50 protein-coding genes are annotated in these 57,671 nt (G+C 61.2%); 16 read left to right on the top strand and 34 right to left on the bottom strand.

The window, feature by feature from the left end; all coding sequences use genetic code 11:
- Nucleotides 1-86: 86 nt before the first annotated feature.
- The gene (locus tag NA8A_RS10430) at nt 87-3,566 is read right to left on the bottom strand and encodes an indolepyruvate ferredoxin oxidoreductase family protein (RefSeq protein ID WP_009756464.1); all 3,480 of its coding nucleotides are present in this window, start codon (nt 3,564-3,566) and stop codon (nt 87-89) included.
- 453 nt (nt 3,567-4,019) lie between these two features.
- Between NA8A_RS10430 and NA8A_RS10435 the strand changes: the two genes are divergently transcribed.
- Both NA8A_RS10435 and NA8A_RS10440 read left to right on the top strand, forming a co-directional pair.
- Nucleotides 4,020-4,592 carry a TRAP transporter small permease subunit gene (locus NA8A_RS10435; RefSeq protein ID WP_009756465.1) on the top strand — a complete coding sequence of 191 codons (573 nt, stop codon included), beginning with the start codon at nt 4,020-4,022 and terminating at the stop codon, nt 4,590-4,592.
- On the top strand, nt 4,592-5,983 hold the full coding sequence (locus NA8A_RS10440; protein ID WP_009756466.1) for a TRAP transporter large permease: 1,392 nt from the start codon (nt 4,592-4,594) through the stop codon (nt 5,981-5,983). The genes NA8A_RS10435 and NA8A_RS10440 overlap by 1 nt, the downstream gene beginning before the upstream one ends.
- Before the next feature lie 150 nt (nt 5,984-6,133).
- Here NA8A_RS10440 and NA8A_RS10445 read toward each other — a convergent pair whose 3' ends face one another.
- Nucleotides 6,134-7,222 carry a TRAP transporter substrate-binding protein gene (locus NA8A_RS10445; protein ID WP_009756467.1) on the bottom strand — a complete coding sequence of 363 codons (1,089 nt, stop codon included), beginning with the start codon at nt 7,220-7,222 and terminating at the stop codon, nt 6,134-6,136.
- A 381-nt stretch (nt 7,223-7,603) separates the two neighbouring features.
- Here NA8A_RS10445 and NA8A_RS10450 point away from each other — a divergent pair, with 381 nt between their 5' ends.
- Nucleotides 7,604-8,377, top strand: a complete 774-nt coding sequence (locus NA8A_RS10450) for a gamma-glutamyl-gamma-aminobutyrate hydrolase family protein (RefSeq protein ID WP_009756468.1) — start codon at nt 7,604-7,606, stop codon at nt 8,375-8,377.
- 120 nt (nt 8,378-8,497) lie between these two features.
- On the opposite strand, the gene NA8A_RS10455 is transcribed toward NA8A_RS10450, so the two are convergent.
- Both NA8A_RS10455 and NA8A_RS10460 read right to left on the bottom strand, forming a co-directional pair.
- On the bottom strand, nt 8,498-9,517 hold the full coding sequence (locus NA8A_RS10455) for a LacI family DNA-binding transcriptional regulator (protein ID WP_074896746.1): 1,020 nt from the start codon (nt 9,515-9,517) through the stop codon (nt 8,498-8,500).
- A 306-nt stretch (nt 9,518-9,823) separates the two neighbouring features.
- Complete coding sequence (locus tag NA8A_RS10460) at nt 9,824-10,297, bottom strand: MarR family winged helix-turn-helix transcriptional regulator (protein ID WP_009756470.1); 474 nt, start codon at nt 10,295-10,297, stop codon at nt 9,824-9,826.
- Between the two features lie 180 nt (nt 10,298-10,477).
- On the opposite strand from NA8A_RS10460, the gene NA8A_RS10465 reads away from it, so the two are divergent.
- The 3 genes from NA8A_RS10465 to NA8A_RS10475 all read left to right on the top strand — a co-directional run bounded on the left by NA8A_RS10465 (nt 10,478) and on the right by NA8A_RS10475 (nt 13,438).
- Nucleotides 10,478-11,239, top strand: coding sequence for a creatininase family protein (locus NA8A_RS10465; protein ID WP_009756471.1), 762 nt, complete (start codon nt 10,478-10,480; stop codon nt 11,237-11,239).
- A gap of 48 nt (nt 11,240-11,287) precedes the next feature.
- Complete coding sequence (locus NA8A_RS10470) at nt 11,288-12,379, top strand: CobW family GTP-binding protein (protein WP_009756472.1); 1,092 nt, start codon at nt 11,288-11,290, stop codon at nt 12,377-12,379.
- A gap of 84 nt (nt 12,380-12,463) precedes the next feature.
- Nucleotides 12,464-13,438, top strand: a complete 975-nt coding sequence (locus tag NA8A_RS10475) for a WD40 repeat domain-containing protein (protein ID WP_009756473.1) — start codon at nt 12,464-12,466, stop codon at nt 13,436-13,438.
- Between the two features lie 29 nt (nt 13,439-13,467).
- On the opposite strand, the gene NA8A_RS10480 is transcribed toward NA8A_RS10475, so the two are convergent.
- The 3 genes from NA8A_RS10480 to NA8A_RS10490 are packed head-to-tail and all read right to left on the bottom strand — an operon-like array spanning nt 13,468 to nt 17,316.
- Complete coding sequence (locus NA8A_RS10480) at nt 13,468-14,739, bottom strand: glycerate kinase type-2 family protein (RefSeq protein WP_040672398.1); 1,272 nt, start codon at nt 14,737-14,739, stop codon at nt 13,468-13,470.
- Nucleotides 14,740-14,790: 51 nt separating this feature from the next.
- The gene (guaD, locus tag NA8A_RS10485; RefSeq protein ID WP_009756475.1) at nt 14,791-16,098 is read right to left on the bottom strand and encodes a guanine deaminase; all 1,308 of its coding nucleotides are present in this window, start codon (nt 16,096-16,098) and stop codon (nt 14,791-14,793) included.
- 3 nt (nt 16,099-16,101) lie between these two features.
- Nucleotides 16,102-17,316 (bottom strand): urate hydroxylase PuuD, encoded by a 1,215-nt coding sequence (locus NA8A_RS10490; RefSeq protein WP_009756476.1) that lies wholly within the window; start codon nt 17,314-17,316, stop codon nt 16,102-16,104.
- Nucleotides 17,317-17,439: 123 nt separating this feature from the next.
- On the opposite strand from NA8A_RS10490, the gene NA8A_RS10495 reads away from it, so the two are divergent.
- The gene (locus NA8A_RS10495; protein WP_009756477.1) at nt 17,440-18,360 is read left to right on the top strand and encodes a LysR family transcriptional regulator; all 921 of its coding nucleotides are present in this window, start codon (nt 17,440-17,442) and stop codon (nt 18,358-18,360) included.
- A gap of 44 nt (nt 18,361-18,404) precedes the next feature.
- On the opposite strand, the gene NA8A_RS10500 is transcribed toward NA8A_RS10495, so the two are convergent.
- From NA8A_RS10500 to modA, 4 genes are all read right to left on the bottom strand, one after another.
- On the bottom strand, nt 18,405-18,746 hold the full coding sequence (locus tag NA8A_RS10500) for a winged helix-turn-helix domain-containing protein (RefSeq protein WP_009756478.1): 342 nt from the start codon (nt 18,744-18,746) through the stop codon (nt 18,405-18,407).
- 129 nt (nt 18,747-18,875) lie between these two features.
- Nucleotides 18,876-19,976: a molybdenum ABC transporter ATP-binding protein gene (gene modC / locus NA8A_RS10505; RefSeq protein WP_009756479.1), complete on the bottom strand. Its 1,101-nt coding sequence runs from the start codon at nt 19,974-19,976 to the stop codon at nt 18,876-18,878.
- The gene (modB, locus tag NA8A_RS10510) at nt 19,973-20,668 is read right to left on the bottom strand and encodes a molybdate ABC transporter permease subunit (protein WP_009756480.1); all 696 of its coding nucleotides are present in this window, start codon (nt 20,666-20,668) and stop codon (nt 19,973-19,975) included. The genes modC and modB overlap by 4 nt, the downstream gene beginning before the upstream one ends.
- Nucleotides 20,665-21,429: a molybdate ABC transporter substrate-binding protein gene (modA, locus tag NA8A_RS10515; RefSeq protein WP_051017993.1), complete on the bottom strand. Its 765-nt coding sequence runs from the start codon at nt 21,427-21,429 to the stop codon at nt 20,665-20,667. The genes modB and modA overlap by 4 nt, the downstream gene beginning before the upstream one ends.
- A gap of 262 nt (nt 21,430-21,691) precedes the next feature.
- On the opposite strand from modA, the gene tsaA reads away from it, so the two are divergent.
- A complete protein-coding gene (tsaA, locus tag NA8A_RS10520; protein ID WP_009756482.1) occupies nt 21,692-22,186 on the top strand; it encodes a tRNA (N6-threonylcarbamoyladenosine(37)-N6)-methyltransferase TrmO in 495 nt (164 codons plus the stop codon).
- Between the two features lie 76 nt (nt 22,187-22,262).
- Here tsaA and xdhC read toward each other — a convergent pair whose 3' ends face one another.
- From xdhC to uraH, 4 genes are read right to left on the bottom strand one after another with little or no spacing between them, the layout of a single operon-like run.
- Nucleotides 22,263-23,072 (bottom strand): xanthine dehydrogenase accessory protein XdhC, encoded by an 810-nt coding sequence (gene xdhC / locus NA8A_RS10525; RefSeq protein ID WP_009756483.1) that lies wholly within the window; start codon nt 23,070-23,072, stop codon nt 22,263-22,265.
- Between the two features lie 31 nt (nt 23,073-23,103).
- Nucleotides 23,104-25,446: a xanthine dehydrogenase molybdopterin binding subunit gene (gene xdhB / locus NA8A_RS10530; RefSeq protein ID WP_009756484.1), complete on the bottom strand. Its 2,343-nt coding sequence runs from the start codon at nt 25,444-25,446 to the stop codon at nt 23,104-23,106.
- A gap of 1 nt (nt 25,447) precedes the next feature.
- Nucleotides 25,448-26,914, bottom strand: coding sequence for a xanthine dehydrogenase small subunit (gene xdhA, locus NA8A_RS10535; protein WP_009756485.1), 1,467 nt, complete (start codon nt 26,912-26,914; stop codon nt 25,448-25,450).
- Nucleotides 26,914-27,279 (bottom strand): hydroxyisourate hydrolase, encoded by a 366-nt coding sequence (uraH, locus tag NA8A_RS10540; RefSeq protein WP_009756486.1) that lies wholly within the window; start codon nt 27,277-27,279, stop codon nt 26,914-26,916. The genes xdhA and uraH overlap by 1 nt, the downstream gene beginning before the upstream one ends.
- A gap of 179 nt (nt 27,280-27,458) precedes the next feature.
- Here uraH and puuE point away from each other — a divergent pair, with 179 nt between their 5' ends.
- The 4 genes from puuE to NA8A_RS10560 are packed head-to-tail and all read left to right on the top strand — an operon-like array spanning nt 27,459 to nt 30,842.
- Entirely contained in the window at nt 27,459-28,895 is a 1,437-nt protein-coding gene (gene puuE, locus NA8A_RS10545; RefSeq protein ID WP_009756487.1) for an allantoinase PuuE, read from the top strand.
- A gap of 14 nt (nt 28,896-28,909) precedes the next feature.
- On the top strand, nt 28,910-29,746 hold the full coding sequence (locus NA8A_RS10550; protein WP_009756488.1) for a bifunctional allantoicase/(S)-ureidoglycine aminohydrolase: 837 nt from the start codon (nt 28,910-28,912) through the stop codon (nt 29,744-29,746).
- Nucleotides 29,743-30,252, top strand: coding sequence for an ureidoglycolate lyase (locus NA8A_RS10555; protein WP_009756489.1), 510 nt, complete (start codon nt 29,743-29,745; stop codon nt 30,250-30,252). The genes NA8A_RS10550 and NA8A_RS10555 overlap by 4 nt, the downstream gene beginning before the upstream one ends.
- The gene (locus NA8A_RS10560; protein WP_009756490.1) at nt 30,249-30,842 is read left to right on the top strand and encodes a nucleoside deaminase; all 594 of its coding nucleotides are present in this window, start codon (nt 30,249-30,251) and stop codon (nt 30,840-30,842) included. Before NA8A_RS10555 ends, NA8A_RS10560 begins: the two co-directional genes overlap by 4 nt.
- 129 nt (nt 30,843-30,971) lie before the next feature.
- On the opposite strand, the gene pcaF is transcribed toward NA8A_RS10560, so the two are convergent.
- The 3 genes from pcaF to NA8A_RS10575 form a co-directional block, all read right to left on the bottom strand.
- Nucleotides 30,972-32,177, bottom strand: coding sequence for a 3-oxoadipyl-CoA thiolase (gene pcaF / locus NA8A_RS10565; RefSeq protein WP_009756491.1), 1,206 nt, complete (start codon nt 32,175-32,177; stop codon nt 30,972-30,974).
- 69 nt (nt 32,178-32,246) lie between these two features.
- On the bottom strand, nt 32,247-33,023 hold the full coding sequence (locus tag NA8A_RS10570) for a CoA-transferase subunit beta (protein WP_009756492.1): 777 nt from the start codon (nt 33,021-33,023) through the stop codon (nt 32,247-32,249).
- Nucleotides 33,020-33,877: a CoA transferase subunit A gene (locus NA8A_RS10575; RefSeq protein ID WP_009756493.1), complete on the bottom strand. Its 858-nt coding sequence runs from the start codon at nt 33,875-33,877 to the stop codon at nt 33,020-33,022. Before NA8A_RS10575 ends, NA8A_RS10570 begins: the two co-directional genes overlap by 4 nt.
- Nucleotides 33,878-33,933: 56 nt before the next feature.
- On the opposite strand from NA8A_RS10575, the gene NA8A_RS10580 reads away from it, so the two are divergent.
- Entirely contained in the window at nt 33,934-34,737 is an 804-nt protein-coding gene (locus tag NA8A_RS10580) for an IclR family transcriptional regulator domain-containing protein (RefSeq protein WP_009756494.1), read from the top strand.
- Between the two features lie 14 nt (nt 34,738-34,751).
- Here the strand turns inward: NA8A_RS10580 and NA8A_RS10585 are convergent, their stop codons facing one another.
- The 9 genes from NA8A_RS10585 to NA8A_RS10625 all read right to left on the bottom strand — a co-directional run bounded on the left by NA8A_RS10585 (nt 34,752) and on the right by NA8A_RS10625 (nt 45,603).
- On the bottom strand, nt 34,752-35,006 hold the full coding sequence (locus NA8A_RS10585) for a hypothetical protein (RefSeq protein WP_009756495.1): 255 nt from the start codon (nt 35,004-35,006) through the stop codon (nt 34,752-34,754).
- 123 nt (nt 35,007-35,129) lie between these two features.
- On the bottom strand, nt 35,130-36,035 hold the full coding sequence (locus NA8A_RS10590; RefSeq protein ID WP_240532772.1) for a LysR family transcriptional regulator: 906 nt from the start codon (nt 36,033-36,035) through the stop codon (nt 35,130-35,132).
- A gap of 699 nt (nt 36,036-36,734) precedes the next feature.
- Nucleotides 36,735-38,957, bottom strand: a complete 2,223-nt coding sequence (locus NA8A_RS10595) for a heavy metal translocating P-type ATPase (protein ID WP_009756497.1) — start codon at nt 38,955-38,957, stop codon at nt 36,735-36,737.
- A gap of 93 nt (nt 38,958-39,050) precedes the next feature.
- Entirely contained in the window at nt 39,051-40,052 is a 1,002-nt protein-coding gene (locus NA8A_RS10600; RefSeq protein ID WP_009756498.1) for an ABC transporter ATP-binding protein, read from the bottom strand.
- A gap of 9 nt (nt 40,053-40,061) precedes the next feature.
- The gene (locus tag NA8A_RS10605; protein ID WP_009756499.1) at nt 40,062-41,126 is read right to left on the bottom strand and encodes a Gfo/Idh/MocA family protein; all 1,065 of its coding nucleotides are present in this window, start codon (nt 41,124-41,126) and stop codon (nt 40,062-40,064) included.
- Complete coding sequence (locus tag NA8A_RS10610; protein ID WP_009756500.1) at nt 41,123-41,962, bottom strand: carbohydrate ABC transporter permease; 840 nt, start codon at nt 41,960-41,962, stop codon at nt 41,123-41,125. The genes NA8A_RS10605 and NA8A_RS10610 overlap by 4 nt, the downstream gene beginning before the upstream one ends.
- Before the next feature lie 13 nt (nt 41,963-41,975).
- Nucleotides 41,976-42,905, bottom strand: a complete 930-nt coding sequence (locus NA8A_RS10615) for a carbohydrate ABC transporter permease (RefSeq protein ID WP_009756501.1) — start codon at nt 42,903-42,905, stop codon at nt 41,976-41,978.
- 68 nt (nt 42,906-42,973) lie between these two features.
- Nucleotides 42,974-44,236 carry an ABC transporter substrate-binding protein gene (locus NA8A_RS10620; protein ID WP_009756502.1) on the bottom strand — a complete coding sequence of 421 codons (1,263 nt, stop codon included), beginning with the start codon at nt 44,234-44,236 and terminating at the stop codon, nt 42,974-42,976.
- Between the two features lie 110 nt (nt 44,237-44,346).
- Entirely contained in the window at nt 44,347-45,603 is a 1,257-nt protein-coding gene (locus tag NA8A_RS10625; RefSeq protein WP_009756503.1) for an ABC transporter substrate-binding protein, read from the bottom strand.
- A 399-nt stretch (nt 45,604-46,002) separates the two neighbouring features.
- Between NA8A_RS10625 and NA8A_RS10630 the strand changes: the two genes are divergently transcribed.
- The 3 genes from NA8A_RS10630 to nagA are packed head-to-tail and all read left to right on the top strand — an operon-like array spanning nt 46,003 to nt 48,829.
- Complete coding sequence (locus NA8A_RS10630) at nt 46,003-46,893, top strand: glucosamine kinase nucleotide-binding domain-containing protein (protein ID WP_009756504.1); 891 nt, start codon at nt 46,003-46,005, stop codon at nt 46,891-46,893.
- On the top strand, nt 46,890-47,648 hold the full coding sequence (locus NA8A_RS10635; protein ID WP_009756505.1) for a GntR family transcriptional regulator: 759 nt from the start codon (nt 46,890-46,892) through the stop codon (nt 47,646-47,648). Before NA8A_RS10630 ends, NA8A_RS10635 begins: the two co-directional genes overlap by 4 nt.
- A 23-nt stretch (nt 47,649-47,671) precedes the next feature.
- Nucleotides 47,672-48,829, top strand: a complete 1,158-nt coding sequence (gene nagA, locus NA8A_RS10640) for an N-acetylglucosamine-6-phosphate deacetylase (RefSeq protein WP_009756506.1) — start codon at nt 47,672-47,674, stop codon at nt 48,827-48,829.
- Between the two features lie 16 nt (nt 48,830-48,845).
- On the opposite strand, the gene NA8A_RS10645 is transcribed toward nagA, so the two are convergent.
- The 7 genes from NA8A_RS10645 to NA8A_RS10675 form a co-directional block, all read right to left on the bottom strand.
- Nucleotides 48,846-51,524 carry a bifunctional acetate--CoA ligase family protein/GNAT family N-acetyltransferase gene (locus tag NA8A_RS10645; RefSeq protein WP_009756507.1) on the bottom strand — a complete coding sequence of 893 codons (2,679 nt, stop codon included), beginning with the start codon at nt 51,522-51,524 and terminating at the stop codon, nt 48,846-48,848.
- A gap of 112 nt (nt 51,525-51,636) precedes the next feature.
- The gene (locus NA8A_RS10650; RefSeq protein ID WP_009756508.1) at nt 51,637-52,398 is read right to left on the bottom strand and encodes an ABC transporter ATP-binding protein; all 762 of its coding nucleotides are present in this window, start codon (nt 52,396-52,398) and stop codon (nt 51,637-51,639) included.
- Nucleotides 52,398-53,177, bottom strand: a complete 780-nt coding sequence (locus NA8A_RS10655; protein ID WP_009756509.1) for an ABC transporter ATP-binding protein — start codon at nt 53,175-53,177, stop codon at nt 52,398-52,400. Before NA8A_RS10655 ends, NA8A_RS10650 begins: the two co-directional genes overlap by 1 nt.
- Nucleotides 53,174-53,983: an ABC transporter permease gene (locus NA8A_RS10660; protein WP_040672404.1), complete on the bottom strand. Its 810-nt coding sequence runs from the start codon at nt 53,981-53,983 to the stop codon at nt 53,174-53,176. Before NA8A_RS10660 ends, NA8A_RS10655 begins: the two co-directional genes overlap by 4 nt.
- A 20-nt stretch (nt 53,984-54,003) precedes the next feature.
- Nucleotides 54,004-54,993 carry an ABC transporter permease gene (locus tag NA8A_RS10665; protein ID WP_009756511.1) on the bottom strand — a complete coding sequence of 330 codons (990 nt, stop codon included), beginning with the start codon at nt 54,991-54,993 and terminating at the stop codon, nt 54,004-54,006.
- A gap of 39 nt (nt 54,994-55,032) precedes the next feature.
- On the bottom strand, nt 55,033-56,643 hold the full coding sequence (locus NA8A_RS10670; protein WP_009756512.1) for an ABC transporter substrate-binding protein: 1,611 nt from the start codon (nt 56,641-56,643) through the stop codon (nt 55,033-55,035).
- A 111-nt stretch (nt 56,644-56,754) separates the two neighbouring features.
- Nucleotides 56,755-57,576 (bottom strand): sulfite exporter TauE/SafE family protein, encoded by an 822-nt coding sequence (locus NA8A_RS10675; RefSeq protein WP_009756513.1) that lies wholly within the window; start codon nt 57,574-57,576, stop codon nt 56,755-56,757.
- Nucleotides 57,577-57,671: the final 95 nt, after the last annotated feature.

Raw genomic sequence — 57,671 nt, forward strand, 5'->3', positions numbered from 1 at the left:
CGTTTTATGAGCTCAGCAATGGCACAACAGCATTAAGAAAGATTTATAATTCCGCTTTTTTCCTGCCCGGCTAATGAATAGCCGGTTTACTCTGCGGCCTTGAGGATCGGCCCTTCTCCGTCACCGTCCTCCAGGCGAACCAGCAGCCGCTTCCGCTCTTCTGCCGCTTTTTGCGCATTCGCCGCCTTGATGTGCCCGTAGCCGCGAATGATCGCCGGTACGGAAGCGAGCGCCGCAGCCGCCTCGATCCGCGATGGTTCCAGTGCCGCCTCGATCATATCGAGATCCCGCTCGTAGTCAGCCAGCAAACGACGCTCCATCCGGCGCTCTTCCGAATAGCCGAAAACATCGAGCATCGTACCGCGCAGACGTTTCATCCGCGCCAGAACGCCGAAGAGCTTCATGACCCAGGGGCCGAAACTCGATTTTCTGGGCATCCCATCCGCATCGTGCCGCCCCAGAACCGGAGGTGCCATGTGAAATTCAAGCCGATCGAAGCTCTCGAATTCGGCAGCGAGCTGCCGCCGGAAGCTGCCATCGGTATAAAGCCGCGCAACCTCATATTCGTCCTTGATGGCCATCAGCTTGAAGAGGTTCCGCGCGGCCGCCTCGCTGACGGTTGTCGAGCCCGGAGCGGCTCTTTCCTCAGCCACGCGCAAACGTTCGATGCGCGTGCGGTAGCGCATGGCGTAAGCCTTGTCCTGATACCTTGCAAGGAAGGCAACCCGCCGCTCGATCACCTCGTCCAGCGTCTGCGACAAGGCCGGCCGGTCGCTTGCCTGCGACGACCTGGCAACCAGATCGCGCACGAATTCCGGATCGTGGGCGGCCCGCCGCCCCCAGCGGAAGGCGGACAGGTTCATCTTCACCGCCTGTCCGTTGAGCTCGATAGCCTTTTCCACCGCTTCTGGCGAAACAGGCAGTCCACCATACTGGCAGGCCATGCCGAGCATGAACATGTTGGCGCCGACCGAATTGCCAAAAAGAATAGTCGCGGTCCGCGTGGCGTCGAAGAAATGGGCTTTCTTGTCGCCCACCGCCTCACGAACCGCTTTCTTCAACCGCTCGACGGGCAGCGAGAAATCGGCCGAGCGTGCAAAATCACCGGGCATCACCTCGGCCGTATTGGCCATGAACAGCGTATGCCCTTCACGCGCCGCAGCCAGAACCTTCTTGGCGCCCGAAACAACGAGATCGCAACCTAGAATGAGGTCAGCCTCGCCGGCAGACACACGGATCGCGTGAATATCGTCAGGCGTCTTCGCCACCCGCAAATGCGTGAACACAGCGCCGCCCTTCTGGGCCAGCCCTGCCATATCGATGATGCCCGCGCCCTTGCCTTCCAGATGCGCAGCCATGCCGAGAATGGCACCGATAGTCACGACCCCCGTACCGCCGATGCCGTCAACCACAGCTGACCACCCATGATCGAGCGAATAAAGTGGCGCTTCCGGCACGCCTTCCAGCGGGTCGTTGTTACCGACAGCCCCCTGTGCCTTGCGCAATTTTGCGCCATGCACGGTCACGAAAGACGGGCAGAAGCCGTTGACGCAGGAGAAATCCTTGTTGCAGCTCGATTGATCGATGCGCCGCTTGCGGCCGAACTCGGTTTCCAGTGGTTGCACCGAAACGCAGTTGGACTTGACGCCGCAATCACCGCAGCCTTCGCAAACGAGCTCATTGATGAAGACGCGCTTGTCGGGATCGGGAAACGTGCCGCGCTTGCGCCTCCGGCGTTTCTCCGCCGCACACGTCTGGTCGTAGAGAAGAACTGAAACGCCCTTCACCTCGCGCAGCTCCCGCTGCACCCGGTCGAGATCGTCGCGATGGTTGATGCTGGTGCCGGTCGGGAAAGAGGCCACGCCCGCATATTTTTCGGGCTCGTCGGTGACGACCGCAATGCGCGAAACCCCTTCGGCCCGCACCTGATCGGCGATCATGTCCACCGTCAGGCCGCCCTCATGCGGCTGGCCACCCGTCATGGCAACGGCGTCGTTGAAGAGAATCTTGTAGGTGATGTTGGCGCCGGACGCGATGGCGAAACGAAGCGCCAGAACGCCGGAATGATTATAGGTCCCGTCGCCTAGGTTCTGGAAAAAGTGTTCACGCTTTGAAAACGGCGCCTGGCCGATGAACTGCGCACCCTCGCCGCCCATGGCGGTAAAGCCGATATTGGAACGGTCCATCCAGGTTGCCATGAAGTGGCAACCGATACCGCCACCGGCGATGGATCCTTCAGGCACACGGGTTGATGTGTTGTGCGGGCAACCCGAGCAGAAATAGGGCGTTCGGGAGGCGACATCGCGCGTGTCTGCAAGCATTGCCTGGAACTGCCGCAACCGCGTCACATGGGCAGCGATCTCCTCCGACGGGCCGATGACGCGCAAAATGCGCTCACCGATGGCAATGGCTATTTCATTGGGATCTAGCGCTGCGGTCGGAGCGAAAAGGCGGCCGCCCTTTTCGTCGACCTTGCCGATGATCTCCGGCTGATTTGCAGTGCCATAGAGATTTTCGCGCAACTGCACCTCGATCAGCGAACGCTTTTCCTCGACCACGATCACCGTTTCGAGGCCACGTGCGAAGTCGCGCATATGCTCCAGATCAAACGGCCACGGGCACGCCACCTTGAAGAGGCGAATGCCGAGCGTGTTGGCGCGCGCCTCATCGATGCCGAGATCGTCAAGCGCCTGCCGGGTGTCGAGATAGCTCTTGCCGAGCGTTACAATGCCGATCTTTGCCTTTGAGCCCCCCGAATAGATGATCCGGTTGAGCTTGTTCTCGCGAACGAAGGCCGCCGCCGCCGCGCGCTTGAAATCGTAAAGGCGCGTCTCCTGGCCGAGCATGTTAATCTCGTGGCGGATGTTCAGCCCGCCGGGGGGCATGTCGAATTCCGGACGAATGATGTTCAGCCGTTCCAGCGACGCATCGACCGCTGCCGTGGATTCGATATTGTCCTTCACGCATTTGATTGCCGTCCAGGTGCCGGCAAAACGCGACAGCGCATACCCATAAAGCCCGTAATCGATCAGTTCCTGCACGCCGGCAGGATTGAGGATCGGGATCATGGCATCGACAAAGGCGAATTCGCTGGCATTGGCGACGGTGGAGGATTCGGCCGTATGGTCGTCCCCCATCAGGGCAAGCACGCCACCGTTCTTTGACGAACCGGCATGGTTGGCATGACGAAAGACGTCGCCGCACCGATCCACCCCTGGCCCTTTGCCATACCAGACGGCAAAGACGCCGTCATATTTGCCCTCGCCCAGAAGCTCCGTCTGCTGAGAGCCCCAGCAAGCGGTTGCGGCCAGTTCCTCATTGAGACCCGGCTGAAAGACAATATCGGAAGACTGAAGGCTCTTCTTTGCCTTCCAAAGCTGCTGGTCGAGCCCGCCGAGCGGGGAACCGCGATAGCCCGAAACGAAACCCGCCGTGGTCAGACCTGCACGCCTGTCCCGCTCGCGCTGCATGAGAAGCATGCGCACAACCGCCTGTGCGCCGGACACGAAAATGCGTTCCTTCGACAGGTCGTATTTGTCATCGAGCGAGATGTCGTGAAGCGTCATCTGCAATTTTCCTCCTCAACGGAATGGATACTCTACACCATTCCGTCAGGTCAGTTTTCTATTGGTCTCTCAGCGCGTCAAACGAAATCGGGAGCCTATTGTGAAAGAGCAAGTCCGCCGCTCCCAACATGCGTTTGACGTAATTTTATTGTCGCAATCAATCTTCTTAAGAATGATTCTGTCCGACCATTCTCAGCCTTTGGTCGACATTTTTGCGGCAGAGACCGTTCATCCACGATTCCGTGCCATTAGCGCTTGCATAACCCGCCATTCCCACGGCATTACTTTTTGCAATCACTGGAAGCTGCTAATCAATTGCAGCCGCAAAACGGCCCGATGGATAAGACTGGAGAAAACACGGTCGTCCATCAAAGGGGAAATGCAAAAGGGCAGATAATGACAATCATTCTTGAGCCGCGCGCCTGGCGCGCCGTAGGCGGGGGATTCTGACACGTGCGCGCGATCGCTCTGGCAGTCCGCGCCATAAGCGGGATCAATTCCCTGATCGGAAACATTTTCTCATGGCTTTCTCTGGCCATCGTTCTCGTCTGCTTCACCGTGGTGGTGCAGCGTTATGTGTTTTCGGTCAGTTTCGTCTGGATGCAGGATCTTTATGTTTGGCTGAACGGAGCAATGTTCACCGCTGTTGCCGGCTTTGCGCTGCTGCGCAACGACCACGTGCGCGTTGACATCTTCTACCGGCCGGCAAGCGTTCGCCGCAAAGCGCTGGTGGACCTGATCGGTGTCGTCCTGTTTCTCATGCCGTTCTCCTGGATCGTCTACTATTACGGCTGGACCTTTGTCAGCCGTTCCTGGCGCATCCACGAGGCCTCCGCCAATGTGGGCGGCATGCCGGGCCTGTTCGTCCTGAAAAGCTTCATCATCGTCTTTGCCGCACTGATTGCGCTTCAGGGTATCGCGATGGCGCTTCGTTCCATCCTCGTTCTGGCGGACAGGGAAGATCTTCTTCCGCCGAAGCTGCGCTATGAAAACGAAGCCGAAGAGCAGCCGGAGGCGACGGTCTGATGGATCCTGTATTGATTGGCGAGCTCCTTGCGGGGCTCATGTTCTTCGGCATCATCGGCTTTCTGCTACTGGGCTTTCCGGTGGCCTTCACGCTTGCCGGTGTGTCACTCATGTTCGGCGCCGTCGGCATGTGGTTCGGCGTGTTCGACCCATCCAATTTCGGTAGCCTGGCGAACCGCTATATCGGCTACATGACGAATGAAGTGCTGGTCGCCGTACCGCTCTTCATCTTCATGGGCGTCATGCTCGAACGCTCCAAGATCGCCGAACAGCTGCTGCTGACCATGGGCAAGCTCTTCGGCAATCTGCGGGGCGGCCTTGGCATGTCGGTCATCGTGGTCGGCGCGCTGCTCGCCGCGTCCACCGGCGTGGTTGGTGCAACCGTCGTGACCATGGGGTTGATCTCGCTGCCGGCGATGCTGCGTGCGAACTACGATCCCAAGCTTGCCACCGGCGTGATCTGCGCTTCCGGCACGCTCGGCCAGATCATCCCGCCCTCCACGGTCCTCATCTTCATGGGCGACATGCTGTCCGGCATCAATGCCCAGGTGCAGATGGCCAAGGGCAATTTCGCCCCGGTGCCGGTGTCGGTGGGCGATCTGTTTGCCGGCGCACTTTTGCCCGGCATTCTTCTCGTTGGGCTCTATCTCAGCTGGACGGTTTTCAAGGCGATTTTCGACCCGCAATCCTGCCCCGCCACGCCGGTCGCCCCTGAGGACAAGAAGCATCTGTTAGGTGAGGTTGCTGTGGCGCTCGTGCCGCCGCTATTGCTTATCATGGCAGTTCTTGGCTCCATCCTCGGCGGCATCGCAACCCCGACGGAGGCCGCCTCGGTCGGCGCTGTTGGCGCAATGGTTCTTGCCGCCGTACGGCTGCGCCTGTCCTTCAGGGTGCTGCGCGAAACGGCGATAGCCACGGCGTCCATCACCTGCATGGTTTTCATCATCCTGTTCGGCGCCTCAGTGTTTTCCATCGTGTTCCGCCTGATGGGCGGCGACAATCTGGTGCACGAGTTCCTGTCGAACCTGCCGGGCGGAACGCTGGCGGCAGTGGCGGTGGTGATGCTCATCATGTTCATGCTGGGCTTCATCCTCGACACATTCGAGATCATCTTCATCGTGATCCCGATCACGGCGCCCATTCTTCTGGCCCTCGATGTCGATCCGGTGTGGCTGGGCGTTCTCGTCGGCGTGAACCTGCAAACGAGCTTCCTGACGCCGCCCTTCGGCTTCGCCCTGTTCTATCTGCGCGGAGTGGCGCCACCCAGTGTCTCCACGACGATGATCTACAAGGGTGTTCTGCCTTTTGTGCTTCTGCAAGTCCTGGCGATTGCGATCATGTTCCTCTTCCCGCAAATCGCCACATGGCTGCCGCGCGCGATCTATAGCTAGAGCGCTTTGCAGCCGTGTTGAGGATTGCTTTCACAAAATGATGGGCCGCCCCCGACACTGGAGGCATGAAAACAAAAGGCCCGGGCTGGAAACAGCCCGGGCCTTTTCCTTGAAGTGAAGCCGCCAGCTGCATGCCGGCGGCGACAAACCTCAGATCTTGAAGTATTTGCGGCGCGCTTCCACGAAAGCGCCATCCGTACCTTCCGTACGGGTACGCACGATGTTGAGCGCTTCGATAAAGCTCTCCGTCGTCTTCTTGGTAAGCGCATCGCTGGAATCGCGCAGCTCGCCGAGAATCTCTTCCGCCGCCTTCGCGCCGGCTTCGATGATGTCGTCGGGGAACTGGCGCACATTCACGCCATGCTGCTCGACCAGCGTCTTCAGCGCGCGCGGATCGTTGGCATAGAAATCCGATGCCACCTGATCATACTCGGCCTGGCAGACGTCCTTGACGATCGCCTGCAGGTCTGCGGGGAGTTCCTGATACTTCTTCTTGTCGACCACGAGTTCCGTCGCCAGACCCGGCTCCACAAAGCTCGGGAAATAGTAGTTCTTGGCGACCTGATAGAAGCCGAGAGCCAGATCGTTGTAAGGGCCGACGAACTCGGCGGCATCCAGCGTACCCGACTGCAGAGCCTGGAAAATCTCGCCAGCCGCCATGTTGGTGACGGTCGCGCCAAGTTTTTCCCAGACCCGGCCACCCAGGCCTGGCGTACGGAAGCGCAGGCCCTTCACCGAATCGAGACCCGTCAGCTCGTTGCGGAACCAGCCGCCGGCCTGCGTGCCCGTATCGCCGGACAGGAAGCCCTGAACGCCGAACTGATCGTAGATTTCGTCCCAGATTTCCTGGCCGCCCATGAAGCGAACCCAGGCCGCCATTTCGCGCGAAGTCATGCCAAAGGGCACGCCCGTGAAGAAGGACAGGGCAGCACTCTTGTTCTGCCAGTAATAGGCGGCGCCATGGCTCATTTCCGCCGAACCGTCGATGACGGCATCGAGCGATTGAAGCGGCGGCACCAGTTCGCCTGCAGCATAGACCTGAATCGTCAGCCGGCCTCCCGAAGCGGCTGTGATACGGTCGGCAAGACGCTGCGCACCAACGCCCAGACCCGGAAAGTTCTTCGGCCATGTGGTGACCATGCGCCAGGTCTGGTTGCCCTGCGCAATGGCAGGCGTCGCAAGCGCCGTAGCGCCAGCGCCGGCAAGACCGGCTTTCTTCAGAAACGATCGGCGATCCATGAATTACCTCCCAAGACAATCGCAATCGAAAAAAATGGCCGTCGAACGGCCTTGAAACGCCTCGCGGACAACAGCACTTTCATGCATTGCCGCGATCCGAACCCGTATCAATACACGCAGCTTCATGGGTGTCCAGTGCACGGCGAAAGGCTTTGTCCTCTCAACCCGCCCGCTGCCCGCCGTTTCGGGACAGATCCGCCAAAGCACGATATATACTTTAGTAGAATAAGGACTTATGGCCACGGAACGCCGTTGCGCACGATAGGATTTCGCTGAAACACTGATGGCGAAAACGGCATCCGGGATGGCACGGCAAACGGCGCGCGACATACCTATATGTCAAACGATCGCATCATCATTCTGGCAGGAAGACCCCCCACCATGTTACGCCCACTCGTCGCAGTATCGACCGACGCGAAACCCGTTGAGAACTATGTCTGGCATGCGACGCCGGAGCCTTATCTGGAAGCGGCAGTCAGCGGCGCCGGGGTTATTCCCGTGCTTGTTCCCTCGCTTGGCGAAAAGATCGACCTCGATAGCCTGCTTGCGGGAGTGGACGGTGTCCTCATCACCGGATCGAAATCGAACGTCCATCCCAGCCTGTACGGTGGCGACGCCAGTGAGGAAAACGGGCCTTACGATCCCGCGCGGGATGCGACAACTCTACCCCTTATTCGCAAGGCGATTGAAAAGGGCGTGCCCCTCCTGGCGATCTGTCGTGGCATTCAGGAATTGAATGTCGCTCTCGGCGGCACACTGGCGACGGAACTTCAGGAAATGGAAGGGCGTTTCGATCACCGAGCGCCTGAAAACGCCAGCCAGGACGAGCGTTTCGCCATTCGCCATGCGGTCACGATCCAGCCGTCCGGCTGCTTCGCCTCCGTTTTCGGGAAGGACGCCATTCATGTGAACTCCGTTCACCGCCAGGGTGTGGCAACAGCTGCCCCTCGGCTCGAGGTCGAAGCTGTGGCCGGGGACGGCACGATAGAAGCGGTTTCTGTCAAGGACGCACCCGCCTTTGCCGTTGGCGTGCAATGGCATCCCGAATACTGGGTAAAGAGCGACGAGGATTCGGCCCGCATTTTCCGTGCCTTTGGCGACGCAGTGCGCGCGCATGCCGCAAGACGGCGGGAACAGAGCGTGGCCGCCGGCTGACCGGAAGGACACGGCGCGCTAAAGCACTTTTCCATCAGGTGGAATCACCTGACGCTTGCGTAAGTGCGGAAAAGCAAAACGATTGATCGGTTCAGGGTCTCCATGAAACGATCAATCGATCTAGCGTTCCTTAGGCTTGCCGGTCGACTGACGCACATGAAGTTCCGGCTTGATGAGCTGCTGGGAGCGGTTCACTTCCGCGCCGTTAAGCCGGTCGAGCAAAACACGCGCAGCCCGCCGCCCAACCTCGCGCTGGCCGTTCCAGACCGTGGTCAGCGCCGGCGTGGCGATGGCCGCTTCTTCCAGATCGTCATAACCCGTAACGGATATATCGACGCCGGGAACAAGCCCCGCCCGGGCAATGCCGTTCATGAGGCCAATTGCCACCAGATCGTTCCAGCACACGGCAGCCGTGGGCTTATCCTGCAGCGCAAGGAAAGCGCCCGCGACCTCAAAGCCCGCCTGCTTGGTCCGGGGGCCTGGAAAACGCCAGTGCGGGCGGATTTCGAGCCCTGCCTTCTCCATCGCGTTGACATAGCCCTGATAGCGGTCGCGACCCGTCGAGGTCTGGTCCGTGCCGCCCACCATGGCGATGCGCGTGTGGCCGAGCGAAATCAGATGATTGGTGGAAAGCGAGGTTCCATAGGCGTCGTCTCCGCGGAAAACCGGGACTTTCGCCCCTTCAACGGAGCGCGCGATCAAGACAACGGGAAGGCCGTTGTCCTCGATCAGGCGAATATCCTGAGCCGGCGTACCAATGGCCGGCGACATGATCACTCCATCGGCTCCAAGCTGGAGCAGAGTATCGATGAAGGTGCGTTGCTTCTCGAGCTGGTCGTAATGGTTCGATAGAAGAAAGGTCTGTCGCGATCGGTCGAGCTCGCTCTCGATGGAGCGCAGGATTTCGGCGAAGAACGGGTTCATGATGTCGTGCACCACCACACCCACAATACCCGAGCGCGACGTGCGCAGGCTCGCCGCGCGCCGGTTGTAGATATAGCCGATCTCGCGCGCATATTCCTTGATACGCTCGCGCGTCGCATCCGCCACGAGCGGACTGTCCCGCAACGCAAGAGATACGGTCGCCGTGGACACGCCAAGCGCTTCGGCTATGGTCGAAAGCTTGATCTTCTGCGCCAGACCCGCAACTCCCCCTCATCACCAACGCCATATGGCGCACTTACCGGTATCCGGCAAAACCGCGCCATGCGTCAAGCCATCTAACGCATCGACGCGAAAACCGTAAACGCTTTTCGCACCCGATGGCCATATCGGGAAAACGCGATAGATTCCGGCTGGCGTCGAAAATCGGCCAGCCGGAATAATCTTCCGTTTTCAGACTTTTGCTGGGTTTGAGAGCTCAGATTGAAGCGATGCCGAAGCACCGCAGAAGATCGGCAAGGCATAAGCCCTGCAAGCGGGCTCGCAACCGGAAAGGGGGCCGGTTCACGCGTCCTCGGTCATGTCCTCATCTTCCTCTTCGGTGACAGGCACCCCTGAGAGATTCGCTTCGACCTTGTTGAGAAGCTGGGTGAGAAGCTTCTGATCCTTCTTGTCGAACCCCTTGAGCGCAAGCTTTTCGGTTTTGCGCACGGATTTCTCGATGGATCGTATCACCTGTTCGCCCTCATTCGTGAGGAAGACGTAAGCACGCCTCCCGTCATCCTCTGAAAAGCGCTTCTCAAGGAACCCCTGACTGGTCAGGCGATTGATCGTCTTTGTTACCGTGGGCGGACGAACGCCCAGCAGGTTCGCGAGCTGGCTCGGGGTCTGCCCGTTTTCCGAGGCAAGTGCCAGCATGATCTTGTCCTGGCCGGCATATAAGCCGTGTGCCAGGAGCCGCTCGGCCAGAGCGGTACGTGAAAGCCTAGCGGCCGACTGGATCAAACCGATCGTCGCGCCCCTGACAGCCTTGGCCATTCAAAACTCCCCTTTCGATATTCCTAACGAAATCAAAACACGTCCCTGATGAATCAAAATAATCACGATGCATGGCTTTGCAACTTAAGATTGACATTGCCTAATCACCTCATTAGGCGTTACTTAGGCATAATTGTGTTTCCCTCGGGGAAGCGTTTTCACCTTTGTGCGCCACGAGAAATGCCCTTTTCATCGAAAACGATCTCCATTTTGCCGCTCGGCGCCACCGAGCAGCACGGCCCTCACCTGCCTCCCGAGACCGACTGGATCATCGCGGAAGCCTTTGCGCGCAAGGCTATAGAGACTGCACCGGAGTACCTTCACGTGCATCTTTTGCCGGTTGAGAAAACCGGCTACTCCATCGAGCATGAGGACACCGCAGGTACCCGTACGCTGACATTCGACGAGGCCGTACGCCGCTGGATCGGCATTGGCGAAAGCCAATACAAAGCCGGCATTCACAAATTCGTGCTCCTCAATGCCCATGGCGGCAATTCGCCTCTGATGACGATAGTTGCCACTGAATTGCGCGCCCGATTTCCCATGCTTGCCGTAGCAACGAGCTGGACTCGCTTCGGCTATCCCGCAGACCTCGTTTCCGAGGAAGAGCGGGCGCTCGGCATTCATGGCGGCTTCATCGAAACCTCGGTGATGCTTGCGCTGAGGCCCGATCTCGTGCGGATGGACAAGGCTCGCGATTTCGCTTCCGAGCAAGTCCGTTTCCGCCGCGACTTCACCCATCTGCGCGCCTACGGCCCACACGCCTTCGGCTGGATGATGCGCGATCTTTCCCCCGATGGGGTCACGGGAAACGCAGCGGCAGCAAGTGCGCAAGCCGGCCATCGCATCCTCGACAATGCGGTCCGGGGCTTCGTCGAGCTTCTTGAGGATGTCGATCGTTTCGACCTCTCTCATTTTGAAAGCCGGCGCGTGCAATCGTAATGGAGCCGTCCTATATGGAGGGCAACCAATCGAGCTTTGCGAGAAATCATGTCCGACGCGCAGACCACAACCTCCGCTGAAACAACGCAGATTCCGGTAACGGTGCTCACCGGCTATCTTGGCTCCGGCAAGACGACGCTTCTCAACCGCATTCTCACCGAAGACCACGGCAAGCGCTATGCGGTCATCGTCAACGAATTCGGTGAGATCGGCATCGACAACGACCTGATCGTGGAATCCGACGAGGAAATCTACGAAATGAACAATGGCTGCATCTGCTGCACCGTGCGCGGCGACCTCGTCCGCGTGGTGGAGGGCCTGATGCGCCGCCCCGGCCGCTTCGACGCAATTGTTGTCGAAACCACCGGCCTTGCCGATCCGGCTCCTGTCGCTCAGACCTTCTTCATGGATGACGACGTCCGCGCCAAGACGAAGCTCGATGCCGTGGTGGCCCTGGTGGATGCCAAGCATCTGCCCCTGCGTCTCAAGGATTCCAACGAAGCCGAGGATCAGATCGCCTTTGCCGATGTGGTGATCGTCAACAAGACGGATCTCGTCACACCCGATGAACTTGCAGCGGTGGAATCCACCATTCGCGCCATCAATCCGACCGCGCGCATCCTGCGCGCCGAACGCGCCGGCGTTTCCCTGAGTGACGTGCTCGACCGTGGTGCCTTCGACCTGAAGCGCGTGCTCGACAACGATCCGCACTTCCTGGACCACGATGATCCGGACCATGTCTGCGGTCCGGACTGCGACCACGATCACCATCATCATCACCACGATCACGATCATGACCATCACCACCACCATCATCATCATGGTGAAGTGTCTCCAATTCATGACGTTCAGGTGCAGTCCATTTCACTTCGGGCCGGAGAAATGGATCCGAAGAAGTTTTTCCCTTGGATCGAGAAGACCACACAGATGGACGGCCCGAGCATTTTGCGCCTCAAGGGCATCATCGCGTTCCGGGACGATCCCGACCGTTTCGTAGTACAGGGCGTGCACATGATCATCGAGGGCGACCACCAGCGCCCCTGGCGTGAGGATGAAAAACGTGAGACGCGCCTTGTCTTCATTGGCCGCGATCTGGACGCCGAGCGCCTGACCCGCACCTTCGAAGCCTGTCAGGCTTGATGGCAGCATCCCAAGCGCCCTCGTGGTCCGGCAAACTCACAATGATAAAACACCGCCAGACTAAAACTGCAGGATCTCTTTAAAATGCCCACCGTCGCACCGCTGGACCTCGACGCTCACGTCATCGCCGTCGCCTGGCTGGATGACCTGGCGCATTTCGCGCTCGCCGACGGCGTCGTGCACAAGCTCCATGACGGCCATAAATGGAGCGAACTCCATGACGGGCTTCTGTGCGCGTGCCCTGACCTGGACGCCGCAAGCTTGCTCACTGGCGGTGAAGACGGTCGCGTCATGCGCCTTCTGGCGAATGGCGAAAGCACGGAACTGGCCACGATCGGTCGCAAATGGGTCACAAGCATCGCCGCCGGGCCGCAAGGATCTGTTGGTTTTGCCTCCGGCCGCAACGCCTATGTCCGTTTCTCAGACGGCAGGCAGCGTGAATTCCAGCATGCACGTGCAGCCGAAGGGCTAGCCTTCGCGCCGAAGGGAATGCGGCTCGCCGTTGCGCGCTACAACGGCGCGACGCTTCATTTTCCAGCGACAGAAGGCAAGCCAACCGAGCTGGAATGGGCCGGTGCCCACACTGGCGCGACCTTCTCCCCCGATGGCAGGTTCCTTGTCACAGCCATGCAGGAAAACGCACTCCATGGCTGGCGCCTCCCCGACGGCAAGCACATGCGCATGGCCGGCTACCCCGCCAAGATCAAGAGCTGGTCCTGGAGCGCAAAAGGCCGCTGGCTGGCCACATCCGGCGCACCGGCGGCCATTGTCTGGCCCTTCCAGGCGAAAGACGGCCCCATGGGCAAGGCCCCACTCGAACTCGGCACGCGCGGCGACACGATGGTGACCAATGTCGCCTGCCACCCTGCTGAAGAAATCGCGGCAATCGGTTATGCCGATGGCATGATCCTCGCCGTGCGCTTTGCCGACCAGAAAGAGGTCCTGTTGCGCCGCGCCGGCAAGGGCGCGATCACGGCCATGGCCTGGGATCGCGACGGCCGCCGCCTCGCCTTCGGCTCCGAGACCGGAGAAAGCGGCATCGTCGATATCGCCGGTTGATATCTGCGAGCCCCGAACTGTCCTGAAGACTACCGCACCAGGATCGCGCGCAGGTCGTTGACATTGGTGCCGGTCGGCCCCGGCACGAAAAGATCGTTCAAGGCCTCGAACGCCCCCCACGCATCATGGGCAGCCAGAAGCTCTTTGGCGTCTAGACCGGCCTCGCGCAACCGTGCGACGCTACGGTAATCGGCAAAGGCGCCTGCATTGTCCTGCGAACCGTCGATACCGTCTGTATCGGCTGCGAAGGCTGAAATGCCCCGCACCCCCTCGATGCCGAGCGCCAGTGCGAGAAGGAACTCGCTGTTGCGCCCGCCGCGACCACCCTTGCGATGCAACGTCACCGTGGTCTCGCCGCCCGAAAGGATTACGACCGGCTTTTGAAAAGGCCTGTTTTGCAGAGCCACCTCACGCGCGATGGCCGCGTGGACACCGCCCACCTCGCGCGCTTCTCCTTCCATGGAATCGGAAAGGATCACTGCGGGAATACCGGCATCCGACGCAACCATCGCCGCGGCCTCCAGCGAACGAGCCGCCGAGGCGATGACATGCACCGCATTGCCTGAAAAACACGCTTCATCAGGCTTGGGCGCATCCGCCTCGGGTGAAGAAAGATGTGCCATGACCGCGTCGGGAAGAGCAATTGCGTATGTGCGGATCACATCGAGTGCATCCTGCCGGGTTGCCCGGTCCGGCACGGTCGGCCCCGAGGAGACCAGCGCGGGATCGTCTCCCGGAATGTCCGAAACGATCAGCGAAACCACGCGGGCGGGATGTGCCGCGGCGGCAAGCCTGCCTCCCTTTATCGTGGAAACATGCTTGCGCACCGTGTTCATTGCCGAAATCGGCGCACCGGAGGCAAGCAGCGCCTCGTTGACAGCGATCTCATCGGCCAGCGACAAGTCTCCTGCCGGGCTCGGCAAAAGGGCTGATCCACCACCGCAAACCAGCGCAATGACGAGATCGTCCTCTGTCAGCCCTTCGACCAGACAGAGCAATCGTTCCGCCCCTCGCAGGCCTGCCGCGTCAGGCACGGGATGGGCTGCCTCGATCACCTCGATCTGCCTTGTCGCAGCGCCATATCCATATCGGGTGACGACGGCGCCTTCGAGCGGACCATCCCAAAGCTCTTCCAGAGCCGCGGCCATCTGCGCCGCGCCCTTTCCCGCACCGACGACAATGGTACGGCCGCGCGGCCTCTCAGGCAGGAAATTCTTCAGGGTCTGGCGGGGATCGGCCGCCGCCACCGCGGCCGCAAAGAGGTTCTTGAAAAAGGTCTTTTCATCGAACTGCCCGGCCACGCGCGTTTCCACCTCTTGATGTTCTCTTCAACGACGCAAGAGCAGCCCGCCTTAGAGAGCGCTCTTCACCGCCTCGCCCGCGACATAGGTCTCCACGACAGCACGGTCGTCGCCCAGCGTCTGTAGCACGAAAAGCTCTTCCGCGAGACTGTCCGCCCGTTCCATACGCAGAGCCATGACCGGCGTCGCCCGCGCATTCAGCACGACGAGATCGGCATCCGTTCCTTCTTCCAGCGTACCGACCCGTTCGGCAAGGGAAAGCGCCTGTGCGTTGCCCCGCGTTATCTGCCAGAACGAGGCTAGCGGGTTGAGCTTCTCGCCGTTCAGCGCGATCACCTTGTAGCCCTCGTCCATGGTGCGCAGCATGGAATAGCTTGTGCCGCCACCCACATCCGTTGCGCTGGCGATCCTGAGAGGCTTCGCCCTCCCGCGATAGCGCTGATAGTCGAACAGGCCAGACCCAAGAAAGAGATTGGAAGTCGGGCAGAACACGGCAACCGAGCCGCTGTCCGAGAGTACGTCTGCTTCGCGCTCGCTGAGATGAATGCAGTGGCCGAAGAGGGCTTTGGGGCCAAGCAGCCCGTAATGCTCGTAGATGCCGGTATAATCCGGCGCATCGGGATAAAGCGTCTGTGTGAACGCGATCTCGGCATGGTTTTCCGAAAGATGCGTCTGCATATGCAGGTCCGGAAAGGCCCGCATCAGCGCTCCCGCCATCTCCATCTGCTCGGGCGTGGAGGTGATGGCGAAACGCGGCGTGACGGCATAATTCAGCCGCCCTCTGCCGTGCCATTCCTCGATCAGCGCGAAACTGTCGTCATAGGAGGATTGCGGCGTGTCGGTCAGACCATCCGGCGCATTGCGGTCCATCATCACCTTGCCGGCGACGACGCACATGTTGCGTGCATGGGCTTCGGCGAAAAAGGCTTCCGCACTCGTCTTGTGCACCGAGCAATAGGCCGCGACCGTGGTGGTGCCGTTGCGCAGAAGCTCATCGAGAAACAGCCGCGCCACACGTCGGCCATGTTGCAGGTCGTCGAAACGCAACTCTTCGGGGAAGGTGTAATTGTTCAGCCAGTCGAGCAGCTCCGCGCCGTAGCTGGCGATCACCTGCATCTGCGGAAAATGTGCATGGGCATCGATGAACCCCGGCAGGATCAGATGCGGCCGATGGTCGATGACGAGATGCTCCGGCCCCGCCTTCGCCGCGACATCCTCATAATCGCCGCACGCGGCGATGATCCCGCCGCGCACCAGGACCGCGCCATCCTCCTCATAGCTATAGGAAGCATGGTCATCCATGCCCTGAGGTTCGGCATGGAATGTCAGGACACGGCCACGGATAAGCGTTTCAGACATTGTTCAGCGGGCTTCCTCGAACCAGGTGACGATCAGGCGCCGTTCGTCTTCGGTGATACCCGACACGTTGCCGGGCGGCATGGCATGGCTGCGCCCCGCCTGCAGATAGATTTCCCGGGCATGTTCGGCAATGCCCGCATCCGTATCGAGCTTCACATTCTTCGGCGCGATATGAATGCCGTCATAGCCGGGTTCGGCAGCGTGGCACATGGAGCAGCGCCCGAGCACCGTATCGCGCACGGCAGGAAAATGCGTGGACGCCACGAAAACCTCGCCGGCGGCCGAAAGCTTTTCCTCGCCGGTCAGAACCTTGGGCACGGTCGACAGCCACATGATGAGGATGAAAAGCACGCCCGCCAGCCCCCAGGTCCAGTGCGGATTGCCTTTCCGCGCATGCACCGTGTTGAAATAATGCCGGATCAGCACGCCAATGATGAAGATGATCGAGGCAATCACCCAGTTGAACTGCGTCGCGAAGGCCAGCGGATAGTGGTTCGACAGCATGAGGAAAACCACTGGCAAGGTCAGGTAATTGTTGTGGAGCGAGCGCTGCTTGGCCTGCAGCCCGAGCTTCGGCTCGGGCTTGCGCCCCGCCTTCAGGTCGGCCACCACGATCTTCTGGTTGGGGATGATGATGAGAAACACATTCGCCGTCATGATGGTGGCGGTAAAGGCGCCCAGATGCAGGAAGGCCGCCCGCCCCGTGAAAAGCTGCGTATACCCCCAGGCCATGGCGACGAGAATGCCGTAAAGAACCAGCATCAACGCCGTGTCGTTCTTGCCGAGCGGCGATTTGCAAAGAAGGTCGTAGAGGATCCATCCAAGCCCGATGGAGGCGAGCGAAATGAGAATGCCCACCGGTGCGGAAACATCGAGCACATTGCGGTCGACCAGATAAAGGTCAGCGCCCGCATAATAGACAACGGCGAGCAGGGCGAAGCCCGAAAGCCAGGTGGAATAGGATTCCCACTTGAACCATGTCAGATGCTCCGGCATCGAGGCCGGCGCGACCATGTATTTCTGGATGTGGTAGAAACCGCCCCCATGCACCTGCCATTCCTCGCCGCTCACCCCTTCCGGCAAGCCCGGTCGCTTGACCAGCCCAAGGTCGAGCGCGATGAAATAGAAGGACGAGCCGATCCAGGCGATGGCCGTCACCACATGCAGCCAGCGCACGCCGAAGGACAGCCAGTCCCAAAGAACCGCATAATCGTTCATGCCTGTTTCCTTATCCGTGTCGGCCCAAGGTTACGGACTCCGACATAAACAGAAAGCGGGGATAAGCACGATGACTTTCAAAATTTTCTGGAAAATAATGCCCCGCTAAAACAGGGGAGCCGGATGGCCTATCTGGACAACATCGCCATTTTCGTCCGCGTCGTCGAGCTTGGCAATCTTTCCGCCGCGGGCCGCGACATGCGCCTGTCACCGGCCGTTGCATCGAACCGGGTCAAGGAACTGGAAAAGCATCTCGGAGTGAGGCTTTTCAACCGCACCACCCGCCAGCTCACCCCCACCGAACAGGGCCGCGCCTTTTATGAGGGCGCCCGCAAGGTCCTGGAAGCCGTGGATGAGGCGGAGGCCTCGGTGGCTGCATTATCCGGCCAGCCGCGCGGCACGATCCGCGTGACGGCGCCACTTGGCATCGGCAAGCGACTGATCGCCAGCGGCATTCCGGAATTCCGCGACAAATACCCCGAAATCGAAGTTCGCCTTCGCCTGTCCGACCACGAGGTGGACATGATGCGGGAGGGTATCGATGTCGCTTTCAAACTCGGCATTCTGGAGAATTCCAGCTTCCGCATGCGCGGCATCATGGATTGCGACCGGGTTCTGGCCGCCGCTCCGGCCTATCTCGAACGTCGCGGCGAGCCGCAAACGCCTCAGGAGCTCATCGAGGACAACCATGATTGTCTGATGCTACGGTTTCCGGGAACCCGTGAAAGTTTGTGGGCGCTGGAAACGGATGCCGGCCCGCAGAAATTCGAGGTGCGGGGCCCGTTCGATTCAGACGACGGCGACGTCATCACCGGTTGGGCGCTCGCCGGGCGGGGCATCATCAACAAGCCGCGTTTCGAGATTGAGCCCTTCCTGCGCGACCGCCGCCTGAAAATCATTCTGCCGCAAAACCCGCCCGTGCCGGTAAAGCTTGCCGCATTATATCCGCACAAGAAATTCCAGGATCCCAAGGTCCGCCTTCTGGTGGATTTCATGGCCGGGCGCTGCCAGAGAATGATCGCCGATATTCTGGCTGGGCGCTGAAGCCTCGCGCCCCCTTCCTCCATCTCCACAAAAGGCCGGAACGCTCACGCCGCCTCGATATCCCCCTGAAGCGCTGTCAAATGCGGCTCGGCGGCGGCCAGGGCTGCCCGCTCGATGGCGCGGAACCGGCTGACGACGGCAAGGCCAACCGGAGTGAGTGCCGCTCCGCCGCCACGCTTGCCGCCGGTCTGCGTGGAAACCACGGGCTTTCCGAAAATCTGGTTCATCTCTTCCACCAGATCCCAGGCGCGCTTGTAGGACATCTGCATCTGCCTGGCGCCCGCCGAGATGGATCCGAACGAAGCGATATTCTCAAGCAGTTCGATCTTACCCGGTCCGATCCTGCCATCCGGATCGAGATTGACGCGAAGGCTGAGCGAAGGCATCGAACATATCCTGCGTAGAAAGCGTTATGGTCTTGACTTTATAACACTGCGTCAGCCGGCAAAAAAGCGCGCATGCGCAATTGAATGAGCTTGAACCTGCCGGGCACGCTCGGAAGGGCACGGCAGGCCCTATCGCGAAGCAAGGCTCGCGCTCTTCACCTGCGCGTGGATTGCCGTGCCCTCCGAAAGACCGAGCACATCCCAGGAGCGCCGCGTTATACGCGCAAGCAGACCATCGCCGGCACCGTCCTCACCCAGACCAAGAACCAGGATCATTTCGCGTTCATCGACCGTCCGCGCCGAGCGGATACGCGCCGGCAGCACGTTGAGGATGGAGGTCGCGGCCGGCTTTTCGAGCGCTATGCTGACATCTCCGGCTCCAACCCGAAGCCTGAGGCGCGTGCCCGCTTCCAGCCGTTGCCGGCCCGGGACAAGAAAAACGGCGCCAAGCACGTCGAGTTTCAGCAACCCGTATTGTTCATCGAAGCCCTTCACGACCGCGTCGAGGCTGACAGCCGCCTCGCGCTGCAACGCAAGCGGCAGGCTCGTGTCGCTCTGGATCGCCCCGAGAGGGCCGGAAGCAATCACGCCGCCCGCCCGCATCAGGACCAGTTCGTCGGCAAGTCGCTCCACCTCGAAAAGATCGTGTGTCACATAGAGCACCGGGATCGCCAGTGCCTCATGAAGCCTTTCGAGAAAGGGCAGAATCTCGTCGCGCGTCTGCCGGTCGAGGGCCGAGAGCGGCTCGTCCATCAACAGAAGACGCGGCTGGGAAAGAAGCGCCCGGCCGATGGCCACCCGCTGTCGTTCTCCGCCGGACAGATGCTGGGGCGCGCGCGCCATGAGGTGTTCGAGCCCAAGAAGATCGATCACCTCGTCGAAACCGACCCGCCCCTCCGCTGGAGGGAGCACCTTGCCGTGCGAGGAATAAAGAAGATTGCTCCGCACCGACATGTGCGGGAACAGGCTCGCCTCCTGAAACACATAGCCGACCCTACGCTTGTGCGGCGGAAGGAAGGTGTTCTCATCCTGCCAGATCTCGCCACCGACACGGCAGGTGCCGTTAAGCCTTTGCAGGCCGGCAATGCACCGCAGGACGCTTGTCTTCCCACAGCCCGACGGCCCGAACAGCGCCGTGATGCCGTGCCCTGGCGCAGCAAAGCGCGCATCAAGCGGAAAGCCGCCCAGCTGCCCCTTGAAAGCCACTTCGATATCGGCGCGTGAACTCATTCTCCCGCCCTGCGCATGCGTTTTTCGATCAGCGTCATGGCAAGAATGACAGCGAAGGCGAACACGACCATGCCTCCGGCCAATATATTGGCTTCGCGCCAGCGCAGCGTCTCGACAAAATCATAGATGGCGACCGAAAGGACCTTCGTTTCGCCGGGCACGTTGCCGCCGATCATCAACACCACACCGAACTCGCCCACCGTGTGAGCAAAACCGAGCACGGCCCCGGTCAGGAAACCTGGCCGCGCCAGAGGAACCGCGACCGTCCAGAAGGCCCGCGCGGGCGAGGCGCGCAGGGTTGCGGCCACCTCAAGCGGCCGGTCGCCCATCGCCTCGAAGGCGTTGCGGATCGGTTGAACCACGAAAGGCAGCGAATAGACCACCGAGCCGATGACCAGTCCCTCGAAGGTGAAGGCAAGCGTGCGTGCGCCCCACAGGCCGGCAAGCGCACCGCCGGGGCCGCTCGGCCCCAGCGTCACGAGCAGGTAGAAACCGAGCACGGTAGGCGGCAGAACGAGCGGCAGCGCGACAATGGCCGCCACCGCCTCCTTCCACCATGCACGCGAGCGCGCAAGCCACCACGCGACCGGCGTGCCGACGACCAGCAGGATCGCCGTCGTCAACGCCGCCAGTTCGATGGTCAGTCGGACCGCAGTCCATATTTCCGGTGAAAGCGCCTGCACGATACTCAATTAGCAGATTCGACGCCGTAACCGTACTTTTCGATCACGGCCAGCGCCGCAGGGCTTCTAAGGAACGCGACGAAGGCCCTGGCCGCATCGTTTGCCTCGCCCTTTTTCAGAAGGACAGCATCCTGCTTGATCGGATTGTACAGATCGCCCGGCACCTCCCAGCGTGATCCGCTTTCATTGCCGGCGAGCTGAGCCTTCGCAACGAAGCCCAGCTCGGCATTGGCGGTTTCCACGAACTGGTAGGTCTGGGCGATGTTGTTGCCCTGAACGATCTTGTTCTTGAGAGCATCGTAGACACCGAGCGCCTTCATGGCTTCAACGGCAGCAGTTCCATAGGGCGCCGTTTCGGGGTTGGCGACGGCGATCTTCTGGAAGTCGCCGGCCTTCAGCGTCTCCTGGTCCTTTACGAGGTCGGCCTCAGAACTCCACAGTACAAGCTTGCCGATGGCGTAGGTAAAGCTGGAGCCTTCAACGCCATATCCTTCCGCGATCGCCTTTGCCGGCCGATCGTCATCGGCGGCAAGGAAGACCTCAAAGGGCGCATCCTGCGTGATCTGCGTATAGAGCTGCCCCGTCGAACCGAAGCTCAGAACGGCCTGATGCTCCGTCTCGGCGGAAAACAAGGTGGCGATTTCCTTTGCTGCCTCGGTGAAATTGGCCGCCACCGCGACATTGGTCTCACCCGCCGCAGCCGGCCCCGCCAGAGCGGCGCAAACCACCATCACAGCTCCCGCGACACCCCACCGCACACGCGTCTCCATCAGCATGAACCTCTCCTGAATCGTGAAATTTGCCCTGACCATGCACGCCGCATAGCTTTTTCGATATATACAGATAAATATAACAATGGAAGACAGAGAATCGCCAATGTCCATCAAACGGGCATGCAGGAGTGAATATTGCCATTCACGCTATCTATCGCTGTATGGTGCGAGATCGGGATCTATTAGGAAAACCCAGGGAAGACGCGATGATGAGACGAAGCAGGCCCGGACACACCCAGCACATACGGATCTTCCGCTGATGGTGCGCGAAAACGAAATCAGGCCGAGTGAAATGGCCGTCGAACCTCCACCGGCCACGGATGCGGGACTTGTCTTTATCGGAAGGATATATTCGCCTTGGACGTCCCGTCTCAAGGCGCCGCGTCAGGGCCGGCAGGACGGGCCGCTCTGCCGCATCGAAATCTTCGATCCCTGGGTACCCGCGCTCGATGGCATCGGGCGATTCGAGCGTCTCGAAGTGCTATACTGGCTTCATCTCTCGCGCCGCGATCTGGTGCGCCAGAGCCCGGCCAATGACGGCAGTGCACGCGGCACCTTCGCGCTGCGCTCGCCGGTGCGGCCCAATCCTATAGGCACATCGGTCGTTTCCCTTGTAGAGGTCGACGGCCCGGTCTTGCTCGTAAGGGGGCTCGATTGCCTCGACGGTACTCCGCTCCTGGACCTGAAGCCGGATCGCACGCTCTTCACCCCCATCGCGCCACCGCAACCCGGTGATTTCGAAACGGGAGATTGAGCACTTCTTTGGTGAAGCATGGCCTCTCACCCAGGATGGCGCAGCTCCTCCTTGAGCAGCTTAAGCAGCAAGAGCCTCACTCTTGCGCAAAGAGGGCGGTCGCGATTTCCGCAGCCGCCAGCGTTGCGATCACTGCCGGCCGCTTGTCACGCACCCCTTCACCGCCAATCGGCGAATGAAGCCGTTCGAGCAACGCTGCATCGCCCCCGTTGCGGGCGAACCAGGAGGCAAAGGTCGCCCGCTTCGTGCGCGATCCGATCATGCCCACATAGGCGGCGTCATTGCGTCGGAGCGCCTCGCCGGCGATCAGGAAATCCAGTGCATGATCATGGGTCAGAACCACGAATGCGCTACCGGGAGGGGCTGTGCGCACGGCCTCCTCGGGCATTGCCAAAAGCCGCCTTTCCACCCCATCGGGAAGCCCCTGAAGCGCCTCTTGCCGCGTCTCCACAACGGTTACTTTCACCGGCATCAGGCATAGCGCCCCGGCCAGTGCCACGCCGACATGCCCGCCACCGAACAGGAAAACCGAAGGCCGGGCGGCCTCCAGCGTTGCCATCTCTTCGATAAGCGCCCGCCGGCGTGGCCGGTCCAGAAGTGCGATGTCGAGCCCGACGCGCCCGCCGCAGCACTGTCCGATCTCAGGGCCGAGCGGCACATCGAGTTCGGCTTTCGCATCCTCGCCCGCAATCAGGGCGCGCGCCTGTTCGATCGCCATGAATTCGAGCTGCCCGCCGCCAATGGTGCCGAAAATCGCGTCCTGCCCGACGAGCATCCAGGCGCCGGCCTCACGCGGAGTGGAGCCTTTGGCTTCGCGCACGCGCACCAGCGCCAGCTCGGGCCGCACGGCAAGAAAGGCCTCCAGTTTCGCAAGCGAATGGCTCATGCGATCCTTCATCCTGGCAGCCGCGAATACACTACGCGTCGGCCTGACCGGCCCGCACCCGCTCCACCGCCATCAAAACGCGCTCCGGCGTTGCCGGCGCGTCGAGCCTCGGACAGAGCCTGTGGCCCGCAACGCTTGCCACCGCATCGGAAAGCGCGTGCAGCACGGCCATGCCCAACATGAAGGGCGGTTCGCCCACGGCTTTCGAGCGATGCACGGTCGGCTCCGCATTCTCCGCCCAGTCTGCCAGCGCCACATTGAAGATTTTCGGCCGGTCGGAAGCAAGCGGGATCTTGTATGTGGAGGGCGCATGGGTGGCGAGCCGCCCCTTCTTGTCCCAGACAAGCTCTTCCGTAGTCAGCCAGCCCATGCCCTGGATGAAGCCGCCTTCGATCTGGCCGAGATCGATGGCCGGGTTCAGTGAACGGCCCACCTCGTGCAGGATATCCACACGTTCGACCATATATTCGCCCGTCAGCGTGTCGACCGAGACTTCGGCGCATGCCGCGCCATAGGCGAAATAATAGAAAGGATGTCCCTGCCCCTTGTCCCGATCCCAATGGATTTTCGGCGTCTTGTAGAAACCAGCCGCTGAGAGCTGGACGCGTGCCATATAGGCCTGATGGATGAGGTCATCGAAGGCGATTTCCTGATTGCCGACACGCACCCGTCCCGGCAGGAACACGATCTGATCCGTCGGAACCTCATAGCGATCCGCAGCAAAATCGATCAGCCGCGTCTTGATCTGTCGCGCCGCATCCTGCGCTGCCATGCCGTTCAGGTCGGAGCCGGAAGACGCGGCAGTGGCAGACGTATTGGGCACCTTGCCGGTCGTGGTTGCGGTGATCTTCACACGGTCGATATCGATCTGGAATTCCTCGGCCACCACTTGCGCGACCTTCACATAAAGGCCCTGGCCCATCTCGGTGCCGCCATGGTTCAAATGCACGGACCCGTCCGTATAGACATGCACCAGCGCACCCGCCTGGTTGAAATGGGTGGCGGTGAACGAGATGCCGAACTTGACCGGCGTCAGCGCAAGCCCCCGCTTGACGACGGGGCTGTTCTTGTTGAAGGCCGCGATCTCACGGCGGCGGCGCGCATAGGCCGCACTTTCCTCGAGCTCCGCCACGATGCGCTCCACGACATTGTCCTCCACCGTCTGGTGGTACGGCGTCGTATCGCGACCGGGCCCGCCATAAAAATTCAGCTTGCGGATATCGAGCGGGTCCTTGCCGACCGCGAAGGCGACTTCATCGATGATCCGCTCCGCCCCCACCATGCCCTGCGGTCCGCCGAAACCGCGAAAAGCGGTATTGGACACTGTGTTGGTGTAGAGCGGCCGCGAAACGGCACGTACTGCGGGATAGAAATAGGCGTTGTCGCAATGAAACAATGCCCGGTCCGTTACGGGACCGGAAAGATCGGCTGAAAAGCCGCAGCGCGCCGCATAGGCGAAATCGGCAGCGAGGATGTTGCCTTCGTCGTCGAACCCGACATCATAGTCGATCAGGAAATCGTGCCGCTTTCCCGTCGCCGTCATGTCATCGTCCCTGTCGGGGCGAATCTTGACCGGACGCTTCAGCCGCTTGGCGGCGATGGCAGCAATGGCGGCAAACTGGTTTGCCTGCGTCTCCTTGCCGCCGAAGCCGCCGCCCATGCGCCGCACCTCGATGGTCACCGCGTGGGAGGAAACGCCGAGCGCATGCGCCACCATATGCTGCACCTCGCTCGGATGCTGCGTGGAGGAATGCACGAGCACATCGCCATCCTCGCCGGGCATCGCGAAAGCGATCTGACCTTCAAGGTAGAAATGGTCCTGCCCGCCGACCCTCATCTGCCCGCGGATACGCCGCGGCGCTTCGCCGAGGGCGATCTCCACTTCGCCGCGCAAGAGCGTCAGCGGCTTGGTCACCAAAGGTGCATCCGGCCCCGCATCGGCGACGTCGATCAGCGCCGGCAGTTCCGCATAGTCGATCTTCGCGAGCCGGCAGGCGCGGCGTGCCGCCTCACGCGTTTCGGCAATCACCGCGAAGACCGGCTGGCCGAAGAAATGCACCTTCCCTTCCGCCAGCACGGGCTCATCATGCAGGCCGGTCGGGCTGAGGTCGTTGACGCCGGGCACATCGCTTGCCGTCAGGACATCGACCACGCCGGGTGCCGCCCGCACAGCCGAAAGGTCCATGGCAAGAATGTCCCCATGGGCAACAGTGGACAGGCCGAGGCAGGCATGCAGCGTGCCCGCAGGCTCCGGCATATCGTCGATATAGACCGCCTCGCCCGTTACATGCTTGTGCGCGGAATCATGGCGCTGGTCGGTCGCCACCCCGCCTGAAATCCGCTTCCTGTCGAGCTGCGCCTGATGCTTGTTCATGTCAGGCAGCCTCATGGCGGGAAAGCATCAACGGCACATGGCCCTCCACCCCTTCGAGGAAGAAACGACGCAGCAGGTTTCCCGCGACCACAAGCCGATAGTTCGCCGAAGCGCGCATATCGCTGATCGGCGAAAAATCCTCGGCCAGCGCAGCGACAGCTTGCTCCAGCGTATCCGCATTCCAGGACCTGCCGGTAAGAGCAGCCTCGACTGCGGTGGCGCGCCTGGGCGTTGCAGCCATGCCGCCGAATGCGATGCGCGCCGAGGTCACCACGCCGTTTTCGACGCTCACATTGAAGGCTCCAAGCACGGCGGTAATATCCTCGTCGCGCCGCTTGGAGACCTTCCACACCGAAAAGCGCGTGCCCTCTGGTGGCAACGGAAGCTCGATGGCCTCGACGAACTCGCCCGGCATGCGATCCTGCTTGCCGTAGTCGATGAAATAGGTCTCGAGCGGAATGGTCCGACGGCTCCCGCCCTTGCGCAGCACCAGCCGCGCGCCGAGCGCGATCAGAGGCGGCGGCGTATCGCCGATGGGCGAGCCATTGGCGATATTACCGCCGAGTGTGCCCATATTGCGCACCTGTTCCCCGCCAATACGCTCGATGAGGGCGCCCAGCGCCGGAATACGCCGTGAGAGAAGGTCGAATGCATCGGTATAGCTGACCCCAGCGCCGATACGGAGCATGCCATCGGCTTCTTCGATACCGTGCAAATCTTCCAGTCCGCCAATGAAGACTACGGGCCCGATGTCACGCATGAATTTCGTGACCCACAATCCGACATCCGTCGCTCCGGCGACGATGGTCGCCTTCGGTTCCTCTTCCAGAATGGCTGCAAGATCGTCAGCATTCGCGGGAACGATCAGACGCTCCCGACCCTCGCCGATCTCCACACGCGCACCGTCCCGCATCGCTGCAAGCCGTGATGTTACGCTGTCCCGCTCCTCGACCAGCGGGTCGCCGACGGAGGAAATTTCGCCGGCAGCCCGGGCCGCGCGGACGATTGCCTCATAGCCGGTGCAGCGGCACAAATTGCCCTGAAGAGCCTTTTCAATGGCCTGTTCGCCCGGCCCCGGCTCGCGCATCCAAAGCGCATAGAGCGACATGACAAAGCCCGGCGTGCAGAACCCGCACTGCGAGCCGTGAAAATCCACCATCGCCTGCTGCACGGGATGAAGGCTTCCGTCGGCACGCTTCAGATGCTCGACCGTCACCACATGGCAGCAATCGAGCGACCCCAGAAAACGGATGCAGGCGTTGACGCTCTCATAGCGAAGCACGCCACCGGACAAGCGGCCGACCAGAACGGTGCAGGCCCCGCAATCGCCTTCCGCACACCCTTCCTTGGTGCCGGTCAGGCGGCGGCGAAGACGAAGATAGTCGAGCAGCGTCTCACCGGTCTGGATGTCCGAAAGCGCAACCTCCGTTCCGTTCAGAAGAAACCGGATTTCGTCACGCGTCTTCATCAGCTGCCCCTGTAGGTGGAATAACCGAATGGCGAGATCAGAAGCGGCACGTGATAATGCGTCTCCTCCGCCATGCCGAAACGGATCGGCACAAGGTCCAGAAAGGCCGGATCGGGAAGCCGGAGATTTTGACTGCGAAGATATTCGCCCGCCGCAAAGACGAGTTCGTAAATCCCGGTCCGGAAGACTTCACCTTCCAGCAGAGGCGCATCGCAGCGCCCATCGCTATTGGTGCGCACGGTCTTGATGAGGGAACGGCTCTCGCCCTCCAGACGATACAGGACGATCTCCAGCCCGACAGCAGGCTTGCCGCTGGCCGTATCCAGCACATGGGTCGTCAGACGGCCTCCGCGTGCCTCGCTCATGCAGCCTCCCTTTTTTCTTTTCCGGACTGTTTTCCAGCCGACGCGATTGTGCTGCAAATCCATGGCAAGGATAAGGGGGGCTGTACCGGAAGCATTGGAAAAGACTTTCAAATTTTTCGGGAAAGTGACCTTAGCATTCCATCGGCTATCCTTGGCAATAGAGTTCAATGGACCACAGCATGACCCGTTATTTCCGAGACATGGCCGGCTACGGCCCCAACCCGCCGGATGCGAAATGGCCGGGAGACGCGCGGGTGGCCGTGCAATTCGTCGTCAATTACGAGGAAGGCGGCGAGAACTGCATCCTGCACGGGGATGAAGCCTCGGAAGCCTTCTTGTCCGAGGTCGTCGGGGCAGCGCCATGGCCCGGCATGCGCCACTGGAACATGGAATCGATCTATGAGTATGGCGCGCGCGCCGGCTTCTGGCGGCTCCACCGCATGTTCACAAAGGCTCAGGTGCCTGTCACGGTTTTCGGCGTTGCCACGGCGCTTGCGCGCAGCCCAGCGCAGGTGGCCGCGATGCGCGATGCGGGCTGGGAGATCGCCTCCCACGGCCTGAAATGGATCGATTACCGCTCATATCCGCAGGAGAAGGAGCGCGCCGACCTTCTGGAGGCGATCCGCCTCCACGCCGAGGTGGTGGGCGAACGCCCGCGCGGCCTCTATCTCGGCCGCACTTCGGTCAATTCCGTCAGGATCGCCATCGAGGAAGGTGGGTTCGACTGGATTTCGGACACCTATGACGACGACCTGCCCTATTGGATCGACCATGACGGTCATGGCAATGCAGCCCGCCCGCAACTCGTCATTCCCTATACGCTGGACGCCAACGACATGCGTTTTGCGACTGCGCAGGGCTTCAATTCCGGCGACCAGTTCTTCGCCTATCTGCGCGACGCCTTCGACACACTTTACGAGGAAGGCGAGGCGGGCCGTCCGGCCATGATGAGCATCGGGCTCCATTGCCGGCTCGTCGGTCGTCCCGGTCGCGCCGCCGCCCTGCAGCGCTTCATCGACCATGTGAAAAGCCGCGAGCATGTGTGGCTGGCCACCCGCGGCGAGATCGCCCGTCACTGGCGCGAGCACCACCCCTATGCCCCGGCTGCGCTGCGCCCGAGCCGCATGAGCGCGCCCGAATTCATCGAGCGTTTCGGCAGTGTCTACGAGCACTCTCCCTTCATCGCCGAGCGCGCTTTCGGGCTTGAGCTTGGCACCGCACACGATACGGCGACAGGGCTTGCCAATGCGCTCGCCCGTGTCTTCCGCTCCGCCAGCGAAGAAGAACGCCTCGACATCCTGAAGGCTCACCCTGACCTTGCCGGAAAGCTTGCAACAGCAAAGCGCCTGACGGTGGAATCCACCCGCGAACAGGCGTCCGCCGGCCTGGACGCCCTCACCGACGCAGAGCGTATCCGCTTCACCGAGCTGAACACGGCCTACACCGGCCGTTTCGGCTTTCCGTTCATTATCGCCGTCAAGGACAATACAAAGGAAGGCATCCTGAAGGCGTTCGAGACCCGGCTTGAAAACAGCTACGAGGAAGAGTTTTCCACGGCCTGCCGGCAGGTGGAGCGCATCGCCTTTCTCCGGCTCAAGGACATATTGCCCGCGTAACACAGGACAATAAAATGAGTGCCCGCACCTATTTCGCACCGCATGGCGGACACCCGCCGCAAAGCCAGCTCCTGACGGGCCGCGCGGTCTTCACCGAAGCCTATGCGCTGATGCCCAACGGCGTCATGCAGGACATCGTGACGAGCGCGCTGCCGTTCTGGGACGACACGCGTCTTTGGATGATTGCACGCCCGCTCTCGGGTTTCGCCGAGACGTTCTCGCAATACATCATGGAGGTGCAGCCGGGAGGGGGTAGCGACAGGCCCGAGACTGAAAGCGGCGCCGAAAGCGTCCTTTTCGTCATGGAAGGCGAAATCACCGTACAGCTGGACGGGACCGCGCACGGGATGACACCCGGCGGCTATGCCTATCTGCCGCCCGATTGCGGCTGGACCCTGCGCAGCACCGGCAGCGCCCCCGCGCGCTTCCACTGGATCCGCAAGGCCTATGAGGCCGTCCCCGGCCTCGCCAAGCCCGACCCCATCTTCGTGAACGAGGCGGATGTGCCTGCAAACCCCATGCCCGGCACGGACGGAAAATGGGCCACGACCCGTTTCGTCGACCCGCAGGATCTGCGCCACGACATGCATGTCACCATCGTCACCTTCGAGCCCGGCGCGGTGATCCCCTTTGCCGAGACCCACGTGATGGAGCACGGGCTCTACGTGCTCGAAGGCAAGGCGGTCTACCGGCTCAACAGCGACTGGGTGGAGGTGGAAGCCGGGGATTTCATGTGGCTGCGCGCCTTTTGCCCGCAAGCCTGCTACGCGGGCGGCCCCGGCAAATTCCGCTACCTGCTCTACAAGGACGTCAACCGTCACGCCAAGCTGCGCGGTCCATTCGCGCCATGAAGACCATCGTTGCAGAAGCTCTGACCCGTGAGGCTTTCGCCCCCTTCGGCGACGTGATCGAGACGGAAGGTACCGAAAGCTTTTTGATCAACAATGGCAAGTGCCGCCGCTTCCACGATCTGGCGAAAGTTGAGGCCGGCGGCGAAAATGCCCGTGTCCTGATCAACATCTTTCGCGGCACCCCTTATCCGATGCCGCTCACCCTCTCCATGGTAGAGCGCCACCCGCTTGGAAGTCAGGCTTTCATGCCGACGACCCCCGCCCCCTTTCTGGTCGTTGTCTGCCCCGATGAAGCGGGCCGACCCGGCAGGCCGCGCGCCTTCCTCACCGCCCCTGGACAGGGCGTCAACTATGCTCGCGGCACCTGGCACGGCGTGCTGACGCCCATCGGCAAGGAACAGGACTTCGTCGTGGTTGACCGCGGTGGAGACGGCAACAATGTCGAGGAACATTTCTTCACCGAACCTTACAGCATCGCCCTGCCGGAGACCGGTAACGCCTCATGACCGACAGCACCCTCATCAACCGCCTGCTCGATGTGATCGAACAGGACATCCTGCCCAAAACACGAGAAGGTGTGGCCCACGGCAACAAGCTCTTCGGCGCCGCGATCCTGCGCAGGGACGATCTTTCGCTTGTACTTGCCGAAACCAACAACGAGCTGGAAAACCCGCTTTGGCACGGGGAAGTGCATGCGCTGAAGCGCTTTTACGAAATGCCGAAGACTAGCCGCCCCGACACAAGCGATTGTATTTTCCTGTCCACCCACGAACCCTGTTCGCTCTGCCTTTCGGCGATCACATGGACCGGTTTCGACAATTTCCATTATCTCTTCAGCCACGAGGATTCGCGCGATTCCTTCGCGATTCCCCATGACCTGAAGATATTGAAAGAGGTCTTCACGCTGGAACCCGGCGGCTACAACGCCGAAAACGCCTTCTGGAAGAGCTATGCCATTCCAGCATTGGCGCGGACGCTCCCGGAAGCCGAAGCGCGGGTCGCATTGGCCCGGATCGAGGCAATCGGAGCAGCCTATGCCGAGCTCTCCGACGCCTATCAGGAGAGCAAGGCCGGGAATGACATTCCGTTGAACTGATCGGTGCGGGAACAGACGCCCGCACTCCTGGATCGATTCACCGTTTCACGGAAACCCTGAACCGATCTATCTCCTTGTTTCTCCTCCGCATTTATGCAGACGTCAGGACTGCAAAATGCTCTGGCCGCGCTACACCCGCTCCATCGCGAGCGCGATGCCCTGCCCCACGCCGATGCACATCGTGGCAAGCGCAAGCCTGCCACCGCGCTCATGCAGTTCAAGCGCCGCCGTGCCGGAAATGCGCGCGCCAGACATGCCCAGGGGATGACCGAGCGCAATTGCCCCGCCATTCGGGTTCACATGCGCCGCATCCTCGGCGATCCCGAGCTCCCGCAACACCGCGATGCCCTGCGAGGCAAACGCCTCGTTGAGCTCGAACACGTCGAAATCTGAGGGCTTCAGACCAAGCCGCGCACACAGCTTCTTTGTTGCAGGCGCGGGCCCGATCCCCATGATACGCGGCGGAACGCCTGCCGTCGCGCCGCCGAGAATTCGAGCGATGGGCGTCAGCCCGTATTTCCTGGCCGCAGCCTCGGACGCTATGATAAGCGCCGCAGCGCCATCATTGACCCCCGAGGCATTTCCGGCTGTCACCGTGCCGTTTTCCCGGAACGGCGTGGACAATTTGCCAAGCTTTTCGACACTGCTGCCCGGGCGCGGATGCTCGTCCTTGTCCACTACGATCGCATCGCCCTTTCGCTGCGGTATCGTGACCGCAATGATTTCCTTTGCCAGGCGGCCGTTTTCCTGCGCGGCAACGGCCTTGTTCTGGCTGCGAACGGCGAAGGCATCCTGATCGGCGCGGCTGACGGAAAAGTCAGCTGCGACATTCTCCCCCGTCTCGGGCATGGAATCCACGCCATACTGTTTCTTGAGGAGCGGGTTTATGAAGCGCCAGCCGATGGTGGTGTCGTAGATTTCCGCATTGCGCGAGAACGCCGATGCTGCCTTCGGCATGACAAATGGGGCGCGGCTCATGGATTCCACGCCGCCTGCAATCATGATTTCGGCCTCGCCTGCCTTGATCGATCTGGCGGCAATCGTGATCGCATCCATACCCGATCCGCACAAACGGTTGACCGTCGATCCCGGAACATCCACCGGCAACCCTGCCAGAAGCGCGGCCATGCGCGCGACATTTCGGTTGTCTTCGCCAGCCTGATTGGCGGAGCCGTAGAACACGTCGTCAATGGCCGCCCAGTCCACACCCGGATTGCGCTCTATCAGCGCCCGGATCGGCACCGCAGCCAGATCATCAGCCCTCACGGAGGAAAGGACGCCACCAAAGCGGCCAATGGGAGTGCGGATATAATCGCAAATAAAGGCTTCAGCCATGATACGCGGTTCTCCTTCGCGAACGGTGAGCGGCGGCCCAGCCCTTCATGTTTATCGAGAGGTGAAGAATCAGCGTCCCTTATGGGCCGCTTCGGTGCGCGCCTTCAAGTCGCGCAGGATCGAAAGCTCCTGTTCGGTTGGAGGCGGGGTTTCCTCAACCCTCTCGGCGAACCTGACCGTCCAGCCGCAAGTCTCCTGAACCATCTCCCGTCTCACGCCAGGATGAAGTGACACCACCGTAAATTCCTTCGTCTGTGGGTCGGGCCTCCAGATCGCCAGATCCGTGATGAGAAGGGTCGGGCCCCTGGTGTCGATCCCCAGCCGCTGGCGATGGTCGCCCCCTTCGCCATGGCCGAAGGAAGTGAAGAAGTCGATTTTCTCCACCATCGCCCTGCGCGATTGGGCGAGCGTGACATAGACCTCCTGCGAGGAACTAGCGATCTCCGGTGCCCCACCACCGCCCGGCAGCCTCACCCTTGGATGCTCGTATTCGCCCACCACCGTGGTGTTGATATTGCCGAAGCGATCAATTTGGGCAGCGCCCAGAAAGCCGATGGTGATGCGCCCTCCCTGAAGCCAGTAGCGAAACATTTCCGGCACTGGCACGGTGGTCAGCGCCGTATCGCAAAGCTCTCCGTCGCCGATGGACAAGGGCAATACATCCGGAGCCGTGCCGATGGTCCCGGACTCATAGATCAGCGTGATATCCGGCGCATGCGTCAACCGGGCAATGTTGCAGGCCGCCGAAGGCGCACCGATGCCAACGAAGCAGACGTCGTCATTTCCAAGCGCACGCGAAGCCGCAATGGTCATCATTTCATTGGGTGTGAAATCCGCACCGGTCATCCTGCAACCCTCAGCTTCTCCACACGCTGTTCAAAGTCTTCAACACGAGCCTGAAACACATTGCGGTCCATCCAGTCTCGGAAGACATCGCGGTCTGCCGCAACCTTGTCCCACTCAAGATATGCTGCATTGTCGCGGGCGTAATATCCATGCGCATAGGAAGGATGCGCCCCGCCAGGCACGACCGAGATCGCCGTGATCGTCCAGTGCGGCAATATGGTCAGGTTGGGATGCTGATCGTCGAAATCCTCCACCACCTCCTCGACTGTGGCAACCGCCCGACGCGCGGCGAGCACAGCCTCCTTCTGGATACCCACAATGCCCTCCACCAGCACATTGCCCCGGCGATCCGCCTTCTGCGCGTGAATGAAGGCGACATCGGGCCGCAACGCCGGAACAGCGGCAAGCTCTTCCCCGGTGAAGGGGCATTCAATGAAGCGAATGTTCGGATTGACGCGCGCAAGCTCCGCTCCGCGATAACCGCGGAACACAGCACAGGGCATGCCTGCCGCACCCGCCTCATAGGCATTGGCCATGGCAGCATGCGAGTGCTCCTCGATTTCCAGAGCATTCGGAAACCCATTCTCCACCGCATCGCGCAGACGGCGCAGCAGGCCGACGCCAGGGTTTCCGGCATAGGAAAACACCAGCTTTCGCGCCATGCCCATGCCGATCATCTGGTCATAGACCACATCCGGCGTCATGCGGATCAGCGTCAGGTCGCGAAACCCTTGGCGGATTGCCTCGTGGGCAGCCGCAGTCGGGATGAGATGCGTGAACCCCTCAAACGCAACGCTGTCACCATCATGCAGGTTCTCCGAAACGGCCTGAGACAAGGGGAGGAAACGCGCCATCGGACTCCTTAAAAGTTCGTATTGCGAACAAATGTTCTATATGCGATATTTATTAGATGGAGATCGAAAGCGAGTCAAACACCGTATCGGACCACAACCGGGATCTCGTGGGGGCCCTGCAAAAGGGGCTTTCCGTTTTGGAAATTCTGTCGCGGGCGCCAAATTCACCAAGCGGCATGACTCTCACGGAAGTCGCGGTGGAGGCAGGCCTGCCCCGTGCAGGCGCGCGCAGGCTGCTGCTGACGCTGGTCGCCAGCGGTTATGCACGCCAGGAAGAGCGGCGCTTCGTCTTGTCGACCAAACTGCTTTCGCTGACACGGTCCTGGATGGGTGAGGCATCGGTCTGGCGCTATGCGGAACCGATAATGCAGGCTCTCTCGGCAAGGCTGGGCGAATCCTGCTCTGCCGCCGTGCTGGAAGGCGACCACATCGTTTATGTGGCGCGCGCGGCAAGCAGACGTATCCTGTCTGTCGCGCTCTATGTCGGCGCGCGCCTTCCTGCCCATTGCACATCAATGGGCCGGGTACTCCTTTCAGATCTGGATTCTACCGAACTCGCCCGTTTTCTCGCGCATGCGTCGATCGGCGCCAAGACTGCGAAAACGGTGACGGACAGGGCCATCCTCGCCGCGAAGATGGCGGAAACGCGCGAGCGAGGCTATGCCATCGTCGACGAGGAACTGGAACTCGGTCTGCGCTCGATTGCGGTTCCCGTTAGAGACAGGTCCGGCAAGGTCGTCGCCGCTCTGAACGTGTCGACCCAGACCGCCCGGTTCACCTGCGCCGAGATGGAGCAAACCATTCTCGCCCCGCTGCTCGAGGCGGCTGGTGAAATCGAGGATTTTCTCACCCTGCAATGAAATATCACGGGTTTTCATGCAGCACTCCGCGAGTTCTTTGCCGGTGTATTGGGCTGCTCGATCACTTCGCGCATGCGTCGCGCAAGACGAGCCTGCAACCTGGCAAGGACCACATTGTCTAGAACATCACGGGACTGGGCAATGAATTGATCGCCGGCAACGGCATAAAGGGAATCGACAATGGAAACGTCCTCCTGCGGGGAGAGGAGAGCGTCGATATGCGCATCGTTCTGCGCGTCCGAAAGGGCGTTACGAATATGCTTCATCATGGTGCGGATATTTGGTGGAGAATCCTGACGGCAAGGCGGCGGTCAGATGAAATTTTGAAGACAGTTTCTTGTCATGATACTGCCGCGCAGCAGGCCGCGCGGCAGTATCATCAAAAACTGAGACTACTGGCGGGCAAGGCTATGGCGCGGAAAACCTCCCGGCGGCGGCACCATTCGATGCAACTCCCCCTGAAGGAGCTCGAAAATGTCGAGCGCCATCCGCAGATTGAAGCGCTTGTCATCAAAGAACATGCCGTAGCGCATGTCCAGTCCGCCTGGCAGCACCTCGCTGCAATCCTCAAGCACGCTTGAAAACTGCCCGTCGAAAACGAAACTCGGCAGGGGTGAAACCGCTGTGCCGCTTGCCACGAGGCGAACCGCCGTCGCGATGTCGTCTGCTTCGCTGAGCACGTCATAGGAAATGTCCCTTTGCCGCAACCACTCGCGCGCTGCGGCGCCAAGCGGCGACTGGGAGTTCGTGAGGACCACGGGAACGGCGCCGGGCGAGCGCTTCATCTGCTCACCGAGTTCCCGCGCGCCGATCCAGCGCAATGTATGATCGGCCACAAGGTCTGGCCCCAGTTCCGAAGGGTAGAGCGCCCGGAAAACCGCGTCGATCTGGCCGAAATCGTACATTTCTTCCAATCGCCTGGAATCCGCGATGTTCCAGCTCACCGTCTCACGGACCTTGCCGAGCCGTCCCATACCATTCAGAAGCAGCGGCGCACAATAGCCACAGATTCCGACCTTCAGCTTGGAAACGCTCTTTTCATAGCCGACCGTGCGCAGGCGGCGCTCCAGATCGAGCATCTGGCGGATCAACCCGGAAATCTCTTCCTTGACGATGATCCGATTGCCCAGTTTCTTGATGAGCGGCGTGCCGATGGCCCGCTCCAGCCTGCCAAGATGCATGCTCACCGCCGGTTGGCTGATACCGAGCTTCTGCGCCGCCCCGGTCAGGCTGCGGGTGTCGATGACGGCCTCCGCTGCCCGCAAAGTTGCAAATGATAATCCGTCTTGTTTATGCATGCCCATAATTTCGCGCCTCGCAATAATAAGATCAAACCTCGAACCCGACCGACGACACCGCTTACGCGGTTCGCAAACACCTCGGAGCGACACAAACCGCCCCGCCCCAACCCCGACCGTCATGGCACAGGATAGGGTTCGCGCGGCGAAACACGCCGCCCGCCTCAGGGCAACGAAGCGGAATGCACCGTCTTCTTGCCCTAACTATTTGCTTTTAAGCCGCTTCCTCCGGAAGACAGGACTCCCGGCGGCCAAAGCCGCTTTCAGGCACCGAAGGGCGCCGTCATTTACGCCAACACTTGCAGGCCGACCCGGGAACCACCGGCAGGACCTTCAACAAAGCGGCGCGCACAGATGTCCGCTGAAACTCATCCACCCCCTAGGCGATTGAGATACAACTGCCTCGACACAACTTCTGCACGATATTGGATTCGTTTTCGATATACAACCTATAATTGATTATGTGGATATCTTTGTAAACATTCTGTTATTCGGCATTTAAAGTATCGAGTTTTACGAATTAAAAACAAATATTTAACGAGAATCTCCCGAAGGAAAACGCCCCGAATACAACTTTTGGTTTATAATAGAGGAGCGTTTTCGTTTAAGCGGAAAGCGGACGTGGAAACGACGCGACAGGCTTTCTTCCTGCCGCGTCGCGCCGCCTTCCGCTAAACACTATACAAAGATAAACGAACGCTAACCGCCTCGCGATAAACGAAGTAGCCGTAGCGCGTTTAGGGTCACGAGAACCGTAGCCCCTGTATCCGCAAGAACCGCTATCCAGAGCCCAGTGAAGCCAAGGATGGTGGTAACGAGAAAGACGGCCTTCAGTCCAAGTGCGATAGCGATGTTCTGGCGGATATTTCCCATCGTGATCCGCGCGATACGGATCAAGGCGGGTACATCGCTCACGCGATTTGCAAGCAAGGCGGCATCGGCGGTTTCAAGCGCCACATCCGTGCCGGAGCCCATGGCGACACCAATCTGGGCTGCGGCAAGCGCTGGTGCATCATTGATGCCATCCCCAACCATCATCACGGCATCGCCTTCGGCAAGGCTCCTGATTGCTTTCACCTTGTCGTCGGGCAATAGTTCCGCTCGATGCTCCATCGAAAGCCCCTTCGCAATCGCAGCCGCTGTCCGGCCATTGTCTCCCGTCAGCATCATGGAACGGACGCCAAGCGAAGAGAGCTCTTCCACCGCCCGGCGCGCATCCTCGCGCGGCTCGTCCCGCAGGGCCACGATCCCTTGCAGACGCCCGGCGCGAAACACCGCGGCAACGGTCTTGCCTTCTGCTTCCAGCGCCTCGATCCGGTTCCGGGCCTCATCCGTCATGGCGCCCTGTTCGGCAGCATAGCGCGGCGATCCGACAAAGGCCGTCTCCCCTTCGATCTCCGCTTCGACGCCACGACCTGCAACAGCCCGTGCGTTGCGCCCGGCCTTTGCTGCAATTCCGGCCTCCTCAGCACGCTTCAAAATTGCTTCCGCGAGAGGATGGCTCGACCCCGCTTCCACACCGGCGGCAAGCGCAAGAGTTGCCAGGTCGTCCCCGTCCACACTCCAGAGATCGGTGACCACGGGCCTTCCCACGGTCAGCGTTCCCGTCTTGTCGAAGGCAACGAGCTGAATTCCGGCCGCCGTCTCGATCACGGCTCCGCCCTTCATCAAGAGCCCGCGGCGCGCAGCTGCCGAAAGCGAAGATGCGATGGAAGCAGGAACCGAGATCACCAGCGCGCAGGGGCACCCGATGAGCAGAAGCGCAAGCGCGCGATAGATCCAGACATCCCAGCTCTGGCCTGCAAGAAGCGGCGGCACAAGAGCAACAAGCACCGCAAGCCCGACGATTGCCGGCATGTAGTAGCGGCTGAAACGGTCGATGAAGCGTTCCGTCGGCGCGCGCGCTTCCTGTGCTTCCTCGACAAGGCGGATAATGCGCGCGATCGTGTTGTCTTGCGGTGTGCGCGTCACCCGCACGCGCAGAACGGCATCTGTGTTGATCGAGCCGGCAAAGACTTCCTCGCCCGGCCCCTTGCTCTTTGGCACGGATTCGCCCGTCACCGGCGCTTCGTCGATGCTCGCCATTCCATCCGTGATTTCGCCGTCCGCTGGAATACGGTCGCCAGGCCGCACGAGAACGGTCTGGCCGATCCTCAGGCTGGCAGCCTCCACTTCACGCGTCTTGCCATTCTCTTCCAAAAGGGCTGTCTTGGGCACAAGATCGCCAAGGGCCCGAATGCCCGCTCGCGCTCTGTCCGCCGCAACGCCTTCGAGAACCTCGCCCACGGCAAACAGGAACACGACCAGCGCAGCCTCTTCCGCAGCCCCGATCACCAGCGCGCCCGCCGATGCAATCGTCATCAGCATCTCTATGGTAAAGGGCATGCCCGCCATAAGCGCTGCCAGCGCCCGGCGCGCCACGGGAAACACCCCGATCAGGCAGGCCATCACAAATGCCCAATGGGATGCGTCTCCCGGAACCGCGAACTTGATCGCCCAGGCTGCCACGAGCAGCAACCCGGTTCCGATCACCAGCCTTCCCTTGCCAGTCTGATACCAGCTCTTGTCTGGGTCGCTCGGCCCATGGGAATGCGAATGGGCATGACCGGAATGATCCGCCCCTCCATGGCCGTGCCCTTCGTGATCGTGCGCTAGCTCGCCAACGGTCTCCCGCGTGCCCCCCTGTCGGGCGACGATGTCGTAGCCCAATCGGCGAACCGCACCCTCCACCTTCTCGCGCGATGTCGTTCGCTCATCGAGAGAAAGGGCCAGCGTCTCTCCCATGACGGAAACCCGGACATCCTCGACGCCCGGAAGCCGCTCCAGTGCTCCGCGAATCTTGGTGGCGCAGCTCGCGCAATCCATACCGCCCACCGACCAGGTCAGCGTGCAAGCGTCGGTGTTTTCCTCATTCGAAGGCACTGTAGGTCTCCTTGCAGTCTCTTGATGACAGCAAGATAGGACCTCTAGTGGCTAGAGCTTCAAGAGCAAATTTTACAATCGCTCTGCATGATTTCAGCGGATCGCCTTGCCCTCTCCATCGAAGCGATAGATCCTCGAAGGATCGAAACGGGCATTGAGCATGCTGTCGATCTCAAACTGATGCTCGCCGAAAAGGCGCACACAGATAAGTCCGGCTTCGCCGCAATCGAGATAGACATTCGTATCGGCGCCCAGATGTTCCACATGCGAAACCCGCCCCGCAATGTCGCCCTTTTCCGAACCGACCGCGATGTGCTCGGGCCGGATGCCGATGGTCCGCGCATCCTCGCGGCCAAGATCGCCCGCATCGATGAAATTCATCTGCGGAGAGCCGATGAAGCCGGCAACGAACAGATTGGCCGGATTGTTGTAGAGTTCCATCGGCGTGCCGATCTGCTCGATGCGCCCGCCATTCAACACGACAATACGGTCGGCAAGCGTCATAGCCTCGGTCTGGTCGTGGGTCACATAGATCATGGTCGCACCGAGCTCTCGATGCAGGCGCGCAATTTCGAGCCGTGTGTTGACGCGCAATGCCGCGTCGAGGTTCGATAAGGGCTCGTCGAACAGGAAGAGCTTGGGCTTGCGCACCACCGCGCGGCCGATCGCGACGCGCTGCCGCTGCCCGCCTGAAAGCTCCGCCGGCCGGCGCTCAAGATAAGGTTCGAGTGAAAGCATCTTCGTCGCGACATCCACACGCTCGGCAATCTGCGCCGGCGGGCGTTTCGCCTGCTTCAGGCCCAGGCTCATATTGTCCCGAACAGTCAGATGCGGGTAGAGCGCATAGGTCTGGAACACCATGGCGATGCCGCGCTTCGAGGGTGGTGTCGCAGTGACCCCGGCTCCGTCGATCTCGATGGTACCGTCGGACGCATCCTCCAGCCCGGCAATGATGCGCAGAAGGGTCGATTTCCCGCAGCCCGAAGGGCCGACGAAAATGACGAACTCTCCATCCTCGACCTCCAGGTCGATGCCTTTGATGACCTCGACCTTGCCGAAGGATTTCGTGATATTCTTGAGTGCAAGTGAGCCCACTGGTTCTTCCTATAGGTCGATTTCCCTGCCCGTGCGCACGCTTTCGTCAGCGGCAAGGCAGATGTTGAGCGATTGAACGGCGTCTTCCATGTGCCGGGTGAGATCGAGATCTTCGCGAATGGCCTTGAGCACGAAGGCCTGCTCGCGGTCGCAGAGCTCCTGATGCCCCGGCTCATCGTCCATCGAAAGCAACGTGTCGGGCCCACGGAAGCGCCCTGCCGCATCCGTCTCGGCACGGTGAATGCGGATGGTCGAGGTTTTTGTGTGCGTATCGATGTCGTCAGACTTTGCCCCTTCCGCCATGACGATGGAAACGCAGCCCTTCGGCGAGATGATGTCTTTCACGAAGAAGGCGGTTTCGGAGATCATCGGTCCCCATCCCGCCTCATACCAGCCCACGGAACCATCCTCGAACAGAACCTGGAAGTGGCCGTAATTATACATGTCCGGTGCGATCTCGTCGGAAAGCCGGACGCCCATGCCGCGCACCTTGACCGGCCTGGCATCGGTGATCTGGCACATCACATCCACATAGTGCACGCCGCAATCCACGATGGGCGGCGTGGTCTCCATCAGTTGCCTGTGCGTATGCCAGGTAGGTCCCGATGACTGCTGGTTCAGGTTGAGCCTGAAGACATAGGGGCCGCCGAGATTTCGCGCCTCCCCGATGAGCCGCATCCATGAGGGATGATGCCGCAGGATATAGCCGATCACCAGCTTTCGCCCGTTCGCCTTTGCCGCATCAACCACGCGGCGGGCATCCGCGACATTCGTCGCCAGAGGCTTTTCCACGAAAACATGCGCGCCATGTTCCAGAGCCGCCACCGCATAATCGGCATGGCTGTCCGAATAGGTGTTGACCGAAACGAGCTCCGGATTGAGCGAGGCGAGTGCCTTGCCGTAATCCGATGTCAACGCATAGCCGGCCAGCCCTTCGGGCAGTTCCGGCTTCGAGCGATTGACCAAACCGACAATCTCGAAACCGGGGTTCACGTGATAGGCGAGCGCGTGACTGCGCCCCATATTGCCGAGACCCGCGACCAGAACGCGTACGGGGTTCTGAGAAGCGCTCATTTGACCGCTCCCGATGTGATGCCGCGGATAAGCTGGCGCGAAAAGATCAGATAGAGGATCAGTACCGGCAGGATGGCGAGGGATAGTGCCGCAAGCACCGCGTTCCAGTTGGTCACGAACTGGCCGATAAAGACCTGCGCACCGAGCGTTATGGTCTTCGTTTCTTCCGCCGGCGCGAGGATCAGCGGGAACCACAGGTCGTTCCAGATCGGGATCATGGTGAAAACGGCGACCGTTGCCATGGCGGGCCGCACGAGCGGCAATACGAGCCGGAAGAAGATGCGGTATTCGCTGAGCCCATCGATGCGGCCGGCATTCTTCAGATCGTCGGAAACCTGCCGCATGAACTCCGAAAGGATGAAGATGGCAAGCGGCAACCCCTGTGCCGTATAGACCAGGATCAGCGCCGTGCGGGTGTTGACGAGACCGGAAGCCACCATCATCTGGAGTATGGCGACCGTTCCAAGCCGGATCGGGATCATGATGCCGAGCGCCAGGTAAAGCCCCATCAGCGTGTTGCCGCGGAAGCGGTATTCCGACAGGGCAAAGGCTGCCATGGCACCGAACAGCAGCACCAGAAACAGAGAAACCACGGTGACGATAAGACTGTTCTGGAAATAAAGCAGGAAATCGCCCTGCTGCAGCACGGTTTCAAAGCCGATCAGGCTGAAACTGTCCTTGTCGGGCAGTGCCAGCGGCGCACGGAAGATCGCCTTGCGAGACTTGAAGGCATTGATGACGATAACCACCACCGGAAAAAGCGCGATCATCGTATAGGCGATCAGGATCGCGTGAGCGGCAATGGAATGGACGGGCGAGTGTCTGGCCTTGTTCATTATTCTCTCCCGCTCAGAACTGATACCGGCGCAGGCGCCGCTGGATGCCGAACAGATAGATCGACACACCGATCAGGATGATGAGGAACATGGCCGTCGCGATTGCCGCCCCCAGATTGGGATCTCCAAGCTGCAGCTGGAAACCGAAGAAGGTGCGGTAGAGGAATGTTCCCAGAATATCGGTCGAGAAATCCGGCCCCGCGAGCGCCCCTTGCGTGGAGTAGATGAGATCGAAGGCATTGAAGTTGCCGACGAAAGTGAGAATGGAAATGATGCCGATGGCCGGCAGGACGAGCGGCAGCTTGATCTTCCAGAACTGCGCCATGCCAGTCACGCCGTCGCATTCAGCCGCTTCGAGAAGTTCATCGGGGATGGACAGAAGCGCCGCGTAGATGAGCATCATCGGAATACCGACGAACTGCCACACGGAAATCAGCGCGAGCGTGGTCAACGCATACGCCTCCTTGCCGAGCCAGGGCTGGAACAGGCCTTTCAGCCCGACGAAATCGAGCAGATTGGGCGCCACACCCCATAAAGGGCTGAGGATCAGTTTCCAGGCGAAGCCGGCGATCACGAAGGAAAGGATGGTCGGGATGAAGATGGCAGTGCGGTAGAAGGCACGCATTCTCAGCCGCGGGCTGCTCAGCAGCGCTGCCAGAAGAATGCCGATCGGGTTCTGCACCAGCATGTGAATGATGAAAAACCAGACATTGTTGCCGAGCGCGTTCCAGAACTGTTCCGACCAGCGCTCATCCCCGAAAAGAAGCCGGAAATTGTCGAGACCGATGAAGACCTGTGCATTCTGCGCGTCCGTGTAGAGCGCGAGCTTCAGCGTGTTGAACAGCGGCAGGATCATGATGGCCGTGTAGATCAGGACGGCCGGAGCCAGGAACACGGCGATGTGCCAGCGGATGGGTGGTCTGGTGCTTTGTTCTGCGGCCATGTGTGCCCCTTTGCCTTCCGGTTGAAGCGCCGGGCTGTCGACGCCCGGCGCTCCTGTTCAGGCAGATGTTACTGCTTCTGCGGCTCGTACCAGCTTGCGAGCCCCTTCTGGAGCGTCTCTCCGGCTTCCTCAGGCGTCTGCGCGCCGCGCAGCACATTAGCCGACACGTTCCACATCTCGTTCCAGAGGTTCGGCGTGCCGCGCGACAGAATCTGGTGCGCTGGGCGGATGGTGGACTTGCAGCTCTCACGCCAGGAGACGAACTCCTTGGCAAGCGGGTCTTCCATCTCCACCGTCTCGTTGGAGAGCGAGAAGAAGCCCGGCAGAGAGTTCGCATAAAGCGAAGCGAATTCGGCAGATCCGACCCAGTTCAGGAAGGTCTTCGCGGCCTCCTGGTTTGGTCCCTTCGCGTTCATGCCGATGCCGATATCGGTGTGGTCGGAGATGTAGCAGGTATCGCCTTCCTTCTGCACCGGCGGCGGGAAAGCCCCCATCTTGAAATCGGCCTGTTCATTGAAGATCGAAATCTCCCAGGAACCGGCCGGGAAGATTGCAGCTCGGCCGAGCGTGAAGAGGTTCTGGCTGTCGGGATAGGCCTGAGCTTCATAGCCGTCGCCCAGATAGGGCGCCCATTTGGCGAGCTGGCGGAAAGGCTCCACCCAGTCCTCGTCGGTCAGCTTCTGCTCGCCCTTGATGAGCGCGAGCCGGCCCTCCTCGCCTTTCCAGTAGTTCGGACCGATGTTGGTGTAGCCCATGGTGGCGGCTTCCCACTGGTCCTTTGCACCCATGGCCATGGGAATGTAGGAGCCGTCTTCCTTGATCTTGTCGAGAAGGGCGAAGAACGCGTCCACCGTCTTGGGGGCCTCGAGCCCGAGCTCCTCGAAGATTTCCGCGTTGTAGATGAAGCCGTGGATGACCGAGGCCATCGGAACGCAGAAGGTGGCCGACCCATCGTCGGTGCTCCATGCGGCCTTCGCCACATCGCCGAAATTCTTCATGTTCGGCAGGTCCTGGATCGCCACCAGCTGCCCTTTGTTGTAGAGGCTTAAGGAAGCGTCGAACGGGCGGCAGGTGATGAGATCGCCGGCCGTGCCTGCTTCCAGCTTGGAATTGAGAACGGCGTTGTATTCCGTGGGGGCGGAAGGCGCAAACTTGACCTTGATGCCCGGATGGCTGGCTTCGAAGGCCGGGATGAGCTTTTCCTGCCAGATGGGCAGATCGTCGTTTCGCCAGCTTTCGATTGTCAGCGTCACGTCTTCCGCCATGGCCGTGCCGGCGGAGCCGAGCATCGTGGCCGCCAGAAGCGCCAGCTTCATATGTTTGAAAGTCATTGCCTTCTCCCTGTTTTCATAACGAATGCCCGCCGTGCACAATTGGCCGATAGCGGCGGCTGAAGCGCCGGCGCGAAAAGCTCCGGCGCTCGGATGCGTCAGTCCGCGTTTTATTTCTGCGGATCGTACCAGCTGGCGAGACCTTTCTGCAGGCGCTCAGCGGCGGCCTCCGGCGTCTCGGTACCCTTGATGACATTGGCCGAAGCGTTCCAGGTCTCGTTTTCGAGGTTCGGCGTACCGCGCGACAGAATCTGATAGGTCGAGCGGATGGTCGACTTGCACTTCGTGCGCCAGGAAACGAACTCCTGAGCCAGCGGGTCCTCCATCTTCACTTCATGGTTCGAGAGCGAGAAGAAACCCGGCAATGCATTGGCGTAGAGCGTGGCGAATTCTTCGGATCCGACCCAGTTCAGGAAGGTCTTGGCTGCCTCCTGGTTCGGTCCCTTCGCGTTCATGCCCATCGCGATGTCGACATGATCCGAGATGTAGCAGGTATCGCCTTCCTTCGGCACCGGTGGCGCAAAGGCGCCCATCTTGAAATCGGCCTGTTCGTTGAAGACCGAGATTTCCCAGGAACCCGCCGGATAGATCGCTGCACGGCCGAGCGTGAAGAGATTCTGGCTGTCGGGATAGGTCTGCGCCTCATAACCGTCGCCAAGGTAATCCTTCCACCTGGCAAGCTGGCGGAACGGCTCGACCCACTGATCGTCGGTAAGTTTCTGCTGGCCCTTGATGAGGGCAAGCCGACCTTCCTCGCCATGCCAGTAGGTGGGTCCGATATTCTGGTAGCCCATCGTAGCGGCTTCCCATTGATCGTTTGTGCCCATGGCCATGGGGATATAGGTGCCGTCTTCCTTGATCTTGTCGAGCGCGGCGAAAAACGCATCGACGGTCTTGGGCGGTTCCACACCGACCTCGGCGAAGGCGTCCGCATTGTAGATGAAACCGTGAATGACGGACGCCATCGGCACGCAGAACGTGACCGAACCGTCGTCCGTGCTCCAGCCGGACTTCGCCACATCGCCGAAATTCTTCATGCCTTCCAGGTCCTGAAGCGGCGCCAGATAGCCCTTTTCGTAGAGGCTGAGCGAAGCGTCGAACGGACGGCAGGTGATGAGGTCTCCAGCCGAGCCGGCCTCGAGCTTGGAATTCAGCGCCGCATTGTATTCGGTGGGTGCCGTCGGATTGAACCTGAGTTTGATACCTGGATTTTTTGCCTCGAATGCGGGAATGAGCGTTTCCTGCCAGATGGTCAGGTCGTCATTGCGCCAGCTTTCGATTGTCAGGGTCACGTCCTGAGCCATCGCCGGGCCGGCAAAGCCGAGCATGGTGGCGGCAAGAAGCGCCCGTTTCACTCGCTTGGTCATGGTCTTCTCCCTGTTCGCCTCAAGGGCGCCGGCCTGCATTGCGGCTCGTGCGCCGAGGGGCAGCCTGCTGCCTGATGTTCCTGTGTGGGGCTTTTTCTTTTGTTCGCCCGCCATTCGCCTTGGCGATGGCTGGCGCGCTCCCCGCTCCGGAAACACGACGCGGGCTCGGGGCCCTCGCCATGCATCGTTTTCCGGCCTCGCGGACCGTCGTACCTCCACCCGTTAAATTAAGGCCAAAAAAATACCATTTGTCCAGAGTTGAATCTTCATCGCGTAATCCTTGTGCTAAACGATTGAAATCGTGCAATTGCTGCGTCAGATTGACGTTGATTTTCGGCTGGATGGTTTTTCCAGTTCCCCAAAGGTATCTTTTTGGTATCATGTCCTCAGGGAGTGGTCATGTACGACTATGTGATAGCCATCGACGGTGGAGGCACGAGTTGCCGCGCCGCGCTTGCAGACCGGAATGGCCGGGTTCTGGGGCGCGCCATGCGTGGTGCGGCGAACATTTTTTCCAGAGCAGACGCCATCGCACAAAGCATCCTGGCGGCCTCGAATGCGGCTCTTGCCGAAGCGGGGCTTGGAGCTGAAGCTCTTTCTGAGATTCCTGCTTTTTTCGGCCTGGCGGGCATCAATGTCGGCATGCGCCAGGAAACGCTGGCCGCCCAGCTTCCCTTCCCCGAGACACGCTTCGTGCATGACGGCATCATCGCGCTGCAAGGCGCTCTTGGCGATACCGACGGTGTGATCGCCATTCTGGGAACCGGGTCCGCCTATGTCGCGCGTGAGAAGGCGAAGCTGCGCAGCATCGGTGGTTGGGGCTTCATGATCGGCGACCAGGCCAGCGGCGCGGTTCTGGGACGAACCCTTTTGGCAGAGACTTTACTTGCCAATGACGGCATTCATCCACAGACCGAATTGAGCCGCACCGTAATGGAACGTTTCGGCGGAAATCCCGAAAACACGGTGGAATTCACCGTCACGGCCAAACCGGCGGACTATGGTGCCTATGCCCCCATGATCCTTGAATTCGCCGAACGCGGCGACCCGTTGGCCGGCAAGATACTCGATGCCGCGGTACGCGATGTCACCGACGCGCTCGATGCCGTTGTTTTTCCCGGTTGCACAAAACTTTGCCTCCTGGGTGGCCTCGCCCCGCACTACGGCAAGCGGCTTTTGCCACGCCACCGCAGTCTGCTGCATGAAGCCGAGGGAGACGCCCTTGCGGGCGCCGTTCAGCTCGCCGTAAGAGCCTTCATTCCGCAAACACACGGAGCGGGACAGGAATGAGCGCAGCCGAACTTTTCAAGCCGGATCGTATCGCGGCAACGGGTCAGGGGCCTTTGTATATGCGGCTACGCCGCGTAATCGAGGACGCCATCGCAAACGGCTCCCTTCAGGAAGGCGAAGCATTGCCCACGGAGCGCGATATCGCCGAACGGGCCGATCTCAGCCGCGTCACCGTACGCCGCGCGGTGGACGATCTCGTGAAGCAGGGGCGCCTCATCAGGCGTCATGGCTCCGGCACTTTCGTTGCCCCACCCGTTTCCCGCGTGGAACAGACCCTGTCACTTCTGACCTCCTTCACCGAGGATATGGCCCGGCGCGGGCTTTCGGCACGCTCGCAATGGCTGGAGCGCATCGTGGTGGCGCCGTCGCCCGAAGAGATGATGGTGCTTGGTCTGTCGCTCGGCGAGAAGGTGTCGCGGCTTGAGCGGCTTCGCATCGCCGACGATGTGCCGATGGCCATCGAACGCGCAGCAATCATCGAAAGTTTCCTGCCCGATCCGTTGGAAGTAACCGAATCCCTCTACGAAGCGCTCGCCCTGCGCGGAGCCCGTCCAACCCGCGCGACACAGCGCATCTCCGCCCGCAATGTGGACGAACGTTCCGCGGGACTTCTGAAGGTTGCGCCAGGAGAAGCCGCTCTTTTCATCGAACGCGTGTCCTACCTGCCGGATGGTCGCGTCATCGAATTCACCCGCTCCATCTATCGCGGCGATGCCTATGATTTCGTCGCAGAACTGAAGCTTCCCCAACGCTGATACGAAAGCCACTGGAACCCGCCATGACATCTCTTGCAATCACCGGTGCACGCATTTTCGACGGCGATGCCTGGCATGATGATCACGCGCTGATCATCGATGGCGGACAGGTGACAGGTATCGTGCCAATGCGTGGCGTTGCACCGGGGCAGGCAACCCGCAAGGCCGGCGGCGCGATGATCGTACCGGGCTTCCTCGATCTTCAGGTCAATGGTGGCGGTGGCGTGATGTTCGACGGCGAATGCGGCGTCGAGGGATTGTCGACCATCTGCCGCGCGCATGCGAAATTCGGCACGGCAGGGCTCTTGCCCACCTTGATCACCGACACGAGGGAGGCAACCGCAAAGGCAATTGCGGCCGGCATCGAGGCCGCGCGCAGCCGCATGCCCGGCTTCCTGGGGCTTCATCTGGAAGGCCCTCATCTCTCGCTTGCGCGCAAGGGCGCGCATGACCCCTCGCTCATACGCCCCATGGAGGCGGACGACCTTGGCGCGCTGATCGAAGCACGCCGGCATCTGCCTGTCCTGATGGTAACGCTTGCTCCAGAAAGCGTCACACAGGAGCAGGTGCGCGCCCTTGCCGAAGCAGGCGTGTGTGTCAGCCTCGGCCACACGGATACCGGTTGCCGAACCGCGCTTGCCTATGCAAAGGCCGGCGCGCGGCTCGTCACCCATCTCTTCAACGCCATGAGCCCACTCGGCCATCGCGAACCGGGACTGGTCGGCGCGGCGCTGGAAAGCGGTACGCTTTGGACCGGCCTGATTGCCGACGGCATTCACGTCGATCCGGTGGCCATGCGCGCCGCCCTCAAGGCCAAGACCGGACCCGCCCGCATCTTCGCCGTCACCGACGCCATGTCGACCATCGGCACTGACATGAAATCCTTCACGCTGAACGGGCGCACCATTGAGCGGCGCGACGGCCGCCTGACCCTTGCCGACGGTACACTGGCCGGCGCCGACATCGACATGGCCTCAACCGTGGCGAACCTGCACCGCCAGGTAGGCCTGCCGCTTGAAGAGGCCTTGCGAATGGCGAGCCTCTATCCTGCGCAGGCTGTAAAGCTTGAGAAGACCAAAGGGCGTCTCGGGGCGGGAATGGATGCCGATTTCGTCGAGCTGACGGAAGAACTCTCCGTCGCAGTCACGTGGATCAGCGGCAACGTGGTGCATACGGCCTGATGCGCCACCCCGTCGCTCAGAGCTTGAGCGACATCGTGACGACGCCGGGCTCCTCGCTGTTTTCCTTGGCGACAAAGCCGAAATCGCGGCACATGGAGAGCATCTTGACATTGTCGCTGAGAACAATGCCCTCAATGGCCCCGATCCCCTCTTCGCGCCCATAGTCGATCAACTGCTTCAAAAGCGCGAAGCCAAGGCCATGCCCTTGCAAATCGGTGCGCACGAGAAGCCCGTATTCGGCAATTTCCTTGTCGGGATCGGAGGAAAGCCTGCCGATGCCGCCCATCTCGCCATCCTCGGCCCGCAGGGCAATGAAGGCGATATCGCGCTCGTAATCGAGCTGCGTCAGCCGCATCAGCATCTCGTCGGGAAAATGCCGACGCGGGGCAAGAAAGCGGAAACGGATATCCTCCGGTGAAACGCGCGACAGGAAATCGGGAAACAGCGCCACATCCGCCGGCTTGATCGGCCGCAGGTGATAGCGATGCCCTTCCAGGTCGACATCCTTTGCCCATCCGTCCGGATAGGGACGAATGGCAAGATCGGTGCTCGGCCCCTTGCGATCGATTTCCGAGGGCTCGATCTCGATGCGCGCATCGAGCGCCACCACACCTTCGCTGTCAGCGATGAGCGGGTTGATGTCCATGCCTTTGATACAGGGGAAATCCACGATCATCTGCGAGATCGCGTTGAGCGCATCTGCAATCGCCTCGCGATGCGCGGGCGCACGGTCGCGATAGCCGGCGAGCAGTTTTCCGATGCGCGTGGAATCCATCAGGTCGCCCGCAAGCACATCGTCGAGCGGCGGCAGCGCGATGGCCGTGTCGTCCACCACCTCGACGGAGGTGCCCCCGGCCCCGAACAGCACCACCGGCCCGAAGATCGGATCCTGACTGACACCCAGGATCAACTCATGGGCATGCTTGCGGGTTACCATGGGCTGCACGACGAAACCTTCGAGCGCATCGGCCTCGCCGCGCTCCTCCAGGCGCTTCACGATAGCTTCCGCCGCTTCCCTCGCAGCATCTGCGGTCTTCAGATCGAGCACCACGCCGCCGACATCGGATTTATGCGTGATGGTCTTTGAGAGGAGCTTCACCACCACGCGTGAGGAGGACTGCAACAGATGCTCCGCCGCCCCGCCAACCGCATCCGGCGTCTGCACCACGATTGTTTCGGGAACGGGGATGCCATAGGCGGCAATCGCCGCCTTAGCCTCGGGCTCTGTGAGCATGCGTCGCCCCTCGGCGGCCGCACCCGACAGGATCGCCCGCAATGCCTCCCGGTCGCCTGTCACGTCTTCGCTGCGGCTCGACGGCACCCGCGTCAACGCCTTCTGCGCGCGCGACCATTCGCCCAGATAGGAAAGCGCAGCGGTGGCGCTTGCCGGTGTGCTGAAATTCGCGATACCGGCTTCCTGAAGAATCCGCCGGCCTTCGCGCGCCTTCTCCTCACCGAGCCAGCAGGTGATGAGCGGCTTGCCGTTGAGCCTGCCCCGGTCGGCAAGGGCCGCGACAGCACGCGCCGCATCCGAAGGCGAAGCAAGTCCCGTCGGACAATTGAAGACGAGGACGGCATCCGTGTTCGCGTCATCCGCGACGGCACGCACAGCCTCACTGTAACGTTCGGCGGGCGCATCGCCGATAATGTCTGCCGGATTGGCATGCGACCAGTTTTCAGGCAGCGCCTTGTCCAGCCGCTCAAGTGTCTGCGGGGTGAATTCGGCCAGCGTGCCCTTGAGGTCGATCAGCTTGTCCACGGCCAGAACACCGGCCCCGCCGCCATTGCTGACGATACCCACCTGCGAACGTTCCAGCGGCGAAAAGCGCGCCAGCACCTCGGCGGCATCGAACAATTCGCCAAGATCGATGACACGCAGGATGCCCGCACGCCGCAACGCGGCTTCCACCACCCGGTCTGCGCCTGAAAGTGCGCCCGTGTGGGTGGCCGCTGCCTTGGCCGCCTGCGCGTGGCGTCCCGCCTTGATGGCGATGACGGGTTTCAGCCGTGCCGCCGCCCGCGCGGCGGTCATGAATTTCCGCGGGCTCGGGATGGTTTCGAGATACATCAATATACCGCGCGTGCGCCCGTCACCCGCCAGCATCTCCAGGTAATCGCCCACATCCACGTCGGCCATGTCACCGAGCGAAACGATGTGCGAGAAGCCGATCCCTTCCGCCGCAGCCCAATCCACCAGCGAGGTGGCGATGGCACCCGACTGGGAAAGAAGCGCAAGTCCGCCTGGCTTTGCCTGCATATGGGCGAAACTCGCGTTGAACTTCATCGGCGGCACCATCAGACCCACGGTGTTCGGGCCGATGATGCGGAAAAGATGAGGCTTGGCCGCATCGAGCATGGCCTGCCGCAAGCCGTTTTCCCGCGTCAGGCCGGCTGTGATGACGACCGCCGCGCGCGTTCCCTTCTCGCCCAGTTCGGCGATGATGCCCGGCACCGCCTGCGGCGGCGTGAGGATGACGGCAAGATCAGGGATGGCAGGAATGTCGCGTGCACTCTTGTAGCAGCGCCTGCCGGCCACCTCCTTGTATTTCGGATTGACCGGCCAGATTTCACCCTCGAAGCCACCCTCGATCAGGTTCTGCATGACGATATGACCGACCGCGCCGGGCCGGCTCGACGCGCCGATCACGGCGACGGATCGCGGGCGCGCGGCAAATTCAAGGTTGCGGATCGTCATGAGGGGCTCTCCGGATCGCGGCAGTGTGTGTTTGCGTTGCAGTATAGCCCGATCCTTTGACGGCTTTGCAACCCGCGAACGGGTTACCCCGGACTTTGCCAAGTCCTAAATTTCAGCCTCCCTTTCGCAACCTCGGCACTGCCGCTACCAGCGCCTTCAACGTCGACGATTGCGGGTTGGAAACAACATCCTGCGTCGGGCCGCATTCCACGATCCGCCCCTGGTCCATCACCGCGATGCGATGGGCGATCACACGCACCGCCGCCAGATCATGCGAGACGAAGAGATAGGCGAGCCCTTCGCTTTGCTGCAAATCAGCAATGAGTTGCAGTATCTGACCGCGCACCGAGGCATCGAGAGCCGAAACGGCTTCGTCGAAAACGATTACCGAAGGGCGCGTCGCAAGCGCACGCGCAATAGCGACGCGCTGCCTTTGTCCACCCGAAACCTCATGAATGCCACGTTCGGCAAGGGAAGCGGTGAGCCCCACGCGTGCGAGAAGCTCCGCCACGCCGTCCGCGAACCCGTGCACCCGCAGCGGCGCGGCGAGGGCCGAGCCGATGGTCGCACGCGGATTGAAGGCTGAAAGCGGATCCTGGAAAACCATCTGGATCGCGCCGCGCCGTTCGCGCAATGCGCGACCTTCAAGCTTCAGCCAGTCATCGCCGTTGAAATGGATGCTGCCCGCCTGCGGCTCGATGAGACGCATCAAAACGCGGGCAAGCGTCGACTTTCCGCTTCCCGAAGGTCCGACGAGCCCGAGCGTCTCGCCGCGCTTGAGCGTAAACGCCACGTCCTGCAACGCCGCCACGCGCCGCCCGCGGCTTGCGAAGGTTTTCGACAATCCCTTGGCCGCGAGGAGAGGAACGTCCATCAGCACGCCTCCCCGACGAGACGCGGCGCGGAAAGATCGATCTGCGCATCGAGCAACCTGCGCGTATAGGGATGCGCCGGAGACACCAGAACCTGGTCTGTCGGTCCGGTCTCCACCAGAATTCCATCCTTCAGAACCGCGATTGTGTCGGCGAGATTCGAGGCAAGGGCGAGATCATGTGTGATGAAGACAAGCGTCATGCCCTCTTCCCTGACGAGTTCCTCCAGAAGCGCCACGATGCTGGCCTGCACCACTGTGTCGAGGGCGCTCGTGGCCTCGTCCGCCATCAGGAGGCGCGGTCTGGCGGCAATGGCAGCGGCAATGGCGATGCGCTGCAGTTGCCCACCCGAAAACTGATGCACATAGGCGGTAAGAGCGGCCTCTGGATCGGGAATGTGCACCCGTTCAAGAAGGTTCCTTGCAAGCTCGTGTGCGGCCTTTCGCCCAAGCCCAAGGTGGCGCCGCGCCCCTTCCGCCACCTGTTCACCGACGGGAATGACCGGGTTGAAGCTTGCCGCCGGATCCTGAAACACCAACCCCGTGTCGCGCCCCGTCAGCGGTGCGCGATCAAGACCTGGCCAGTCCACCCTCCCCTCGACCAGCGCTTCAGGCGGCAAAAGGCCGGCAAGGGACAGCGCCAATGTTGTCTTGCCCGACCCGCTTTCGCCGATTACCGCAAGCTTCGCACCCGCATGGATGTCGAGGTCGACGGCTCGCAGCGCGAAAGCGCCGGCATGGGAGACCGAAAGCCCCCGGATTTCCAACAGATTGCCGCTCATGCCCGCCCCCGGCGGCGCGCAAGCGCCTCGGCCACGCCTTCGCCGAACAGATAGACCCCGAGCACCGTGGCAACGAGCCCGAGACCAGGCGCAATGGAGAGATAGGGCGCAGAGCGAAGGAGGTTGCGGCCTTCGGCGATCATCGAACCCCAGGTCACGATGTTCGGGTCTCCCAAACCGAGGAATGACAGCGCCGCCTCGATCAGCACCGCACTGGCCACGATCACCGAAGCGAGCGCAAGAACCGGCGGCAGCGCATTGGGCAGGATTTCGCGGAATGCGATCTCAGCGGGATGCATGCCCATGGTGCGGGCGGCTGCCACAAAATCGCGCTCTCGGATGGAAAGCACCTCCGCGCGCACCAGACGCGCCGGACCGGTCCAGGCCCCAAGCGCGATAGCCACCACCACGACCGGCAAGGATGCGCCTGTGACGCTGACGAAGGCGAGCGCCAGAAGGAAGCCCGGCACCACCTGGAACGCGTCCACGATGCGCATCAGAATGTCCTCCACGAGCCCGCCCGCAAATCCGGCCACCGTGCCCACGATGCTGCCGGCGATCAGCGCCATGAGCGCCGCGGAAATCCCCACAAGAAGCGATGCGCGGGCTCCGTGCATCAGACCCGCAACCACATTGCGGCCGAGCCGGTCGGTACCGAGCGGAAAAGCCGGATCGCTGAAAGGCGCGAGCATGGGCCTGCCGGCGATAGCCATCGGATCGCCGGGATAAACGAGCGGTGCGCAAAGCGCCATCGCGGCAAGCAGGATGAGCAGGATGAGCCCGGCCATGCCTTCGGGTGAACGCATCAAGCGCAGCGCAAACGCCCTCACGACACCTCCTCCCCCCGCCCCACACGCGGGTCGAGAAACCCATAGGCGATGTCGACCAGAAGATTGACCGCAATGACCATGACCGCGCTGACGACGATAATGCCGGTCAGAAGCGGCGCATCGCGCGCTGCCACCGCTTCATGCGCCAGCCGCCCGAAGCCCGGCACGGCGAACACGCTTTCCACCACAACGCTTCCGCCAAGCATGGTGGCCGCCTGAAGGCCGAGCATGGTTACCAGCGGCAGCAAGGCGTTGCGCGCCACATGCCGCAGCACCAGCCGGAGCCGCGATATGCCCCGCGCCCGCGCGGCCAGCACGAAATCGAGCCGCCACACCTCCGCCATGCCGGACCGCATCATCCGCAGGAACAACGCCAGATAGATGAAGCCGAGCGAAGCCACGGGAAGGACGAGATGCCATGCGACGTCGAAAACGCGCGCCATGCCCACCTTGCCGGAGGCCACGGTCTCGATGCCCGCTGTAGGAAACCATCGCAGGTCCACGGCAAAGATCAGGATAAGAACCAGCCCGAGCCAGAAGCTGGGCGTCGCATATAGCGCCAGCGAGCCGATCGACAGCAACCTGTCCGTCAAACTGCCCGGCCGCGCGCCGGCCACGACGCCAAGCGCACTGCCGAGCATGAAGGCGAGCGCCGTCGCCGTTCCCATCAGCCAGAGCGTGTTGGGCAGGCGCTCGGCGATCAGGCCAAGGATCGGACGGTCGAAGGCCAGGGACCAGCCGAGATCGAAACGCGCCAGCGATCCGAGATAGAACAGAAGCCTGCTGAAAGCCGACTGGTCGAGCCCGTAGCTCTGCCGCAATTGCGCGGCAAGGCCCGCATCGCCTCCACCAAGCGAAACGAGATAGGCATCCACCGCATCGCCCGGAGCCATTTCCATGAGCAGAAACGTGCCCATGACGACAATAAGCAGCACCGGAATGCTGCCGATCAGACGCCGTCTCATCAAAGTCCATGCGCGATGCATGCCGAACGCCGCTCTCCCGCTTTCAGCACGCCCCAAGGATCATCGGGCGAGCCCTGTATCGGCCCAGTTGGAGACCACCCAGCGCGGATTGTTGCCCACATTCACGACATTGTCGCGCACAACCGAAGTGAAACCCCATTCGGCGACGTTGATGAGCGGAAGCTCTTCCGTGACCATGGTCTGGAAATCATTGTAGAGCGCCGTGCGGGCCTCAGGATCGACTGTCTCGGAAGCTTCCTCGATGATCGCATCGAGTTCCGCATTGGCATATCCACCCTGATTGGAGAAAGGCACGCCATCGGGAATGCCCGACTGCACGAGGATCGTGGTTGAGATCGCCGGGTCGCCACGGAAAACGGGCGAGCCAACTGTCAGGTCGAACGCGTGGTCCGTATAGACCGCCTTCAGATGTGCGGGCGTATCGTTGTTGACGATCTGCACGTCGATGCCGACGGCGGCCAGCGCCTGGCGCAGATAATCGCCGAACTGGCGCGTCTCGCTGAAGAAGGGCGCGGGCAGAAGCCGCAGTGAGAAACGCTTGCCGCCCTCCCCGCGCGGATAGCCCGCTTCATCGAGGAGAGCATTCGCCCGGTCGATGTCGAAATCATGAGCCGTCACCTGCGGATTATAGAATTCCGGCGCGTTCTTCGGCACAGGACCGGTGGAGGAGGCCGCATAGCCGAGAAAGACCGTATCGACCACGAACCGTTTGTCGATGGCATGGGCAATCGCTTGGCGCACTGCCAGTTTCGCAAGGATCGGGTTGCGGTGATTGATCTCCACGACGAGTTGATAGGTCAGCGCCTCGTAGCCCTCCGTCACCACCTTGAGACCCGGCACCTTGGAGATGCGGTCGAGATCGACCAGCGGCACCTGCGAAAACGCGGCAAGCTGGATTTCTTCTGCTTCCAGTGCCGAGGCCGCCGCTGCCCTGTCTGGCAGGACGCGATAAACGACCTCATCGAGCTTCGGCTGATCCCCGCCCCAATAGCTCTCATTGCGCACCAGGCGATAATATTCGCCCGGCTTGTGTTCGGCGAAACGGAAAGGCCCCGTTCCGACTGGAGCGTGATTGGCCGGATTTGCGGAAATGTCGGTGCCTTCATAGAGATGCTTGGGCAAGACGCTTGTCACCACGGGCATTGCGTTGCGAATGAGCTGGATCGGCATCGGCCTGGAGAAACGGAACACCGCCGTATGCGCGTCCGGTGTGTCGACAGTCTCGAGATTGGCGAAGACGACACGCCCGAGATTTTGCAGCGGCTTCCACACATTCAGGGCCGAAAAGGCCACGTCGTCCGCAGTGAAGGGCTTGCCGTCATGCCACGTCACCCCTTCGCGCAGTTTGAAGGTCACGGACAGCCCGTCCTCCGCCCCTTCCCAGCTGGTGGCAAGTCTCGGCGCAAGGCCGCTCTCGCTGCCGAATGCCGCTTCGGCCAGCGGCTCCACGATCTTGCTGGCAATAAAGAAGACGCCGTTGGAGGCGACGATGGCCGGGTTAAGGCTGCGCGGCTCCGAATCCGCGGCCACCACCAGTCGCCCGCCGCGCAATGCATCATCCGCCAAGGCCAGACGCGGCAGGACGAGACCACCGGCCACAAGCGCCGTTCCCCGCATCAAGGTGCGCCGCGAAAGCGAATAACCGAACATGTTCAATCCCCTGTGAAATGGCCGTTCCGGGTCCGGCAGACCCTAGTTTTCCTTCAGGTGCTCCGACAGGGCCATGGAGCGAATTCGCTTGGCCAGGAAAGTGGCTCGCAATCAGGACATGAGCATCCTGACAGCGGTGATCGCAAGGAAAACGGCAAAAGCCCGCTTCAGGTTGCGCGCGTCGAGCGCGTGGGCGAGCCGTGCCCCGAGCGGTGCGCAAAGATAGCTCACCGGTGCGATGATCAGCGCAGCCGGCAGGCTTACATAGCCAAGGCTTCCGGGCGGCAGCCCTTTCACTCCGAGCCCCGCATAGATGAAACCCGCCACTCCCGGCACCGCGATCAGGAAGCCGAGCGCAGCCGCCGTACCCACCGCACGATGCGCAGGAAAGGAAAAGGCGGAAAGCGTCGGCACCGAAAGCGTTCCCCCGCCAATGCCCATCAGGGATGAGATGACGCCGATCACCGCAGCGATAGCCCGGTTCACGAAACCGTTCGACGGAAGGTTTTCGGAGATGACCAGCGTTTTAGGGATGGCCATGTTCACGGCGACGAGAATGCCGACGACGCCGAAAATCGTCCGCAGCGCATCCCCCGAAACGACCTTGGCAAGCCCGCCGCCGATCAGCGCGCCGACAAACACCGCCGGGCCCCAAAGTTTCAATAGATCGCGGTCCACCGTGCCCCGTTTGGCATGCGCCCGCATGGATGAGATCGAGGTCGGAATGATTGTGGCAAGCGAAGTCGCCACCGCCAGATGGCTCGCGTGATCGGGCGAGATTTGAAACGTCTTCAGCACCCAGAATAGCACGGGTACGATGACGATCCCTCCACCTACACCGAGCAGCCCCGCCAGAATGCCGCCGATCATGCCTGTGAGCGCCATGCCGGCAATCAGAAGAGCGATGGTCGAGCTTTCGAATGCGAGTTCCAAGGCGAGCCTCTTTCTGCCAAGTCTCGCCCAAACCATGGGCGCCGGCGGAGATTTGCACAAAGCCGCCACGATCTGAACCGGCACTTTCCTCTGCC

It is taken from the genome of Nitratireductor indicus C115, assembly GCF_000300515.1.
Lineage (GTDB): Bacteria > Pseudomonadota > Alphaproteobacteria > Rhizobiales > Rhizobiaceae > Nitratireductor > Nitratireductor indicus.

Coding starts and splice junctions, on each gene's coding strand:
- NA8A_RS10430 (WP_009756464.1), bottom strand. CDS start 3,566: ATGACGCTTCACGACATCTCGCTCGATGACAAATACGACCTGTCGAAG.
- NA8A_RS10440 (WP_009756466.1), top strand. CDS start 4,592: ATGGATCCTGTATTGATTGGCGAGCTCCTTGCGGGGCTCATGTTCTTC.
- NA8A_RS10445 (WP_009756467.1), bottom strand. CDS start 7,222: ATGGATCGCCGATCGTTTCTGAAGAAAGCCGGTCTTGCCGGCGCTGGC.
- NA8A_RS10450 (WP_009756468.1), top strand. CDS start 7,604: ATGTTACGCCCACTCGTCGCAGTATCGACCGACGCGAAACCCGTTGAG.
- NA8A_RS10460 (WP_009756470.1), bottom strand. CDS start 10,297: ATGGCCAAGGCTGTCAGGGGCGCGACGATCGGTTTGATCCAGTCGGCC.
- NA8A_RS10465 (WP_009756471.1), top strand. CDS start 10,478: ATGCCCTTTTCATCGAAAACGATCTCCATTTTGCCGCTCGGCGCCACC.
- NA8A_RS10470 (WP_009756472.1), top strand. CDS start 11,288: ATGTCCGACGCGCAGACCACAACCTCCGCTGAAACAACGCAGATTCCG.
- NA8A_RS10475 (WP_009756473.1), top strand. CDS start 12,464: ATGCCCACCGTCGCACCGCTGGACCTCGACGCTCACGTCATCGCCGTC.
- guaD (WP_009756475.1), bottom strand. CDS start 16,098: ATGTCTGAAACGCTTATCCGTGGCCGTGTCCTGACATTCCATGCCGAA.
- NA8A_RS10490 (WP_009756476.1), bottom strand. CDS start 17,316: ATGAACGATTATGCGGTTCTTTGGGACTGGCTGTCCTTCGGCGTGCGC.
- NA8A_RS10495 (WP_009756477.1), top strand. CDS start 17,440: ATGGCCTATCTGGACAACATCGCCATTTTCGTCCGCGTCGTCGAGCTT.
- NA8A_RS10500 (WP_009756478.1), bottom strand. CDS start 18,746: ATGCCTTCGCTCAGCCTTCGCGTCAATCTCGATCCGGATGGCAGGATC.
- modC (WP_009756479.1), bottom strand. CDS start 19,976: ATGAGTTCACGCGCCGATATCGAAGTGGCTTTCAAGGGGCAGCTGGGC.
- modA (WP_051017993.1), bottom strand. CDS start 21,429: ATGGAGACGCGTGTGCGGTGGGGTGTCGCGGGAGCTGTGATGGTGGTT.
- tsaA (WP_009756482.1), top strand. CDS start 21,692: ATGGTGCGCGAAAACGAAATCAGGCCGAGTGAAATGGCCGTCGAACCT.
- xdhC (WP_009756483.1), bottom strand. CDS start 23,072: ATGAGCCATTCGCTTGCGAAACTGGAGGCCTTTCTTGCCGTGCGGCCC.
- xdhB (WP_009756484.1), bottom strand. CDS start 25,446: ATGAACAAGCATCAGGCGCAGCTCGACAGGAAGCGGATTTCAGGCGGG.
- xdhA (WP_009756485.1), bottom strand. CDS start 26,914: ATGAAGACGCGTGACGAAATCCGGTTTCTTCTGAACGGAACGGAGGTT.
- uraH (WP_009756486.1), bottom strand. CDS start 27,279: ATGAGCGAGGCACGCGGAGGCCGTCTGACGACCCATGTGCTGGATACG.
- puuE (WP_009756487.1), top strand. CDS start 27,459: ATGACCCGTTATTTCCGAGACATGGCCGGCTACGGCCCCAACCCGCCG.
- NA8A_RS10550 (WP_009756488.1), top strand. CDS start 28,910: ATGAGTGCCCGCACCTATTTCGCACCGCATGGCGGACACCCGCCGCAA.
- NA8A_RS10555 (WP_009756489.1), top strand. CDS start 29,743: ATGAAGACCATCGTTGCAGAAGCTCTGACCCGTGAGGCTTTCGCCCCC.
- NA8A_RS10560 (WP_009756490.1), top strand. CDS start 30,249: ATGACCGACAGCACCCTCATCAACCGCCTGCTCGATGTGATCGAACAG.
- pcaF (WP_009756491.1), bottom strand. CDS start 32,177: ATGGCTGAAGCCTTTATTTGCGATTATATCCGCACTCCCATTGGCCGC.
- NA8A_RS10570 (WP_009756492.1), bottom strand. CDS start 33,023: ATGACCGGTGCGGATTTCACACCCAATGAAATGATGACCATTGCGGCT.
- NA8A_RS10575 (WP_009756493.1), bottom strand. CDS start 33,877: ATGGCGCGTTTCCTCCCCTTGTCTCAGGCCGTTTCGGAGAACCTGCAT.
- NA8A_RS10580 (WP_009756494.1), top strand. CDS start 33,934: ATGGAGATCGAAAGCGAGTCAAACACCGTATCGGACCACAACCGGGAT.
- NA8A_RS10585 (WP_009756495.1), bottom strand. CDS start 35,006: ATGATGAAGCATATTCGTAACGCCCTTTCGGACGCGCAGAACGATGCG.
- NA8A_RS10590 (WP_240532772.1), bottom strand. CDS start 36,035: ATGCATAAACAAGACGGATTATCATTTGCAACTTTGCGGGCAGCGGAG.
- NA8A_RS10605 (WP_009756499.1), bottom strand. CDS start 41,126: ATGAGCGCTTCTCAGAACCCCGTACGCGTTCTGGTCGCGGGTCTCGGC.
- NA8A_RS10610 (WP_009756500.1), bottom strand. CDS start 41,962: ATGAACAAGGCCAGACACTCGCCCGTCCATTCCATTGCCGCTCACGCG.
- NA8A_RS10615 (WP_009756501.1), bottom strand. CDS start 42,905: ATGGCCGCAGAACAAAGCACCAGACCACCCATCCGCTGGCACATCGCC.
- NA8A_RS10620 (WP_009756502.1), bottom strand. CDS start 44,236: ATGACTTTCAAACATATGAAGCTGGCGCTTCTGGCGGCCACGATGCTC.
- NA8A_RS10625 (WP_009756503.1), bottom strand. CDS start 45,603: ATGACCAAGCGAGTGAAACGGGCGCTTCTTGCCGCCACCATGCTCGGC.
- NA8A_RS10630 (WP_009756504.1), top strand. CDS start 46,003: ATGTACGACTATGTGATAGCCATCGACGGTGGAGGCACGAGTTGCCGC.
- NA8A_RS10635 (WP_009756505.1), top strand. CDS start 46,890: ATGAGCGCAGCCGAACTTTTCAAGCCGGATCGTATCGCGGCAACGGGT.
- nagA (WP_009756506.1), top strand. CDS start 47,672: ATGACATCTCTTGCAATCACCGGTGCACGCATTTTCGACGGCGATGCC.
- NA8A_RS10645 (WP_009756507.1), bottom strand. CDS start 51,524: ATGACGATCCGCAACCTTGAATTTGCCGCGCGCCCGCGATCCGTCGCC.
- NA8A_RS10650 (WP_009756508.1), bottom strand. CDS start 52,398: ATGGACGTTCCTCTCCTCGCGGCCAAGGGATTGTCGAAAACCTTCGCA.
- NA8A_RS10655 (WP_009756509.1), bottom strand. CDS start 53,177: ATGAGCGGCAATCTGTTGGAAATCCGGGGGCTTTCGGTCTCCCATGCC.
- NA8A_RS10660 (WP_040672404.1), bottom strand. CDS start 53,983: ATGCGTTCACCCGAAGGCATGGCCGGGCTCATCCTGCTCATCCTGCTT.
- NA8A_RS10665 (WP_009756511.1), bottom strand. CDS start 54,993: ATGCATCGCGCATGGACTTTGATGAGACGGCGTCTGATCGGCAGCATT.
- NA8A_RS10670 (WP_009756512.1), bottom strand. CDS start 56,643: ATGTTCGGTTATTCGCTTTCGCGGCGCACCTTGATGCGGGGAACGGCG.